A 57,002-nucleotide genomic window follows, 5' to 3' on the forward strand; every position below is an offset into this window, starting at 1 on the left:
CCCTTTTTGCCTCAAAGCACGCATGATTTTTGGCTTAAAGAATATCCCCATTGAGCTAAATGTTCTGCTAAATGACGATGAAGCCACCCCGACAAAAATGGTTGGCAAGAAAGTGGTGCCCATCTTGCAAAAAGACGACAGCCGCTATATGCCTGAAAGCATGGATATCGTGCACTACGTCGATAAACTCGATGGCGAACCACTGCTGACAGGGAGTACCCACGCGGCTATTAGTGACTGGTTGCGCCACGTCAATAGCTATGTTCAACAGTTGCTCCTTCCTCGTATTGCTAAAGCTCCCTTTGATGAGTTTGCCACACCGGAAGCGCGGGCTTATTTCGTCCACAAGAAAGAGGCGATGATCGGTTCTTTCGCGGATCACCTCTCGCATTCAACCGGTCTTATCAAGAAAATATCAGACGATCTGCGCAAGCTCGATAAACTCATTGTGCAACCTAATGCGGTCAATGGTGAGCCATCTGACGATGATATCCATCTGTTCCCACTGCTGCGTAACCTGACGCTGGTTGCCGGAATTGAGTGGCCAAGCCGTGTGGCGGCGTACCGCGATAATATGGCAAAACAGACGCAAATTAATCTGCTTTCATCCCACGCAATTTAATTGCCGTTAAGGCTTTTCCCCAGAGCGGGTAAGCATAATGCTCACCCGCCGCGTTCGGCCCTGCAAGACTTGCAATCTGATTTTCAGTTTTTTCCGGTAGCACTGCCTGCGCGATTAGATCATGATGTTGCATGTCAGGATCTGTTTCAAAGCAGCATGTTAAGGAACTCCATGAAAAAGATAGTTTTAGCCGCAGCATTAATACTCTGCGGATTAGTGGTGGGTTGTAACCAGCTAACGCAATACACCGTCAGCGAACAGGAAATCAACCACGCGCTGCAAAAACGCAATAATTTCTCTAAAGATATTGGCCTGCCAGGCGTTGCCGATGCCCATATTGTATTGAACAATTTATCCAGTGCGATTGGCCGTGAAGAAGCGAATAAAGTCACGTTAACAGGTGATGCCAAACTGGAAATGACATCGATTTTCGGCGATCAAAAAGCCAACATCAAACTGAAGCTAAAAGCGTTACCAACGTTCAATAAAGAACAAGGCGCGATTTATTTACAAGAAATGGAAGTGGTAGATGCGACTGTCGAGCCTCAAAAAATGCAAACCATTGTCCAGACACTTATTCCGTATCTGAATCAGTCACTGCAAAATTACTTCAATCAACAACCGGCTTACGTGTTGGGTGAAGACCGCAGTACCGGTGAAAATCTGGCTAAAAAATACGCCAAAGGGATTGAAGTTAAGCCCGGCGAAATTGTGATCCCTTTCACTGAGTAATTCTCACGACATTGGGGAGGTAGCAGCCGCTCCTCCCCAAGAAAATCTCAACGAAAATGGTGCAAAGCGAAACGTTTGCGCTTATTCTTTGTGTCCGGCACAAATCATCGTTAAATCCTTCCTAGCCGGAGCACTTTCATGACCGTATTACCTCAGGTATTAAAAATTCGCCGCCCAGACGACTGGCATATTCACCTTCGTGATGGTGAGATGTTAAAAACGGTGGTGCCATATACCAGCGAAATTTATGGTCGCGCGATTGTTATGCCAAACCTGGTGCCGCCAGTCACAACGGTCGAAGCCGCCATTGCCTATCGCCAGCGTATTCTGGATGCCGTACCACAGGGGCATAATTTCGAACCCCTGATGACCTGTTATCTCACCGATTCTTTAGACCCGAACGAAGTTGAGCGTGGGTTTAATGAAAACGTGTTTACCGCAGCAAAACTCTATCCTGCCAATGCGACGACGAACTCAAGCCATGGTGTCACCAGCACCGCCGCGATTTTACCGGTGCTTGAGCGCATGCAAAAAATCGGCATGCCGCTGCTTATTCACGGCGAAGTGACGCACGCTGACATTGATATTTTTGATCGTGAAGCGCGTTTTATCGAAACCGTCCTGGAGCCTTTGCGTCAGCAATTACCGGAATTGAAAGTGGTGTTCGAACACATCACCACCAAAGATGCCGCGCAGTATGTGAAGGAAGGAAACTCACTGTTGGGTGCGACCATCACTCCTCAGCATCTGATGTTTAACCGCAACCACATGCTGGTTGGCGGTGTGCGCCCTCACCTCTATTGCCTGCCAATTTTAAAACGCAGTATTCATCAGGAAGCGTTGCGTGAACTGGTTGCCAGTGGTTGTGACCGCGTATTCCTCGGTACAGATTCCGCACCACACGCGCGTCATCGTAAAGAAGCAAGTTGTGGTTGTGCGGGTTGCTTTAACGCGCCGTCAGCTCTGGGAGCTTACGCAACTGTATTTGAAGAGATGAATGCGCTTGAGCACTTTGAAGCGTTTACGTCGCTCAACGGCCCACGTTTCTATGGTCTGCCAGTTAACGAAGAAACGATTGAGTTGGTTCGTACCCCGATCACAATGCCAGAAACTATTGCCACCAGTGATGACAGCATCGTGCCATTCCTGGCCGGTGAGCAAGTTAACTGGTCAGTAAAAGCTTAATTTTAATGCCCCCTGTTGCATACAGAATAATATGGCTGTATACATATACAGTATATTATACAGGGGGCTGTTATGCGTATTGAAGTCACTATTGCCAAAACTACATCTCTGCCACAAGGCGCTATTGACGCGCTTGCGAATGAACTTTCACGCCGAATAACTCAACACTATCCTGAAAACGAAAACCACGTTCAGGTGCGTTATGCTGCCGCTAATAACCTCTCGGTGTTAGGTGCCAGCAAAGAAGATCGCGATCGCATTAGCGAAATATTGCAAGAGACCTGGGAAAGCGCTGACGACTGGTTTGCTGCGGATTAAAACTCATCATGGAAGGTGGTCGGCTTAACATTAAGTCGCCGCTCATTTCAGGTAAAAAATTCCCTCGTTGTTTTTTATGCCGGGTGTCGCCATCCGGTTTTTTTATTTTTTGAAATTTGCTTAGCAGGCTCCTTCCGCCATTCTTTCTTACTCAGAATCTTCCCAATAAAAAAGAGTAAAGCGTCGAAATAACGCACAATCGAGCTCTGTAATGTAAAAAAAGTGTTGCAGGGTATTTATTTCTTCTTCGAAATAGCTTAATCATTGATATACTTAACTGGCTTCACATTAAACAAGCATTAAACCTCGCGAACCGTTGTCTTAAACACACGTATAAAAGGGGTTATGATGGAAAAAAATAGTGATGTTATCCAGACCCATCCCCTTGTTGGATGGGACATCAGTACCGTAGATAGCTACGACGCACTGATGCTTCGCCTGCACTACCTGACCTCCAATACGCAAAAGCACGACGAAACTGAAATCGGTCAAACGTTATGGCTGACCACGGATGTTGCCCGGCAATTTATATCAATTCTTGAAGCCGGCATTGCTAAGATTGAATCTAGTGATTACCAGGTAAGCGATTATCGTAAGCATTGATTGCCGATGCTGCCCAAATAACACAAGGCACCGTAGAGGTGCCTTTTTTATTATTCTGTTTTGGCACAAAGAGAGGAGAAAAGCGCCATGCATTATGACCTTATCATCGTCGGAAGTGGGTCTGTGGGTGCCGCCGCTGGCTGCTATGCAACACATTCCGGCCTGAATGTCCTGATGATCGATAGCTGCCATCCCCCTCATCAGCAAGGTAGCCACCACGGCGATACACGCCTGATGCGCCACGCCTATGGCGAAGGCGAAAAATATGTCCCGTTAGTATTACGCGCTCAGAAACTTTGGGACGCATTACAGGAAATCAGCGGCGAGAAAGTGTTTCATCGCACCGGCGTGATTAATCTCGGCCCGGCTGATTCAACGTTTATCGCCACAGTGCAGCAAAGTGCGCAAAACTGGTCATTGCCGCTTGAAACATTGAGTGCTGAAGCAGTTATGGCCCGTTGGCCACAGATAACCGTTCCCGAAAACTATCTCGGCTTGTTTGAACCGAACTCTGGCGTACTGCGCAGCGAGTTGGCGATTAAAGCCTATATTCGACTGGCAAACCAGGGGGGCTGTGCCCAGCTGTTTAATTGCCCAGTGACTGAGATTCATCACACTGCTGAAGGTGTGGTCGTCAACACGCCGGAAGGTGAATTCACCGCGGACAAACTGCTGATCAGTGCCGGAACATGGGTCACAAAATTATTACCTGAACTGCCCATCACCCCAGTGCGTAAAATCTTCAGTTGGCATCAGGCGGATGGGCGCTACAGTGAAAAGAATCATTTCCCGGCTTTTACCGCCGAACTGCCAGATGGGGATCAGTATTACGGTTTCCCAGCGGGCGAGGATAACGAGTTGAAGCTCGGCAAACATAATGGCGGCCAGCCGATAAGCGAGCCGCAACAGCGTAAGCCCTTTGGTGCCATCGCGACGGACGGAAGTGAAGTGTTCAGTTTCTTGCGCCAGATAATGCCAGGTGTTGGCGTCTGCATGCATGGCGCCGCCTGCACGTACGATATGTCACCGGATGAGGATTTTATTATTGATACCCTTCCGGGCCATGACAACACACTAGTGATTACCGGTTTGAGTGGACACGGATTTAAGTTCGCCTCAGTGCTTGGAGAGATAGCCTGCCAGTTTGCACTCGGCAAAGAGTGGAGCTTCGACCTTACACCGTTCTCACTCTCGCGCTTTAAGTGAACCGACAATGCGCCGCATATTTGATTATTTGATGAATAATGTACGCGAGCACTTGATGCTGTATCTGCTACTCTCCGCGGTACTCATTTTGATTGATATGATTTACTTGTGGTTGTACTGAACTGAGATAAAACCGGGTGGATACGATTCGTATCCACCCCGTTAAACGTTATTCGGGATCGGGGATCCCCAACGTAGTATTCAACGCGCCACGAGATTTGTTAAAAATCTTATTGCCATTTTCCCGCCCAGCACGGCGACGACGCTGCTCTTCGGGCGACAATGCCAGTTCATCGCGGCAAATCTCACTGCAACAACCGGTAAACTTCTCAGCACAACTCGGGCACTGAATAAACAGCAGATGGCAACCGTCATTTTTGCAATTGGTATGGTTGTCGCAAGATGCACCGCACTGATGGCAATGGGCAATCACATCATCGGAAATTCGCTCGCCCATACGTTCGTCGAAAACAAAGTTTTTCCCGATAAAACGCACTGGAATGCCTTGTTCACGCGCACGTCTTGCGTACTCGATAATTCCGCCTTCAATGTGATAAACGTTCTTAAACCCATTGTGTAGCATCCAGGCGCTGGCTTTCTCGCAGCGGATCCCACCGGTACAGTACATGACAATTTTCTTGTCTTTGTCTTCCTGAAGCATATCGACCGCTTTCGGCAATTGCTCACGGAAGGTATCGGCCGGGATCTCCATCGCATCCTGGAAATGGCCCACTTCGTACTCGTAATGGTTACGCATGTCGATGAACACCGCTTCCGGGTCGTCGAGCATGGCATTCACGTCTGCCGCTTTGAGGTATGCGCCTACATTGCTGGCATCAAACGACGGGTCATCAATTCCATCCGCGACAATACGGTCGCGAACTTTCATGCGTAATACCCAAAACGATTTGCCGTCGTCTTCGAGCGCAATATTCAGGCGCACGCCATTGAGTGCGGGATGAAAACCGTAAAGTGTTTCGCGGAACGCATCCACTCGGCTTTGAGGAACGCTGATTTGCGCGTTAATCCCTTCATGGGCGAGGTAAACGCGACCAAATACATTGAGCGATGTAAACGCCTGGTAAAGCGCATCACGAGTCGTTTGAGGTTCTTCAATGGTGAAATATTTATAGAATGAGATCGTGGTGCGTGGCTCAGTTTCAGCCAGCATGCGCACACGCAATTCTTCATTCGATATGCGGTTATGTAACACTGGCATGGTGTTCGCTCTGCAATCGTTGAGAAAAAAGTGGGCTGCATCATATAGCAATTAACGTTAATTTACATCCCTGCATTTTGCGTAACATTTCCCTTATCTATCCACACCAAAAACAACAACCGCTGGAATATCAAGCACTCTGCCTCGGTTAATTTTGGATGGTTCATAATTAATGTCACAATAGTCTGACTCAAGAAGATCCGGCATTTGCCGTCACAATAGGTTTTACATGACGAACTTACCGCAATTCTCGCGCGCACTACTTCATCCCCGCTATTGGGGAACCTGGTTAGGTATTGGCCTGCTCTATTTAATTACTTTGCTCCCTTATCCCGTCATTTATCGACTCGGGCGTGGCCTTGGTCAACTTGCAAGACGGTTTATGAAACGCCGCGTCAGAATTACCCGCCGCAATCTTGAGCTCGCCTTCCCTCACAAAACAGCGGAAGAACGCGAATATTATCTCGAGAAAAACTTCGAATCTGTCGGCCTCGGCCTGATGGAAACCGGCATTGCCTGGTTCTGGCCAACCTGGCGTATTCGACGCTGGTGCGATGTGTCCGGTGTTGAACAGATTCACGCGGTTCAGGAAGCAAAACGTGGCGTGTTGCTCATAGGCATTCACTTCCTGACGCTAGAATTAGGGGCGCGAATGTTCGGCATGAACACGCCAGGAATCGGGGTTTACCGCCCGAATGACAACCCCCTTCTTGACTGGCTGCAAACCTGGGGTCGTATGCGTTCGAATAAAAGCATGATCGACAGGAAAGATCTCAAAGGGATGATCCGCGCACTTAAACAGGGCGAAATCATCTGGTACGCACCGGACCACGATTACGGCCCACGCGGCAGCGTATTTGTCCCATTTTTTGGCGTTGACGAAGCCGCCACGACCACCGGAACCTACACGCTTACACGGATGTCCGGTGCTGCGATTGTGCCAATGGTGCCCAGACGCAAGCCAGACGGTAAAGGTTACGAGCTGATTATTCTGCCTGCAGAATTTTCACCACCGCTGGAAACCCCTGAAGGCACGGCAATCTGGATGAATAAGATCATCGAGCAGTGCATTTTGATGGCTCCCGAGCAGTACATGTGGTTGCACCGCCGTTTTAAAACGCGCCCTAAAGGCGTGCCATCACGGTATTAACTTCGGTACCTGGGTGGCTTTTGCCACCCTTAACTCATTCTGAAATTGTATTTCAGAAACATTGCCCCACCTCGGCTTCAGGCGCATAATTAGCAAGGTAATAATTCCTCCGCATATCCTCTTTGCACTAAACTGGAGCGTTATGACTCTCCCTGAGAACACGATCAACTGGAAACGAAATCTCACCGTTGCATGGCTTGGGTGTTTTCTTACTGGTGTCGCATTTAGCCTGGTTATGCCTTTCCTCCCGCTCTATGTCGAACAACTTGGCGTAATCGGACACAGCGCGCTCAACATGTGGTCTGGGATTGTTTTCAGTATCACCTTTTTGTTCTCAGCTATCGCGTCACCTTTCTGGGGTGGGCTTGCCGACCGCAAAGGTCGCAAGATAATGCTGCTGCGCTCCGCGCTGGGAATGTCCATCGTGATGGTGCTGATGGGCTTTGCGAGTAATATCTGGCAATTTCTGGCGCTTCGCGCGCTGCTCGGGCTGTTGGGCGGATTTGTACCCAATGCAAACGCGTTGATTGCCACACAGGTTCCTCGTCACAAAAGTGGTTGGGCGCTAGGAACGCTGTCTACCGGTGGTGTGAGTGGCGCACTTCTTGGGCCAATGATTGGCGGTTTTCTGGCGGATACTTACGGCCTGCGTCCGGTGTTTTTTATCACTGCAGCCGTGCTCTTTACCTGTTTCGTTTTTACCTTGTTCTGCATTCGTGAACAATTCACTCCGGTTCACAAAAAGGACATGCTTCACGCACGCCAGGTCTTCACATCACTCAAAAATCCACGCCTGGTGCTAAGCCTTTTTGTCACTACCATGATCATTCAGGTTGCCACCGGATCTATCGCCCCGATTCTTACGCTTTACGTGCGTGAACTGGCGGGAAATGTCAGCAATCTGGCTTTTATCAGCGGGATGATTGCCTCTGTTCCCGGCGTTGCAGCACTGATCAGTGCGCCGCGACTGGGAAAACTGGGAGATAGAATCGGGCCTGAGAGGATTTTAATCTGCGCCCTGGTTTTCTCCGTCTTGTTGCTGATCCCGATGTCGATGGTACAAAACCCGTGGCAATTAGGCGTGTTACGCTTCCTGTTAGGCGCCGCTGATGGCGCGCTGTTGCCTGCGGTTCAAACCCTACTTATCTACAATTCCAGCAATCAAATTGCCGGGCGTATCTTTAGTTATAACCAGTCATTCCGCGATATTGGTAATGTCACCGGCCCGTTGATGGGTGCCGCAGTTTCAGCCAACTATGGCTTTCGTACGGTATTCTTAGTCACTGGCTGTGTGGTTCTTTTCAACGCGCTTTACTCATGGATAAGCTTGCGTCGCCCAACAGAACGCATCACCGTTTCAGAAGAGTAATAACGAAATCCCCAGTAGCATGTACATCCTCTAAATAATTCGAGTTGCAGGAAGGCGGCCAGGCCGTAAGTCCCCAGGAGCATAGCTAACTATGTGACTGGGGCGCGCGGGCGCAGCCAACGCACCTGCAACTTGAAGTATGACGAGGATTAAATCTCATACTTGCAACTTTGCAAACAGCGTCAACAATTAACTTGAAATGACACCGGAGCGCGCTCCCTGACCTGTTTATAAAGGAGATCACCATGAGTTTATATGCCACGCTGGAAGAGGCCATTGATGCTGCACGCGAGCTCTACCTTGTAGAAAACCCCGAGCTTGATGAAGAGAGTGCCAGTGTTCAACAACTGAACATTCAAAAATACATTCTTCAGGACGGCGATATTATGTGGCAGGCCGAGTTCTTTGCTGATGACAGCGAAGATGGTGAATGTTTGCCAATGCTCAGTGGTGAAGCGGCGCAAAGCGTGTTTGATGGCGACTATGACGAAATAGAGTTACGCCAGGAATGGATCGAAGAAAATACGCTGCATGAATGGGACGAAGGTGAATTTCAACTTGAGCCGCCTCTGGACACCGAGGAAGGACAGACTGCGGCTGATGAATGGGATGAACGATAAGATTTATTCGTAAGGCCCATGGCTGGCATCGATCGGCAATAACAGTGTGTCGAAGACCAGTGAAAAGGGCAAATCGAGCACCGTGATATAGCGCCAGGCGCTGTCACGCACATCCCACTGCACACCGGGGTAATACTGATTACCGTGTCCCTGCCCCGGTACAGCACGACTAATAATGCTGCCGCACCCACTCAGTACGCACGCGACCATTACCACAACAATCATTCTTAGCAATTTTATCTCCTGTCGCTGAGCGCAAAAAAATGCCGACCCGAAGGCCGGCATTGATGACGCGGTTCGCGCTTTATTTGGACGGTAATGCCTCTGGGTTCAGATTAACCGTTTTGTAGTTATCCACCCAGGACGAATAGCGCTCCGGGTTTGACCACACACGGTAATGCAGACGAGACATGGTTACCGGGTCGCTTAACAACACTAAACGACGATCGCGATTGAGTTTCTCAGGCGTTTCATTCAGCGCCTGTTCAACGTGACGATCACGGGCAATCTCCAGCACCTGGCTTGCACGGTGACGCGCCGTTGCCATCGCCGTTGCCAGGGCATTAAACGACGGGTTAAACACCGCGTGCATAAACCCATCATCCAGCGTACGGCTGCGGTTAAGCTTCAGGTAGTTATCGGTATCGACCAGAACCTGCGGAGGAGAATACTCTTCCGGGATCAGGAACAACTTCCAACGCTTAGTACGCAATCCGATTGTCGCACGGCTTGAAATCACCGAAACGAACGGCGACAGAATCAGTGAGAACACGATTGGCGCAAGCCAGAACAGGAAACGCAAATCCAACCACGCCATCCCAACAGCCCACACCAGCCCCAGCAGAAGCTGAGAGCCGTGGCGCATGAATGCTTCTCCCCACGGAGTGGAGTCATCGTCACGCTGCGGCGAGTTCCATACCACTTCCCAACCGAGGAACGCGCTGACCACAAACACGGTGTGGAACAGCATACGTACCGGTGCCAGTAGCACGGAGAACAGCACTTCAAGCAGCAGCGAAAGCGTCACGCGGAAGAAACCGCCGAACTCTTTCGAGCCTTTGCACCAAATCAGAATGATGCTCAGAAGCTTCGGCAGGAACAACAACACCATGGTGGAAGCAAACAATGCAATCGCCAGTTCCGGACGCCACTGCGGCCACACCGGGAATAGCTGGCGCGGTTGCAGGAAGTATTGCGGTTCTGTCAATGCGTGTACCACCTGCAAGGCAGTCGATAACGCAAGGAACATAAACCACAACGGCGCGGACAAATAAGACATGACACCTGTCAGGAACACTGCACGGTGAACCGGGTGCATCCCTTTTACCAGGAACAGACGGAAGTTCATCAAGTTACCGTGGCACCAACGGCGGTCACGCTTGAGTTCGTCCAGTAAGTTCGGCGGCAGTTCTTCATAAGAACCTGGCAAGTCGTAGGCAATCCAAACGCCCCACCCTGCACGACGCATCAGTGCCGCTTCCACGAAGTCGTGAGAAAGGATAGAACCGGCGAATGAACCTTCACCAGGCAGCGGTGCTAACGCACAGTGCTCGATGAACGGCTTAACGCGAATAATGGCGTTATGCCCCCAGTAGTGAGATTCACCCAACTGCCAGAAGTGCAAACCCGCAGTAAACAACGGCCCGTAAACACGAGTCGCAAACTGCTGGCAACGCGCATACAGCGTGTCCATGCCGGACGCTTTTGGTGAAGACTGAATGATGCCCGCATTCGGGTTAGCATTCATCAAACGCACCAGGTTGGTCAGGCAGTCACCGCTCATCACGGAGTCCGCATCCAACACCACCATGTAGCTGTATTGATTACCCCAGCGACGGCAGAAGTCATCGATGTTGCCACTTTTACGCTTCACACGACGGCGACGGCGACGGTAGAAGATCTGCCCTTCGCCCTGCACTTCGTTAATCAGCTCCATCCACGCTTTTTGCTCAGCAACACAGATATCCGGGTTGTAGCTGTCGCTCAGGATGTAAACGTCGAAGTGTTGCTGCTGGCCGGTCGCTTTTACCGATTCCCACGTCGCCCGCAGACCCGCAAATACACGGTCTACGTCTTCGTTACAAATAGGCATAATCAACGCGGTGCGATTTGCCGGATCGATGGGTTCGTCACCAACTGTTGAGGCAGAGATACTGTATTTATCTTTGCCCATCAGTAGCTGCAGGAAGCCCATCAACGCGGTCCAGAAACCGGCTGATACCCAACAGAACAGAATTGCAAACAGGATCAAGATGCCAGTCTGCAACACATACGGCAGCAGTTGCATGAAGGACACCCACAAATCCTGGCCGAACATGTCGGAAGGATTGATCAGTGCCCAGCCCTGATAAGGAAGAATGGTCTTCATGTACCAGGTTGCAACCACGGTCTGAGAAATCGTCAGCAGCAGCAGAATGTAACGTCGAATCGTCCCGACGGTACGCCATTTCTGCTCAGCTTCAGCTTCTTCTTTCGACATATAGCGAGGGTTAACTTCCCGCCCGCGTAAACGATCCCAGAAACGACCGATCGGGTTGGTGCGCCACGGATCGGGGAACATAGAAGAACGCGTTGCTTTTGGCATGGCCTGCAACTGGGCGCGCCCTTCTTCATCCTCAATCAGTTGTTCGCCACCCAGCGATCCAGGCCAACTCGCTTCGAGTCGGGCCTTTACCGAGGCTAAAGGGGAATCATCAGCTCTGTCATAGTGGTGCTCTTTCGCATCCAGCGCCTCATGCACCGCTTGCAGATCCGATGCAGGCAGAGCCGCTTTCTGCTCAGCAGAAAGCGGAAGGACATCAATATAAGCAGACGCAGTATCAGTAAACTTATTCATTGGCAGGTAGCTGGTAGCTCCAGGTTTCACTCAACGTTTGATCACCATTGACCAGCGCTGCACGCATTTCAGTCGGTTTCTTCTCATCTTTGACTTTCAGACGTACAGTCAAACGCCAGCCTTTGGTGACTGGGTTATAACGTACCTGGCTGTCAACGATTTCACCATTGTCGCCAATGCTGGTTTGAGCTGTAACCGGCGTATCTTGCGGCAGTTTTTTCATATCCGCACCAACGTAATCCACGATAAATGCAATCGTGCCGTCAGGCTGGCGAATCAGATTCGACTGTTTGACATCACCGTTTGAGCGGCGAGTCTGCGCAACATACGCGTTATCTGGCGCATGCATTTTGTCTTCGTCACGGCTGAAAGTAATGGTGTACTTGAAGTTCATCTCTTTGCCTGGTTCCGGGAGTTGATCCGGAGTCCAGTAAGCAACGATGTTGTCATTGGTTTCATCGTTGGTTGGGATTTCAACCAGTTCGACGCGACCTTTACCCCAATCACCTTGCGGTGCAACCCAGGCACTTGGACGCTGATCGTAACGATCGTCAAGATCTTCAAAACGCGAGAACTGACGGCCACGTTGCAGCAAACCAAAACCAACCGGATTTTCTGTCGCGAATGAACTCACCGCCAGATGTTTCGGGTTGTTCAGCGGACGCCAAATCCACTCACCATTACCGGCATGGATAGACAGACCGTTGGAATCATGTAATTCAGGACGGAAGTTGCTGCTTGGTGACGGCTGATTTGGCCCAAACAGGAACATACTGGTCAGCGGTGCAACGCCCAGTTTGCCCACTTTGTCGCGCAGATACACTTTCGACTGCACGTTAACCACGGTGTCACGACCTGGGGTAATCACAAAGCGATACGCCCCCGTAGCACGTGGAGAATCGAGCAACGCATAGAGGGTCAGCGTTTTATCACCCGCTTTCGGGCGCTCAATCCAGTACTCACGGAAACGTGGGAACTCTTCGCCAGATGGCAAAGCCGTGTCGATTGCTAAACCACGAGCAGACAGGCCATAAACCTGACCTGAGCCAATCACACGGAAATAACTCGCCCCGAGCATGCTGACAATTTCGTCGTTTTTATCTTTGCTGTTGATCGGATAGAGCACTTTGAACCCGGCGAAGCCAAGATCTTTCACGGTGTCTTTATCGTGTTTTACATTACCGAAATTAAAGTAATCCGGGTTGTACTTGATCTTATGAACCGCAGTCGCTGTCACTTCATTGATAGCAACCGGGGTGTCGAAGTACATACCCTGATGATAAAATTCAAGCTTAAATGGGGTCTTTAACTTGCTCCAGTAGGCCTTATCGTGATTGAACTGGATCTGCTGATAATCCGCATATTTCATGTCGCGGAAGAGCGAAGGCAGATTGCTTTTCGGTGCTTCGTAGCTTTTGCCCGCTAATGTTTTCGCTTGTTTTGCGACATCATCGATGGTGAAGGCCCAAACCGAGGTGGTATAAAGTGACAACATTACTGCCGCACCGAGCCCACACATTTTCATCATTTTTAGTTTATGTTTCATATTAACCAGCACATCCCCCTTTGTGTGCTTAAATCAATCCAATCCATTTTAATGGAAACTTCTGCTTTCCGACAACCAAATACCCGCATTGTTCAGCGCACTGGCTCAGCCTTTAAGCAAAAAAAGACAACTGCTTACGCTTTCAGAGCCCATCCTGGAGACAGGATGTCATGGTTAGTGTAGGGTTGCCACGGAATTGATACCGTTCGGGACTTCAAGCCTATTGGGATATGTTCTTAAGGATAAGGCGATTCGTCCGATAATGTCTGGAGTATTATGAGTAAAGCACCACAACAACGCGAGTTTTTCCTCGATTCTATCCGAGCCTGGTTAATGCTCTTAGGCATTCCGTTTCATATCTCGCTTATCTATTCAAGCCACCACTGGCATGTTAACAGCGCTGAAGCCTCATGGGGGTTAACCCTGTTTAATGACTTCATTCACGCCTTCCGTATGCAGGTGTTCTTTGTCATTTCTGGCTATTTTTCTTACATGCTTTTTTTGCGCTACCCGCTCAAACGCTGGTGGAAAGTGCGCGTCGAGCGTGTCGGCATCCCAATGTTGACGGCGATCCCGTTACTCACGCTGCCGCAATTTTTAATGCTGCAACACGTTAACGACAAAGCAAAAAACTGGCCGGGTCTTACCCCTTACGAAAAATACAACACCCTGGTTTGGGAACTGGTTTCCCATTTATGGTTCTTGTTAGTTATGGTGGTGTTGACGACAATTTGTTTGTTTTTGTTTCGACAAATGAAGGCGCGTCTTGAGAAGACGCCAGAAAATAACGCCTCGCCTATTACTTTAGGAAAGCTCTCAATAGCCTTCCTGGGCTTCGGCTTTTTATACGGCGCTATTCGCCGCACTATTTTCGTTATTTACTCTCCGATTTTAAGTGATGGCCTGTTTAACTTTGTGGTGATGCAGACGCTATTTTATCTGCCATTCTTCATGCTGGGTGCGTTAGTGTTTGTCCGCCCACAACTGAAAGCCCTGTTTACCACCCCATCACCATGGTGTGCTGCAGGTGCGGCGCTGGCGTTTATTGCCTATCTGCTGAACCAACGTTACGGTAGCGGTGATGCCTGGATGTATGAAACCGAAAGCGTTATCACGATGGTATTAGGACTGTGGATGGTCAACGTGGTGTTCTCGCTTGGCCATAAACTGCTGAACTTCCAATCGCGGCGCGTCACCTATTTCGTGAATGCATCTCTGTTTATTTATCTGGTTCACCACCCACTGACGCTCTTCTTTGGCGCCTATATCACGCCGCATATTGATTCAAATATAGTGGGCTTTATTACGGGGCTTATCTTTGTGGTGGGTACAGCGATAGTTTTATACGAAATCCATCTGCGAGTTCCGCTACTGCGTTTCTTATTCTCGGGTAAACCGCAGAATGTGGCGATAAAAGTCGCAAGTTAAGTGTTCCGCTAACTCAAAATAATTTGAGTTGCAGCAAGGCGGCAAGGGAGCAAATCCCCAGGAGCTTACTTGAGTAAGTGACTGGGGTTTGTGAGTGCAGCCAACGCCGCTGCAGCTCAAAGTATGAAGAGTTTTAGAGAAGCCATTCGATTGGCAACCGATACACCAACCGCACCAGCACCCGTTGCCAGAAACGGGTGTGCGGTTCTTTCTTCCAGACGATCTCTTTGCCCTCACGATTTTCCACCCAATTCACTCGCCCCCAGCGGTCTAAACGCAGCGCCCATGCGGCCTCTTTTTGGCTCTGCGTGAAACGTTGATGGATATCCTCCGCCAGTGCTGCGCTTTCGATGACAAAGCCCATTTCGGTATTGAGCATGGCTGAGCGTGGGTCAAAATTGAATGAGCCAATAAATACTTTCTGCTTATCCACGCTAAAGGTTTTGGCGTGCAAACTGGAGCCCGAATGTCCGGTTAAACCCCGGTCGCGCAGCCTGCGAGGGCCGTTGTTTTCGGGTTTTAATTCATAGAGCTCAACGCCGTGTCGTAACAGCTTTTTGCGCCAGCGTGCATATCCAGCATGCACCACCGCAACATCGTTGGCAGCCAGAGAATTAGTGAGGATGGCTATTTTCACCCCTTTACGCACCAGTCCGAGAATTTGCGCGACACCGGCACGAGTCGGGACAAAATAGGCCGAAATAATGTCTATTTCCTGCTTTGGCAGGCCAATCACGTTGATCAGGCGCTGTGGGAGCAACGTGTGATTGCGCGCCCTTCCCTGCCCCTTACGCGGATCGTCACTGAGCAAACGGGTTTTAGCCCAGTACATATTTAACCTGCGAGCCACAAGATCTGTCGCAAACTGGCTGGTGGTCAGGCGATCAAGATAGCGTCGCGCCGTCGGATCGTTACGCCAGTCATCGGGCAATTGTACCCGTTGCTGTAAAACATCGGCGTCAACGTCCAGGACTTTGGCAAGCGTCGAAACGCACTGGCTATTCCAGTAGCGCTCAAAATCCTGGCTGACATTACCCACCACCGGGCCAACTGCCAACACATCTAAATCTGAAAACAGCGGTTGTTTACCGACGCCAAAATAGGCATCGCCGACATTGCGACCGCCAACAATCGTTGTTTCACCATCCACGGTGAAACTCTTGTTGTGCATCCGGCGATTCAGACGGGCAAAGTCGGTTAAGTAACCAATGGCGCGAAACAAGCGAAATGAGAAGGGATTAAACAGACGAACTTCAATGTGCGGATGGGAGTTAAGAAGCTCTAAAATATTATCCAACCCGTTGGTGTTGTTGTCATCAAGCAACAGCCTGACTCTCACCCCGCGGTCAGCTGCTGCCAACAACGCACTAAATAACAGCCGCCCGGACATGTCGTCCTGCCAGATGTAATACTGCACATCGAGGGTATTTTCCGCCATGCCGCACAACAGATAACGTGCGGTAAACGCATCAAGGCTATCCGCAAGAGGATGAATACCGCTCACGCCAGGATGCTCGGCGAGCGCGGGAGTAATCGCTCTCCCCAGGCGGGTGGCGTGATGATTCCTCACGTTAGAGCTGGGCAAGTAGCTGTTGATAAATCTGGGTATTTTCGTCATCGAAACAGACGAAAACGACTTCTTCGGGCAACGGACGCAGACCGATATATCGATAAACCGTATCGACCGCTATTTTAGCCGCCAACTCTTTTGGGAAAGCATAGGCTCCAGTGCTGATTGCCGGAAACGCAATAGTGCGATAACCATTGGCTGCGGCTAAATCCATGCTGTTGCGGTAAGTTTGCTCAAGCAATTCGGCTTCGTTTTCTTCACCACCGCGCCACACCGGGCCGACCGCGTGAATCACCGCTTTAACCGGAATATTGCCAGCTTCAGTAATCACCGCATGCCCAGGTTGGCAGTCGCCCTGTTGACGACGAATGACTTCACAGGCCGCCAATAATGCAGGCCCTGCTGCACGATGAATTGCGCCATCAACACCACCGCCGCCCATCAGGGAGGGATTCGCCGCATTGACTATCACGTCAACTTTAGCGTGGGTGATATCGCCTTGTATCACCGACAATCTTTCGCTCATTGGGAAATCTCCAGTTAGTCTTTGAGAGTAGTCTAAACTTGCCGAACCACTGACGTATACCCCAAATAATTCAACTTCCTGAGGAATTATTCCTGGTAACTGGTTGCAAAATGGGCACTTAAAGAATAATCAGCTCTGGCGTGAAATTAATGGGGAAAGGCTGCTCGCCGCAACAGGCAATCAGTGAATCGTCGAGGCTAACATGATGTAAATAGCGGTCTGGCGGGCAAAGTGTCTGGAGCGGCAAACGCAACTGCTCCATTTGCCAGACCGTTCCGCCACGCTGCTTGAGAACCGCTTCGTGCGCCGTCCAGATGCGCCAGAATTGCCCGATTTGTTGTGCTTCGGGTAAAGATTCCAGCCAGTCGCATAATGGTTCGTCGAAACTGTGGCGGGCAATCGCCATAAACCGCACACGCGGGCGGATTTGTTCAATATCGCAGCCCACTTCCCCGCCCCCCACCAGCACCGCAACACGAGTGGCATGGTTGCTGATATTAAATTCTGGCAATGCAGGATGGTACGGTTTGCCTTGCGCGGCGCGGGCTAATTTTGGTAACGGCCCATCATTGAGCAGCATTGCCAGCAGAACCCTCGCGGCTATCCAGTCCGGCCGGCGACAGCCAGTTGGCGCATCCTGCAATAATTCAGGCGACAGCCAGCGTGTGGCGCACGCGTCATTCAACACGCACGCCACCTCGCCGAACGCCAACTGATAGTCGTTTACCGCCAACGGCGCATCACCAGTGAGGTGTTAATTCCACCAAAGGCAAAGTTATTGCTCTGCACAAACTCAGTTTCGATTTTGCGCGCTTCACCCATGATGTAATCGAGATGGCCGCACGCCTCGTCAGGTTGAGTTAAATTCAGCGTTTCGGCAAACCAGCCTTCACGCATCATTTCGATACTCAGCCACGCTTCCAGTGCACCACACGCGCCAAGCGTATGACCCAGGTAGCTTTTCAGCGAGGAAATTGGCGTGTTAGCACCAAAAACCGCCGCTGTGGCGTGGGTTTCGGCAATATCGCCACGGTCAGTTGCCGTGCCATGCGCGTTAATGTAGCCAATGTCGCTAGCTGAAAGCCCCGCAGAACGCAGACTGTTTTCAATACAGACTTGCATCGTCTCTTTCTGCGGCTGGGTGATATGCGCGGCATCGCAGTTGGTATGGAACCCGGTAATCTCCGCATAAATCGTAGCACCTCGCGCCAGTGCATGATCCAGATCTTCGAGGATCAATGTGCCCGCGCCTTCACCAATCACCAGGCCATCACGCTGCATATCAAACGGCGAGGGAGTGCTCTTCGGTTGGTCATTACGCTGGCTAGTGGCAAACAGCGTGTCAAACACCGCCGCTTCCGACGGGCATAACTCTTCCGCGCCACCGGCGACCATGACAGTCTGATAGCCGTGACGAATCGCCTCCCAGGCATAACCAATCGCCTGGCTGCCAGAGGTACACGCACTTGATGTCGGGATCACGCGGCCACGCAAACCAAAGAACAGCCCGGTATTCACCGCTGCGGTATGCGGCATCATCTGCACGTAGGTCGTGCCAGTAATATTGCGGGTGTGCTTTTCAGTCAGCATGGTGGCAAATTCGCTCACCGGGCCCGTGCTTCCCGTGGATGAACCATAAGCAATACCTGCTTTACCGCTGGTGAGAATCGGGTCGTCAAGCAACCCTGCCTGAATTAACGCAAGCTCTGTAGCACGTGTTGCCAGCAACGACACGCGTCCCATCGCCCGAATACGCTTACGCGTATAGTGTTCAGGGAGGGTAAAATTATCGACCGGGGCACCGAGCAGGGTGTTGAGTCCGTCGTAGACTTGCCATTCCGGCATATGTCGTACTGCGTTTTTACCGGACTTCAAACCCACAGCCACATCCTGCCAGTTATCGCCAAATGCCGTCACGCCACCCATTCCGGTGACGACCACACGGCGAATCACAGCATACCTCCATTGATGGAGATAACCTGGCGTGTGACGTAAGCGGCAACGGGCGACATCAAGTAACGCGCGAGTCCTGCCACTTCTTCGGGCTGCCCCATACGCTGGAGTGGGATCAGGCGCATCGCTTCGTTGAGCGCGGCCTCTTCCATTTCAATCATTCCGGTATCAATCAGACCTGGTGCGATGCAGTTTACGGTGATTTTGCGTTTTGCCAACTCGATTGCCAGCGCTTTGGTCGCCCCGATAATCCCCGCTTTGGCGGCACTGTAATTCACCTGACCGCGGTTACCCATCATGCCCGAAACCGACGAAAGCGTGATGATACGCCCGCCGTTACGCAGGCCAATCATCGGCATCACACACGGTTGAATCACGTTATAAAAACTGTCGAGATTCGTACGAATCACGCCGTCCCAGTCATCATCACTCAGCGCGGGAAATGCGCCGTCACGCGTGATACCCGCGTTGTTGACCACCCCCCAATACGCACCGTGGGTTTCGATGTCAGCTTCAATCACCTGGCGACACTGGCTGCGGTCTGCACTATCAAACTGCATGACACGCCCCATTCCGCCCAGCGCATTTATTTGCTCAAGCGTTTGCTGTGCGCCCGCTTCGTCGTGATGATAGTGCACCACAATGGCAAATCCGTCGGCCGCCAGCCCACAGGCAATTGCCCTGCCGATGCCCTTGCTGGCACCGGTTACTAATACTGTCTGAGTCATCTTGCTGCTATCCCAGTAATTGTTCTAATTCATTATTATCAGGCTGATAGGTATTAACCCGCCCGCTCGCCAGTATGTTGCCATCCGCGAGAATTTGTCCTTCAAAACACCCTATTTTTTCATCACGCATCAGTAGCGTGACATGACATTCCAACTGCAAACCTTGTTCAAAAGAACCCGCCGGACATCGTACCCCTCTTCCTCCCAGCAGCATTCCTACGCGGCTTGCTTCTTCACCGTTATGCATGGCGTGCCAGCCCGACCACACGCCCACTGTCTGCGCGATAAGTTCGATGGCAAACCAGCCAGGTAAATTACCGTCCGCATTGAGAAACGGCACCAGTACGCCGTGACGGCTTACCGTAACCCGACAATGCGCACTTTCTTGTTCCACGGCCACTACCGACTCCAGCAGACACATGGGTGCTTCGTGCGGCAAATAGTGGTGTGGGGCAAGAAAATCAGTCATGAGAAACTCCAAAAATCAGGCTGGTATTGTTACCGCCAAAAGCAAATGAGTTCGACAGCATTATTGGTTTGGTAAATGGCTGTGAAGCGCCGAGTAAACCACAAGGCGCAAGAGTCAGGTCTTGATGCACATCAGTGAAATCTTGTGCAGGCAGAGGCAAACCTCGCGATAACAGCAAATAACAGAGAACCGCTTCACAGGCACCTGCGGCGCCTAATGTGTGTCCTGTCAGATGCTTAGTGGAGCTGCAAGGAACGCTTTCGCCAAAAAGTTGATTCACCACTTTGGCTTCAATTTCGTCATTCAGACGTGTGGCGGTGCCATGCAAATTAATATAGCCAATGTCCTGTGGGCGGAGTTTAGCCTCACCCAGCGCCATTTCTATCGCGCGAATCGCACCGACACCTTCAGGATGAGGAGCCGACATATGCCAGGCATCAGACGATTCACCCACGCCCAGCAATTGCACTTCTCCCGGCTCTTTCGTCAGCAAAATCAGTGCCCCAGCCTCACCGATGGTGATCCCGTTGCGTTCCGCACTAAACGGTTTACAGCGTACATTGCTTAACGATTCCAGACTGTTAAAACCGTTGATTGGCATGCGGCTTAGGGTATCTGCCCCGCCAACAATTGCCGCATCAACCATCCCTGACTCAATTAACCGCTTACCGGTAATAATAGCTCGCGCACTTGAAGAACAGGCGGTGGAAATCGTCAACGCAGGGCCAAAAAGTTGCAGATAATCACTCAGAAAACGCGAAGGATCGCCGAGTTCTTGTTGGCCATAGCGATACGCCGCGGGCGGTTTGCCAGCATGGGTGCCACTCACCATGCGATCGCCTTCATCAAGCCCGGAAGTACTGGTTCCCAGCACCACCGCCACGCGTTCATTGCCATAACGGGTAATCGCTTCATCCACCTGCGGGCGAATTTGTGCCAGTGCTGCAAGCAACAAGCGGTTGTTACGACTATTGTATTGCGCCATCTCTGGTGGAACGTCTGGCAGGTTGCCGGTGACCCGTCCTACCCAACACTCACCTTGTTGTAACCAGCCGTCGCGGTCCCGCTCAATGCCTGGCGCGATGTTGGCCTGCAAATTTCCCGCGATCTCGTCGAGGTTATTGCCTAACGCATTGACCATTCCGGCAGCAGTTAACGTAATCATGATTAGCTTTCCAGGTGCTGAATACTGATGACATAGCCGAAACGATGGTGATGTACACTGACTGGCTGGCGACTTCCGTCCCGCTTCAGGTAATGAATGGTTTCAATCAGCTCACCATGGTCATCACGCAATTCACGCCGCGAATCGATATCTTTCAGTGTCCATCCCGCCGGCAGTTGCGGTTGCCAGGCGCTTATCGGCCAGTAACTCAACATAATATCGGCAAGAACCTGACTGGCTGGAGGTAATTCTGGCAGCGTAATGGACTGCTCGGTTTTAATACCCGATTGAGAGTAGGTCAGACGAAATAAACGGATGCCCAGCGGGGATAAACCTGCCAGCATCACTTTTTCTTTGTCCGCATTCAGCAGCACCATCAGCGACTGAGTTTTGCCTTTAACCTGAGCGCTCAACAGTTGTTGTTCAGTGATTGACGGCGAAATGCCAGGAGCCGGTAGCGTCACCAGAGTACCCGGCTTTAACCAGGCTTGTGGACGGGTGTTGTCGGGTTTAGGCGTACTGCAGGCGCTGAGTAAAAACAGGCCTGACAATAAGGCCAGGATAGGTAATTTTCTCATGGTTATCTCGTTCCCTCTCCTTGGGTCGATGGAGGTAAGGCTAATGGCGCAGTTAAAAATGCGCAGAAGATCCCGCAGCTCAACACAATGCCAAAACTTGCGATGGCTTGTGTCTGGCTAAAGACCAGCATGCCTAAGGTGAAAAGTGTGGTCAGCAAGGCCACGCTGATGGCGAGCAACGACGTCAGCGGTGTACCGCGCGGATTACTAAAGAACAGGGTGTAATTAATGCCAATGCCCAACACCAGCACCAACGCCAGTAATGAAAACAGATTCAGCGCATGCCCACTAAACGCCAGTGCGGCAAGGCCACCGCCGAGTGATAACAACGACGGCACCACATTCAGCAAACCGCGTTTTAGCCCTAATCGCAGCACATAACTCAGCGCAATCGCGGCCACGGCAATCACCAGTAACACCGCCAGTAAACTACGAAAATGGCTGAACAGCTCATTGAACATGACTTTCCTGTCAACCCAACTGACACCGGGCAGTTTTGCCGCAAGTGTCGCAAGTGCTGCGCTGTCGCGAACACCGCTGACCGGCACCAGTGCGCCACTTTTACCGTCCGGTAAAGACAGCCACAACAAACGCCAGCCGCTGCTAATGACGCTCTTTTGCCACAAATCGGGTGTCACCGGCATTTGCTGAAGATTCGGCGCAGTGATGGTCACTCCGCTTTCAGCCAGCCGTTTTTGTAAAATCGGCGCGGCCTCACGCAGCAATTGCAAATCTGCCTGCTGCTGTTCAAGCGAGGCGAGCGGGATCAGTCGATAACTGTCGATAAGCTGACTCTTTTGCGCGCTTGCCAGAACCGGTGCTAGTTTTTCGAGGCGTTGTAGCGTTTGTTCAGCCGTGTCGCCGTAAACCACAAACCATTTTTGATCCATCCCCTGCCCGGTTAACGCGGTAATCGCCTGCTCTTCACGAACCAGATCCTGGGGTAATGCCTGAAAACTGGCGATGTCATCATTCACTTTTAATGATGCAATCCCCACAAGGCTGATAACCAACAATGCCAGCGGTATACCAAAGCGCACCGCTTTGTTGTTTTGCCACGCATTCAACCAACCGTTCAGCAACGCGCTACAAGGAACCGGTCTGACGGGCAAACCACGCACCGCGAACGGATACCAGCACACCACCGTGAGACAGGACGCGATCAACCCACTGGCGGCAAACACCGCAAGCTGGCGAATGCCAGGGAATGGCGCGAGGATCATGATCAGATAGGCGATGGCTGTGGTGGCTAATGCCAGCAACAAGGCAGGCAGCACTTTACGTAAACTGGCGATGGGCGAGTTTTGCGCGCCATGCACCATGCGCTCGGTGAGGTAATAGAGCGTGTAATCCGCCGAAACACCCACGATGCTCATACTCATCACCAGCGTCATCAGATGCAGTTCGCCAAAACACAACAACGTTATTGCCGTTCCTGCCAGCGCGCCGATGGCGACTGACGTGGCACATAACAGTAATGGCCGCACCGAACGAAACACCAGTAGTACCAGCAGTAACACGCCAATGACCGTTGCAAGTCCTAGCGTCGAGACATCGTGCTTTGCCTGCTGGCTGGCATAATCGCTGTAGAACAAGGTGCCGCGCGACATCACCTGCGCCTGCGGGAACTGCTGTTTCAGGTTTTGTTCTAAAGCCCGCAGTTGCTCAACTGCCGCGCGCCCCTGCTGCATATCAAATGAGGAGCCTTTTAGTTCCCCGTGCAGCAAATACCAGTAGCGCCCCTGTTTATCCCGCGCCACCAGCCAGCCGTTTTGCAATCGCATTTGACTGGCGGTTTGTTGCAGTGCCAGTTGCGATCCACGTACCAGCATCAAGGGATCGTTGGCTAACTCTTTCCCACTGACACCAGAAAATGCCGAGTAGAGTTGCGATAACACCCATTGCGCCTGGGCTTCACCGCCGTTTTGCAAACGGCTGCGGGTCTGGTTATCCACCAGACCATTACGGTTTTCGAAGTAAAACTTCCCCCACTCCTGCTGGCTCCTGGCATCCATCGGCCCCTGGACATCTTGCAGGAACGGCTGCTGTTGCAGTTGTGATTGCCACCACTGCGCTGCAGCGGTATCCGGCGTATTACCCGGGCTGACCATCCACATCATCTGCCTGTCGAGACGTTGCAGAAAACCGTTCTCTATTTGCGGAGGGACGTTCCCCAGGCTGCTGGCAGGAAGCAACGACAATACGCTGCTATCGAGCCGCGCCCTGGGGAGCAACGTTGCGAGCAACACCACAAGCAGAGTGACTATCGCAAGCCAGCCCCATGCCAGGCGACGATGCACGTCAGAAAGCGAAGCGCTGCTGCTCTTCATGAGTCAGTTTTCGTGGGTCTAGTCGGTGGTTACTAAAGGAGATCTCAGTGAAATCGCCCTGCAAATCGTTCAGTTCGATGCGATTAAGGACTTTATCGCCCTGCAACGTGATGGTGCTAAACAGTTTATCGAGCGGCGTGGTGGTCGGCGTTAATACCAGTTGCCATTTGCCCTTGCCCTGGTCGGTAAAGACATGAGAGAAGTTTTCATCGAGTACTTTCCGGTCAGCCTGGAATAACGCCCGTAACAAATGGTTGAACTGGAACATTTGTGGGTTGCTGTCCGCGGTGATGATTTGCGCAGCCTGGCTGCCCATCACTTGAACCATATGGCTGTCATCGAGTACCAGCGTCATTGGGAAGGGATGCTGTTGCTGCCACCACAAGCCTTTGCTTTTCGCGATAAGCACTTCGCCACTGGAATGCAGCGGTTGCGCCATTCCGCTAATTTGCCGTTCTTGTTGGAATTTAGCCCGCACGATGGGCTGCGACGCAAAACTGCGTTGCACGTCATCAAGTGTTATTGCGCTCGCCGTATAGCTGATAAACAGCAAGGCCATTAAAAAAATCTTATTCATTACTCAAGCCCATGCGTTCAAAAAGGATTGGAGGGGAAACAAAACACAGTTCTCCGCTGGTTGCCGAAACAGCAACCTGAATGGTGTAACCGGTGGTAGTGCGTTTACCATTTTGCGCATCGATAATTTCATAGCCGATCTTCAGGCGGTTTTCGTACTCCAGTATCGTGGCGCGTACCAGAATCTGTTGTTCAAACTTCACCACATCACGGTATTTCACGCGGGTGTCGACCACCGGCCAAACGTAACCGGACTCTTGCATCGCCCGATATCCATAATCAAATTGGCCGAGCAATGCCTCGCGCGCCACTTCAAAGTAACGGAAATAGTTACCGTGCCACACCACGCCCATCGCATCGACATCATGGAAGGGAACTTTGATGCTGACCTCAACGGAAAAACGTGGGTCATTTAACATCCGGACTCCTTTTCTGGCGGTAACTGCCAGAAATCATAAAAATTAAACCAATCGAGTGGCGAACGCAGTGCGTACACTTCCAGACGCTGCGCGTATTGATCAATGATCGCTTGTAGTGCCTGTGATCGCGTAGCTCGCGGTAGCAGCAACGGGTCGGCAAAGTTTTCGGCGTGAATACGCAGTTTGCCCTGCTCGCGCAATACCATCATTAGAATGACTGGGCATCGTAATGCAGCAGCCAGGATAAACGGGCCTTGTGGAAACGGCGCGGGGCTGCCCATAAACGTACTCCAGCAAACACGCCTCTCCCCGCCGCGCTGAGAATTAACCGCAATCCGGTCGCCGACAATGGCCACCCATTCACCGGCATCCAGCTTGTCTTGTAACAGCATGGCCGTCTGCGGCCCGATATGGCTGACGGGCATCAGATTCACCGCCGCCTGCGGAGCAATTTCTTCGATAATCTGGCGAAAACGTTGTGCGTGGTCAGTAAATACCAGCGCATTAATAATAAGCCCGGCTTCAACTTGCGCCAGCGCGCGGCTGGCTTCGATATCACCGAGGTGAGCGGCAAGAATTAGCTTCCCCTGCCCTGCTTGCCGCTGCAAAACTTCACGGCTGCCGGGCGCAAATTCAATGTCACGCCCCCAGACAATATCGCCCCGCCAGGCAGCGATTTTATTGAGCATCGCATCGCCAAAGCGTAAAAAGTGGCGATAGCTGTTTAGCCCTTTTGGCAACGTCAGGTGCTGACGTTCCGCCTGTAACCTGACACGCTCCAGCCACTGCTGAGAAGCTTTGCGCTGCGTGCCTCCTGTCACCCACATCCACGCCACCACCGGATAGAGCAAGACGTTAAATGCGCGACGCCCTAAACGCTGGTAAATGTTGAGCATCAGACGCATACCCGCCAGCCCTTTACGTTCAGGGATTTGCGCCCAATGCGTGCGTTGGCGACGACGTGCGAGGAGTGCAGGAATGCGGGGCAACATGCCAAAAAACAGTCGAGTGTGCATCCAGGAGATACGCAGGTTGTCATGCAGCGCATCAAAATGCGACACGCCATCTTGCGGATAAATCACACGGGTAGGCAAAAATCGACTGTCGGTTCCCGCCCAATACAGCCGCACCATGATTTCCGTATCGAAATCCATCCGTTTGCCGGGAGGGTGTTTAGCAATAGCCGCAAGCGTTGCCGCCAGCGGATAGACGCGGAATCCGCACATGCTGTCTTTCAATGACAGCGAAAGCGTTTCAATCCATACCCAAACGTGCGTGACGTAACGCCCATATAGCCGCGCTTTGGGGACGGATTCGTCGTACTCCGGCGTACCGGAAATCAGGCTTTCGGGATGTGCCTGTGCTTCAGCTAAAAAACGCGGCACATCTTCGATGCAGTGCTGCCCGTCAGCATCAAGCTGTAATGCGTGGCTAAAACCTGCCTGTGCCGCCGCTTTTAGCCCGGTAACCACCGCCTCCCCTTTTCCCTGGTTCTGTTCCAGTTGGATAAGCGTGACGCCAGTTAATTGTGCCAGTTGCTGTTTGGTGGCCGACTCGCTACCGTCATCAACAATAATGCACGGCAGACCAAACGGTTGCAGGCGTGCCAATACCGCAGCCATCGTCGCGCCATGGTTATAGCATGGGATCACAACACAAGGTCGAAAAGCCGTGGCCGTTACGGGCACCTCCGTTACAGACATAGTTTGATCTTCCCGCTGCTGGCCGGAACGCCACCTTGTTCAGTCAACAAGGTGTAGGAAAAACTGAGCACGCTGCGTGCAGCATCCCATTGCAGATTCAGTTCCAGTTCAGTTTGCGGAACAATCGGACGCTGGAATTTCACATTATCAATCGAACTAAAGCGCATTTCAGGCGCGAGCTCTGCACCGTAGGCCATCGCCCAATCAAGTTGTGCGACGCCCGGTAATATCGGTTGCGTGGGGAAATGCCCCGCGAACCAGCCTAATGTTGCCGGAACCGCGAGTCGCAAACACAATTTGCTCACTTCAGGTTGCGAACGCTCTAACTCAACGGGTTTCATCAAATAACTCCTGTAATTGCGCCCACGCACGCTTGCTCTGGCTATTGAGCGGAATACGCTCGACGACGCGCCAAAAACGTGGGATGGCGAGCGGCTCAAGCCAGGCACTGAGCGCTTCTCGCCATTGTTGCTTGCTGGTGGCATCCGCTTTGGGGGCGACCACCACGGCACCGAGTGCGATACGCTTGCCCCGCGTAACGGGGACCACGGCCGCATCTTCAATACCCGGTAATGCCATCAATCGACGTTCAATTTCACTCAGTGAGATCCGTTTTTCTTCGATTTTAACAATGCGATCGCGTCGCCCGATTAAACGAAAACGCCTTTGCGCGGTAAATTCGAGAATATCATCAAGCTGGACGTGGCCTTGATGAATCAACGGTGATGCAACGCGCCAGCCATCGCCCTGCTGGGTAAATTGCACCGCCGGGAAGGCTTGCCATTCCGGATCGGGCTGCGCATGTTCACGCCACGCCAGCACGCCAGTTTCGGTGGTGCCGTAAATTTCTGATACGGGCGTTTTAAGCCAGGGGAGCGCCTGCTGAGCCGTGTCGTCATCGAGTTTTCCGGCGGCGGATATCACTCGTTTGAAGACCGGGGCGGCGAGATTAATATCAAGCCGTTTTAAAAATGCCGGGCTACTGATAAACAGCAATGGATGAGCCGCACGTGCCGCTAATTGCTCTGGAAAATGAATCATCAAAGCATCGCAGGCCAGGCCGAGCGCCATCGGCAACATCACGCGGAAGGTAAAACCATAAAGATGCTGATGCGAAACCGACCCCACCAGGCGACAATCGTGCAGATCCTCGCCCCACAATGCCGCCAGCCAGACGATCTCTTCATCCAGCGCACGCAGCGTTTTGAAGATTTGTGTCGGTTCGCCCGTTGAACCCGAGGTAAAGAACACCACGCCCGCATCTTCGGGAACCGGTTCAAACGATGTCAATGCGGGGACATCCAACGTTTGTGGGTTGAGCACCGGGCAGTCGAGGTTTAGCGGTACATCGCTAATCACGCCACAAAAATGACGCCGCTGTTCACGCAGTTGGGCTTCGCGACTGTGACCTGGTAAAACCGGTGTTTTACCTGCATGCAGCGTCGCTAAAAGTGCGGCAATAAAGTCATAACTGTTGTCAAAACAGAGCGCCCAGCGCTTGCCCGGCTGGCAATGCAGCCAGCGGTAAATACGCTGTACGTCTTTCATTAAATCGGTTTGTGTGAAGCATTTCTGCCCGGCAAACGCCACCACATGCTGTGGATGACGGTCGGCACTCAACCACTTCGCCAGCGCCAACGGACTATTCATAGCGACGTTTCACCCGCAGTCGTATCAGCCATTCGCCCGCAAATAACAGCCCCATCAGCAGGTAACTTGCCATTCCATTCCACAGAGTCCACCAATGAATGTTTCCCGCAAGGCACGTCCACAATGAAACGCTGCCGTTAAAAATAAAGAAAATGCACCAGACTTGTGTGACCCTGCGAGTGTAACGGATCCCTTCAGGAGGAAGATCCCCTTCGCGCCAACGAGCCAGGCGTTCAATAAGTGACATCCGTGTAAACAGGGATGAACCAAACAATGCCAGCATTACCGCATTGACGACCACCGGATACCACAGCAGCAGTTGGGCTTCTCGCATCCAGATGCTGGCAATAGTTAGCACCGTGCCCGCCAGCGCCAACCCTTTAAACGCTCGGCTTAGGGCTCCGGTTTTTCCGCGCAACGCGCATAAGCGCAGTACAAAGCACAGCGCCAGACACGGCAATAAAATGCGTAATTTTGGATATGAGATAGCTAACCAGACGGCAAAGGGCCAACCTATTACGGCTAGCCCTCCAGCGATACTCAGTGCTCGTTTTGCCCACACGCGTTAAGACTCGCTATGCAAACGCTCAACCGCGTCCACAACATCCTGTACTGTGCGTACTGATTTAAAATCTTCCGGTTTAATTTTTTTACCGCTGCGCTTTTGTAGATGCACAACCATATCTACCGCATCAATACTATCCAGATCCAAATCTTCGTAGAGACGAGATTGCGGGGTAATGTTTTCAGGAGAGAGTTCAAATAACTTAACCAGTAACCCGGTGACTTCCTGATAAATATCTTCTTTATTCATAGCGTACTCGTGGTTTCAATCAGGCGCTGTGCGCAGGGTTTTGACTTTTAATAAATGTGGCAAGACTCGCGACGGAATAAAAATGTTCGCGCATCGCTTCGTTTTCGGCGGATAACACCACACCATATCGTTTTTTTACCGCCAGACCTAATTCCAGTGCATCAATGGAATCAAGGCCTAGGCCATCATGACCAAATAACGCGGCCTCACTTTCAATCTCATCAACGCTTATCTCTTCCAGATTCAACGTGTCGATAATGAGTTGTTTAATATCGGTTTCTAAGGATTCCATATAATCATCCGAGTCTTAACGAGAGCCAGGAACCCGTTCCTGACATAACAATTCTTGAGATAAATAGTGGCTAAGACGACGCGCCGCTAACGCAGGGGCATCGTCAAGATTTTCCATAAAGCACCGGCTGTCGATCCGCTGTTTGACACTGACGGTAATCATCGGCTTGCGCTTGGGTATCTGATACCAACGGCTGTGTTTATCCAGATACCGCTGGTCGCAGTGAATATGCACCAGACGCAACTCGCACCCGCTGCGTACCGCAATATTGGCCGCACCGCGCTGGATAACCAACGGCTCGCCCGGACGTGTGCGCGTGCCTTCCGGGAAAATCAGAATCGCCTCCCCTGCCAGCATACGTTTCTGGCTTTCAGGAAGTAGCGTTTCCCCCTGACTGTTGATCAGGTAATCCGCTGCGCGTATCACACCGCGAAAACAGGGATTTTTCACCAGGCTGGCTTTCACCAGGCAACCAATATGCGGCGCCTGAGAAGCAATAAACACATAGTCGAGTAACGTCGGGTGATTGGCAACAATCAAACAACCCCGGTCATTGCGCAGTTGTTCGCAATTTTCAAAGCGGTAATCGAACACACCAAGGCCGCGTCCGATGCGTAAAAATAATCGGAAACTGGCGGCAATGCTACGGCGAGCAATTTCACGGCGTTTGCCATTATCGCGCACAAATAATAACAGTAAATTAAACCAAACCAGCGAAAGCATCAGGCCGCCGCTGCCAAATAAGACAAATAACCCGCCGGTCATGAGTACTCGCCAGCCCCATTTCAAACGCGCCCACATTAATGGCGGCTCCAGCGCCATTGAAGGCGCTCACCTGCAAGGGCGAAAGTGGGTACATCACTCAACCATCCGTGCAAAAAAGCCAGCCCCTGCGGTAAACCGCGATCTTCAGTGACCTCGCAAGGCATGGTTTCACACTGCATTTGCTGGCCACTTTCCAGTAATAGCGCGACGGCAAAGGGCATATTCAGCGTTTTATCAACGAGATGCGGGTGATAAAACTCAGGTATCAGACCATCGAAATCCACCAGCAGCACGCGTTGATATCCCGCATGGTGCAGCGAAGCAACTTCTATTAAAGCCTGCGCAAAGGAGTCATATCCGGCTGAAACAGAAGATGACACCAGCGCTTGTTTCGCCGCGATAGTGGTATTGCCTACCGCCGAGTTATGTACCGACATGGCAAAATCGGTGGGCGACAGACTTTCTTGTTCAGCAAGCGCCGTCAAAATTCGGAAATTTCGCTCCAGTTCGCCGTGGCGACTGGCGAAAACCAGCGCATCCACTGACTGCCTGGACAATATCGCCAGCGCACAGTCAACGGCGAGGCGGCTACCTGAAGCCAGACGACGCGCGGTCATCATCGGCAAATGGCGGCTTTTACCTGGCGGGGCTGAAACATCAATAGCGGCGGCGGTTTTACCCCATGCCAGCCAGTCCTCGGTTTCAGATAAACCGGGGGCATTTGCTTGCCAGTCGACAATGTTAAACGCTAACTTCATGTTCAGTACCATTATTGATTCACGACGCCGCGTCAGATATATCTTTTCGGATTCATCCCGACTATAAAAAAAGTCTTAATTTAACGGGGTTTTTGTTAACCCGCCTATTTTTTACGCGTACAGGTCCACTGACGGCGGGGAATAGTAACAAAAAAGGACGTGAAAGAAATATTCATACAACGATTCCGTTAGCTCAAGTTCGTCCACCAACGGAATCATTGTATTGGCCTAATATCTTCAGGCAAAAAGTTCTAGCGATAAGTAACTTCCAGCACGGCCAAATTGCGTTGCGCATTAAGGTAATGAATTTTGGTGGAAAGCGGAACGTCACTTTGTGGCGTGTAGTTATTCAATTTATTGAGAGCAACAGTTCTCACTACCCTCTTTCCGTTTTCTGAACAGGTCAATTCTGTTGATTGTTGTTGTGGAGCAAAGTTACAGGGAGACTCAACGATTGCGCCACGAAAATGGATAACACCCTCGCTGGCTTGTGCATTAACCAGAGGGAAAAAGAGAACTAACATGAGCGAAATGATTGGACGTTTTAAGCTTAATGTTTTCACGATAAATATTCCTCAACAACAGAATGGGTATTAAGGTTATCGGCAAAAAACGCGCTAGAGTGTAATGAAATTTAAAATACTGTAAAATCAGCAAGATATAACATTACACACTGCCAGGCGAGCTCCACTGTTTTTCCAAATGAATATCTTTCCCGTCAGTCACGCTAACGCTTATCGTCACGTGGTCACCCGGCGTGAGCGTCAGGCTCATATGCGATAACTTGGTGGGTTCATTGCCCTTAATAAAAACGTTATTGCTCTGGCTGCTGTTAGTTTGCCCCGAAGCCCCAGAACTCAATGCGGTGAGTTTGACTCTGCATTGGCAATCCTGAGTTAATGTTGCCACCGGCACGATGGTGTAGATATTTCCTTGCTGCTGGGTATCAATGGTGAGTTGGTTACCGAGAGCTGCGAGCAAAAGTAAGGTATGCATATTTGTCCTCCCGATTAAAAAAGAAAAACAGGGCAAAAGCCCTGTTTCTTATATAGTGCAGAATCTTGATTAATGCTGCTGAAGATTCGCTTGGTTGTTATAACCAATTTGAGTTAAATCAACAGAGGACGCAGCGGCTGTTTGGTTAACAGTAGCATTGTTTTTGTAGCCGTATTGGCTAACATCAATGGTTGAACCTTTAGCTTCCCATTGGTCAAGAGTCGCGCTGTTAGCGTGGCCTTTTTGTACCAATGTGATGGTTGCATCATCAGCACCCTGGCCTACATCAGCAAAGTTACCACTACCATATTGTTTAATATCAGTAGTTGATTTTCTGGCATCTGCTTGTAGAGCCGTTGCGGAGTTATTTGCACCGTGTTGGAACACTTTCAAAGTTGATTGTGGATCACTATTACCACCGTGTCCGCCACCATTACCAGGCCAGCCAAATTGGAGATCGGATGCCATTGCACTACTTGAAACCACCACTGCTGCGATTGCTGCGATTTTGAAAAAGTTCATGGTGAAACCCCCATTGTATTGAGAATATTAGTTCAAGTGGTCATGTATTATCTTTGGATAACACGTACGGCCATTTGAGACTGTTTCTGTACTACAACTGCTGATTTTTGCGTGCCTTGTTGAATAATGCTTGCCCTATTAGCAGAACCTTGCTGGATAATAAGCGCTGCATTACCAAACGAGTCTTGCTTTATATCTGCATCATTGCCGTAGCCTGATTGCGAAACATAAGCAAAATTGTAACTCCCTGATTGTTCGACGTTAGCACGGTTACCAGAACCTGCCTGATTTACAACCGCTAACTGCCTGGTTCCATTTTGATCAACCGTGGTATTATTATTAATACCTTGTTGACCAACAATTGCTGCCTGATTTAGCGATGTTCTACTTAATTCATTCATCGCAAAGTTATATTCTGAGCGTGCAAGATCAGGATTACTCGCAATAACATAACCAGGCGCACCCAACAATGCTAACATCACAAATAACGATCTGTTCTTCATGTTGTCACCCTGGGTCGGAACACCTCTGCTAATTAGATCTGAAAATTCACACACCTAACATTTGTTAACGCTAACGGTGAAAAGTTATTTCTGCGTTACGGAACTGAGTATGTCTGGCGAAACATTTAAAATATCTCACCCGCACGTTGTATTTTTATATTTCCACTCATTACAAAGTATGAGAGGTATAAAAAAAACCAAATACAACAAAGGGTTTAGAATGGATAATATTAATTAGCCTGCAACCTTTTAAAAGCCAATCGAAAATCACCCCTGATTTTGCCGTTTGGCTGGGTATCATCGATACGTATTTGGCAATTTTTAGTACACTACTGTCACGAAGGTGAGTTTTCTTAAGAGATGCCACGATTGAGAATGTAACGGCATCATTTTACATATGTTAAGTTTCAAATCGCCAAAAACAATCAACAATTAATCCATTAAAAACAATATGATAAAATCATTTGTATGAGTTTTAAAATTATGCAAATTATTTACCCTGTACAACTTTAGTATTAAAACTAAATAGAAAAAATGCCTTAACGAAACACTTTAATATCTAATGTTACATTTTGTATCATCTTTAACACTTGCTTTAAGATTAGTAACCGCTAGATTGAAATCAGCAGTAACATTTTGTTTAACACAATAAGTCAGGGCGTAATTTAGCGTCACTTGACTGTGTGACATTAATTCAAACACAGCAGTGCAGCATCTATCAGTACCTCTGGTGAATTAACTTTCTGTTAATTCAGCTGATTGATGCGCAAACTCGGATGGGGTTTCATCATGTTTAATGAAGTCCATACTATGAATAGCCAGGCGTTAAATGCTCAAACTTTATTGTTGATCACTAAACCCTCGCTACAAGCAACTGCGTTATTACAGCATCTAAAGTCTTCACTCTCTATCAATGGGAAACTGCATAATATTCAACGCTCTCTGGAAGATGTCGTGGGTAATGTTGTCGTGCTTTTTGATATGGTTGAAGCCGATAAAAAGCTGATTAACTATTGGCAAGATAACTTGAGTCGTAAACATAACAGTATTAAGTTGTTGTTATTAAACACTCCTGAAGAGTATCAATTCCGTGATATCGAAAACTGGCCACATATTAATGGCGTGTTTTACATGTCTGAGGAAGAGCCACGTGTGGTAGAAGGAATTCGCGGCGTTATGGCTGGCGAATGCTACTTCTCGCAAAAATTAGCCAGCTATCTGATTAATCACTCTGGAAATTATCGTTTCAATAACGTCGAGTCTTCTCTTTTGACTCACCGTGAAAAGGAAATACTTAATAAATTGCGCATTGGGGCGTCGAATATCGAAATTGCTCAGTCGCTATTTATAAGTGAGAACACGGTCAAAACACATCTCTATAATTTGTTCAAAAAAATATCCGTAAAGAACCGCACTCAGGCGGTTTCATGGGCAAACGATAACCTCAGGCGATAAAGCGATGAAATTAAAAACTGCTTTACTGCTGGCGTCAGTACTCATTTGCGCCTCCGGGGGCGCTCGCGCCGTCGAAGTAGAAGTCCCCGGATTATTAACGGATCACACCGTTTCGTCCGTGGGACACGACTTCTATCGTGAGTTTAGTGATAAGTGGGAAAGCAGTTTTACAGGAAATTTAACGATAAATGAGCGGCCCAGTGCACGGTGGGGGAGCTGGATAACCATTACCGTCGATCAAGATGTGATTTATCAGGCCTTTTTATTCCCCTCAAAACGTGATTTTGACCGCAACGTCAATGTCGCACTGGTTCAAACCGAAGAAGCGATTAATCGCCGGCAAATTGACAAAACATTGTTAAGTACTGGCGATTTAACTAGCGATGAATTTTAGGAGGCTGTCATGCGTGTCACTCATGCAGTTTTGTCTTTACTGCTAATTTCGCCCCTATCGTGGGGCGGAAATATGACGTTCCAGTTTACCAACCCAAATTTCGGTGGAAACCCTAATAACGGCGCTTTTTTACTTAACTCGGCACAGGCACAAAACTCGTATAAAGACCCCAGTTTTGATGACAACTTTGGCATTGAAACCCCTTCCGCCCTGGATAACTTTACTCAGGCTATTCAGTCTCAGCTTCTTGGCGGGTTGCTTAGCAACATTAATACCGGCAAACCCGGTCGCATGGTCACGAATGATTTCATCGTCGATATTGCTAACACTGACGGGCAGTTGCAGTTAAATGTAACCGACCGCAAAACAGGAAAAGTATCGACTATTCAGGTTGCAGGCTTACAAAATAATTCCACTGACTTCTAGTGGAAATTAAATAATCAAAAAGTATTTAAGGATAAACATCATGCAGCGTTTACTTCTCATCGTAGCAGTGTGTTTATTAAGTGGTTGTTTAACAGCACCACCTAAAGAAGCTGCGAAACCTACACTTTTGCCTCGCGCGCAAAGTTATCGTGATTTAACTCATTTGCCGGAATCTAAAGGTAAGCTTTTCGTCTCGGTTTATAATATTCAAGATGAAACGGGGCAATTTAAACCTTATCCAGCAAGTAACTTCTCAACGGCTGTGCCACAGAGTGCGACCTCTATGTTGGTTACAGCATTAAAAGACTCACGCTGGTTTGTTCCATTGGAACGCCAGGGTTTGCAAAACCTGTTGAACGAACGCAAGATCATTCGTGCAGCTCAGGAGAATGGTACCGTTGCAGAAAACAACCGTAGGCCATTAGATTCGCTGATAGCAGCAAACGTAATGGTTGAAGGGTCCATTATTGGTTATGAAAGTAATGTGAAATCGGGTGGTGTGGGTGCACGGTATTTTGGTATCGGTGGTGAAACCCAATACCAGCTTGATCAGATTGCAGTGAACTTGCGTGTGGTCAATGTGAGCACCGGTGAAGTGTTGTCTTCGGTCAACACCAGTAAAACCATCTTGTCTTATGAAGTCCAGGCTGGGGTATTCCGTTTCGTTGATTACCAACGTCTGCTGGAAGGTGAAATTGGCTACACCACCAATGAACCTGTCATGATGTGTCTGATGTCTGCAATAGAAACAGGGGTTATTTATCTGGTTAATGATGGTATTAACCGCGGCTTGTGGGATCTACAGAATCCGAAAGATATTAACAACCCGATATTGGCGAAATACAGAGAGATGTCAGTCCCTCCTGAATCCTGATAACTATTCAGACATAAAAAAACCAGCCTTTGTGGCTGGTTTTTTATTTACTCGGCTATTACCCGGGGCTCAGATTTCGTTTTTCGAGCCGCCAGCCATAATCCGCTGTTTTTCATCGCAAAGCCAAACACTAAACCCAGCAGCAAAGACGGAACGACAATGCGCCATTCGCCCTGGTTTGCAAAAGTCGCGCACGCACCAATAAAGGTCCCTGGCACGAATGACAACAGCATGTGTTTAGCCTGAACGCACATCAGAAATGCCACGACGCCCGTCACCATATAGCCCAGGATCTCCAGATGCGGTGCCATTGCACTGCCGTGGATGATCACCTGCGCCCACAGTACGCCGCTACACAGCGTGCATGCAGAAATGAGAAGCCCCTTGATTCCGCCCTGCGGACACGCAAAGTACGCAGTACAACCGAGGAACCCTGCCCAACTGAGAAGGCCGAGACTCACCGCAACCCAACCCCAGAGGCCTGAGAGAATACCGGTGGTCAATGCCAGAGAAATAAGTATGTTCATAGCGGCATATCATAGCAGAGCCTTATGGCCCGACCACGATCTACCGCACATTTTTTGTAAATAAGAAAGCAGTGTTACATTTCAAATGTGATTTAAGTCACATCCGTTTATTCATCACTCTCTTCTTCGAGCTCGTCGCGCATTGCCTGAATGGCTTCACGGCTAATTAACGCCAACGTGCGGTAAAACGCAGTGGTGGAGTGCGCTTCGACTTTCCCGAGGAAAGTGCCACACCATGGCATCAGGTAATCATCAAATAAACGAATCTGGGCTTCAAACTCATCTTCTTGTGATTGATCTTCCAGCCACGAAGCAGCAAGTAACAAGGTGCCAAAATGATCAGCTGGCGTGTCTGCAAGCGGCATTCCACGTTGTTTCAGAAATTCACGAACTTCGCCTTCATGGCTGCCCGCTTCCCACGCTGAACGATACGGCGGTACGCTGCACTCTTCGCCCACAAACATCGCATTGTAATCAGCTGCGAGCTGCTGAGGATCGCAACTTTGTTGCAGGCGAGTCAGTAATTCTTCCTGCTCAAGCGGCCAATGTTCTGCCAGTTTGCCTTCGCGGATCATCGTCAACAATGGAACCAAAAGCGGGTCCTGAGGTTGACGGTAAAACAGTGATCCTAAAATGCGGCAAATAATTGAAAACTCATTCATGCTAACGGTCCATTTAGTAGAGATTTGTTAAGTAAAAACTACAGTAAGGCGAATTCTTCAATGGGCGTCATGCCGCGGGATTCAAGGAAACCCAGCATACGACGCACTGAAACATTGAGAATGCGGTCTTCCGGGAACTCAACTTCAGCCAGAATTTTGCGGCATTCATCGAAATCCCCAAGAGTAAATGCAGTATGAGAATCAGACCCTAGCGATAACCAGCCACCGGCATCACGCACAGCGGCGGCAATAGCACGGCAGTTCGGGGCACTCCCCTTACGTGAATGAGTAAATGAAGAGTTATTCAAATCCAGCGCGACATTATATTTTGCTGCCGCTTGGGCAATGGCAGGAATGTCGACCGGGTATTTCGGGTTACCCGGATGGCTAATGATGTGAACGTTGCCGCTCGCCATTGCTGCGATCATTGCCTCAGTGTGGGTAGCGCTATCTGTTGGAGGAAAAACAGGCTCATGAAAACCGGCAATAATCAGATCCAGTGAATCCAACATTGGGCCAGTACAGTCAATTTCCCCGGCGATATTTTTAATATTCGCTTCAATGCCACGCAGAATACCGACGCCATCAACCATTCGCGGCCAAATACGCATGTTCACAAAATGCCAGTAATGCGGCGCATCAGCCATGTCCGGCCCATGGTCGGTGATAGCAAACAGTTTGATACCTTTGCTTTTCGCTATTGCAATGTAGTCATGAAGGGTGCTGTAAGCATGGGTACTGGCGACGGTGTGCATGTGCAGGTCAACGGGATACATGGCTCTCTCCTTTTATCTCTTTCCCGCAAGGATAGCAGTTATCACCGTTGTTTTTTAGCCCGGCGCCAGCCGGGCATAGCATTAATAACCGTTATGCAAAGAGACCTGTCCGCTTGGGGACTCACCCTTTTCAATTTCAAGAATGGTTTTCGCAATGTATTCCATTGCTTCCTGCGGCCGAGTCACCGCAGCAAGATGCGGTGTGATGGCAATGCGAGGATGTTTCCACAAAGGGCTATTTGCAGGGAGAGGTTCTTTCGCGAACACGTCGAGCATCGCGCCTTTCACTTTGCCGCTCTCAAGTGCCGCCAGCAGATCGTTTTCGACCAAATGCACGCCACGAGCGAGGTTCATGATAAACGCCTCATCGGCCAGTTGCTCAAGCAGTTGGCTGTTGATGATGCCCACGGTTTGTGGCGTATTCGGTAACAGGTTGATTAACACGCGCGTGCCATTAAGGAAGGCACTCAACTCTTCTGTGCCGGCATAACTTGTGACACCTGGATAGTTTTTCTTACTGCGGCTCCAGCAACGCACCGGGAAACCCCAGGCAGCAAGGCTTTCAGCCACTTTCCCGCCTAAAACACCGGCACCGAGCAACCCAATGGTAAAGTCTTCACGGCGATAATCTTCCAGCGGTTGCCATTTAGCCTGCTGCTTTAAGGCCTGATAGTCATCAAATCGGCGGAACCAATGCAGCACCTGGCTGACAGCGTATTCCTGCATTTGCAGCGCCATTCCAGTGTCTTCGAGGCGAAATAACGGCACACCATCAGGCAACATATCAGGATGCGCTTGCAGCTTACTCAAAATAGAATCTACACCCGCACCTAACGCGAACACGCCTTTGAGCTCACGACGTCCACTGAGCATCTCCACGGGTGGATGCCAAACCAGCGCGTAATCAGCGGGTTGGTTATCACCGGGATGCCACTGGCGAACAGTGGCACCTGGAAGTTGCTGTTGCATACCGTCGAGCCAAAATTGAGTATCAAATGTCGGGTGATGAAAAATGATGTCCATGCTTTCTCCATTTATTCTTAGACTTAGAGCCTATCCCAGTAGGCGTGATTGATGCAGTGAGTTTTGACTCGGACTGCGCGGAAAAACCGGAGCGTACACGTAGTACGTGAGGATTTTGAGCACAGCCCAGGTCAAAACTCACAAATAAAATAGCCTAATGGGATAGGCTCTTACGTGCAGCGTTTAACAATACATCAGATGAATCTAATAAAAAATCACCACGCTTTGCTGTTTTAAGAAGCAAGTTGTTTGAAGTTTGGCTAAACGCGCCGATATTTCGAAAAGTGAATTGACGCAGCGCGCAGATTTCCCTACATTAGCGCCCGTTCCAGAAGTCAGGGAACAACAAAACGGTGAGGTGTCCGAGTGGCTGAAGGAGCACGCCTGGAAAGTGTGTATACGGCAACGTATCGAGGGTTCGAACCCCTCTCTCACCGCCATATTCCAAGAGAAAGTCTGAACTAACGTTCAGACTTTTTTTTCGCCTTAAATTCAGCATCGTTCACACCTTAACCGAACGATTCGTAAACCGAAGATTAAACTTGACCGAATAGGGTTGAGACCCTATAGTAGCGCCCCGTTGCCCCCTGATGTTGGCAACAGAAACAAAACGGTGAGGTGTCCGAGTGGCTGAAGGAGCACGCCTGGAAAGTGTGTATACGGCAACGTATCGAGGGTTCGAACCCCTCTCTCACCGCCACATTCCAAGAGAAAGTCTGAACTAACGTTCAGACTTTTTTTTCGCCCGTACCCCGTGGAGAGACGGGTGAGAACCCTCGACCCGAGGTTCGACAAATGCTTTAGCATTTGGACGTCAGGGGCGCTTTCGACCATGACGCCCGAAGGGCAAGCGCAGCGCAGTCAGCCCCTCTCTCACCGCCACATTTGAAGAAGAGCTCGTATGAAAATACGGGCTTTTTTTTCGTTTATAGCCTGCCAAAAAAGACAAAAAAACCCGAACCTAAGTTCGGGTATGACAACTCGCCGTTGGGCTAAACCACTGCTCTACCACAACTAAGATTACAGATCTTTGAACGTACCCAGGCGATACCCGCGTTCTGCAATCGCGTATTTAAGCGAAGCGGAAGTTAAGACATCCAGTTCAGCCAGACGCGGATAACAGTACTTGCTGGCAAGAATCGTGTTATCGATAAACGAAGGATGACACATCACCTCTAACGATTGCTCACCTCGGGTCATTGATCTCTCTAACGTGTCGAGGAACAGCGATTCCGTTATTTGCTCACCATAAAAGCCGCTATCAAAGCCTTGCGTGGTTTTAACTCCGTGCTGCTCAATCTCATCCGTTCTGGCCGCATCGTAGTCAAAGCGTACTGGAAGACCTTTCGCCTTCGCGAAAGCTTCAACAATCGGATAGATTTGCGGGATCATATGGACATGGTGATGACTGTCGATGTGTGTTGGTGCGCGGCCAAACAATTCGACAAATCTTGCAAACTGGCATGCCAGCTCGTGTTCAATTTCTGCCAGGGGTAAGGTATTTTCTTCGGCACGTTGCCAAATCCATTTCCCTAACTCGCCCTTTTCATCCGTCAGCCCCGGCATAGCCGATATCGGGCGCCCTAGCGTCAGCACAAAGTGCATGCCAATCGCCAGTCCAGGCTGTTTAGCACTTAACGCAACGGCATGTTCAATGCCATGGGCGTTAACCATCGCGGTGGTCGACGTCACCACACCGTTGATGTAAGCATCGATAATTCCATAATTTTGTGCTTTGCAAAGCCCAAAATCGTCCGCGTTAACAATTAATAACTTATCCATTGTCGCCTCGGTAGGCTGCCTTCCCCGATAAGGGAAGGCCTCCAGTTATTTAAGTGCAGCGATTGCTTGCGCAAAGTTTGGTAGATTTGCTTCGTGCGCGAGCAGCATGTCGCGGGCAATTTTCTCAGCATCTTTGTCGGAATGGATGAGTGGGCTCAAGTTCAGCGCCAGTAACACATCGTTAAAGTTACCGCTCAGAGCCGCTTCGCTTGCCGCAACTTCAAAACCTTTGATGGTGTAAATCAGACCCAGCACTTTTTCATCAAAATGGGTGATGCGCGAGCTCGGTGTTGCGCCATCGCGACCGATAGTACAGGTCATTTCGACCGCCCAATCAGCAGGAATATTATCAACGTGACCATGATGCGGCACGTTAACGTAATGCTCGCTTTGCTTGTCGTTATAAATGTCGCTGATCACTTCACAAGCCGCGTCAGAATAGTAAGCCCCACCACGCAGTTCCAGTTCTTTCGGTTTGACATTCAACGCCGGATCTTTGTACAGCTCGAACAGTTGTTTTTCCACTTTCTGAACGACAGTTGCGCGCGCACCGCCTTTGTAGAATTCACCCATTTCGATAGCCAGCATCTCTTTTTGCTTGAAGTAATAGAGCAAATAAGAGCACGGCAGCAGGCGCAAGGAACGAATCAAGCCTTCGCTGAATGGCAGATCAAAGATGTTTTTCACTGAACCCGCGGTTAATGTACCGGCGGCCACGCCATCCAGCAGTTCGTCAAAACGAGAGGTTCCGTTAACCAGCACATCTCTGATGAACACCATGTGGTTCAGACCGAATAAGTCGATATTCAATTCATCGGTTGGCTTGAGTTTTAACACATCTTTAATGAACATTTTCATGCCCACTGGGATGTTACACACGCCAATGAATTTCTTGAAATCAGTGTGGCGATACACCGCCTCAGTCACCATGCCGGCCGGGTTGGTGAAGTTAATCACCCACGCGTCAGGGCAGATTTCTTTCACGTCGTTAATAATGTCAAAAATCACGGGAATAGTACGCAGGCCTTTAAACAAACCACCTGCCCCGTTTGTTTCCTGACCTAAGTAGCCGTAACCCAGCGGAATGCGCTCATCAAGTTCACGGGCTTTCAGTTGGCCAACACGCAATTGCGTGGTAACAAAGTCGGCATCCACCAGCGCTTCGCGGCGATCGAGGGTTTTATATAGCGCAATCGGCACACCAGCGCGTTCAATCATGCGCAAGCAAAGATCAAAGATAATATCTTGTTTCTCTTTACCGGCCTCAACATCGACCAACCATAATTCAGTGATCGGCAATTCTTCGTAACGTTTAATAAAACCTTCGAGTAATTCAGGGGTATAGCTGCTCCCACCACCGATTGTGACGACTTTCAATTTTTTACTCATAGGGACTCCGATTGCACTTTAATTAAGGCAGAGATATAGATGTATTATTGAAGGTTATATATGGCATGAATATGCCAGGAATAATTCCCAACCCTCACTAATACATATACAGATTATTTTATGCTGTATAACTGCTTCCGATAATGCTGCGGTGTAAATGACGTTAATTTTTTAAAGTTTTTAATAAACATGCTGGCGCTACTGTAACCTGACTCGAAAGCGATATCGGTGACAGAATAGTTGGTAATCTCCAGTTGTTTCTTAGCAAAATTAATTCTTATTTCATTGATAATTTGCATCGGTGTTTTACCGTAATGGCGTTGTGTGGCGCGGGTTAAGTACTCCTGCGACTTTCCAGACAACTCCACCATGTTCACTAATGCTTTATCACCGAACATTGATTTACCATGCATCTGCTCGACGGTGTTTTTCAGCCAGGCAGGAATATCCCCCCCTGATTCTGATTCTTTGTGATGGCGCAGACGATTAACAATATAAAACGTCACCATCTCAAGAAATTCATTAAACTCACCCTGACGAAAGTTTAATGAGGCCGTTACAGATTCAATATAAGTCAGAAATTCGTTCTTAATCTGATAAACCTGTGAAGCAATAAAATAGGCTGGAAATAACGGTAAATAATGCTGTTCAAAAAAAGCTTTGCTGATACCGACATTCAGGATCCGGGTAGCACCAAAGTCATAAAAGCTTTGATGATAAGAACCCAGCGGAATGAAAACAAAACTCCCTCTCTCCAGCAGCACACGTTTACCGTTAATTTCCTGGTAATAACGCCCGGTTAGTACCACCGTGAACTCGTAATAATCATGCTGGTGCAGCCCGGAGACACTTTCGACTTTGTTGTGGATGAACATGTGGAAATGTTGACCATCAAAAAGTTGACTCTCACGTGCCGTACTGATTTCCATACTGATTACCGGTGGCTGCATAAGGTCCTCCAACTTATTTTATTTTTTCGTGAAGCTCAATAAGTTCTGTGACCAACTCACGTGCCAGCATCGAGGTCATCAGGTGATCTTGTGCATGAACCAGCACCAGACTCACTTTGGTTTTGCCTTCGCCCTGGTCACCTTCAATCAGTTTAGTTTGCACCAGGTGGGCTTCATTCAGCGCTTCACGAGACTGCCCCATCAATTCCCAGGCCTTTTCAAAATCGCCTGCTTTAGCGATTTTCAGTGCTGCATATGCAAGGCTGCGCGCCTGGCCGGAATTGATGATTAAGCCCATTACCACTTCTTCAAGGTCGTTGGTATCGACTTCGTTATCTACTGCGTTATCTAAGTTAAACATCAAACTTTCTCCCGGTACTTTTAAAGTGGTTGGGGATAAGGGGGGCTATCCCCAACCAAAACTATTCAGAATTTAAGATTAGAATTTCAGAGCGTTAGCAATATCTTCTTCACTTTCTTCTTCTTCAATAACCGCCTGCGCTTTGTTCGACAAGATAACAAATGGCATGTAGACACAGGTTGCGACACCCAGGTTAAACAGAGCGACTAACAAGGCTGCGATGCTACCGTTACTGTTAAAGAAGGCGCCTAAGCCGGTTGGCATGGTCCACGGTGCCAGGTTGGTGACCGGTGGAATGATGCCCAGTGAGTAAGCCGCAAGCGTGATGGCTGCCAGAATCGGTTGAACCAGCACAAACGGGATAAACATAACCGGGTTCATGATGATTGGCAGACCGAACAGGATAGGTTCGTTAATCTGGAAGATGCCTGATGGCAGTGCCAGTTTCGCAACCTGACGGTGATCCGCACGGCGTGAAGCGATAAAGATGGCGATAATCAGACCCAGTGTCGCACCAGAACCACCCAACAGGATGTAGGAGTCGAGCATTGGTTTAGCCCAGAAGTGGAACTGTTTGCCTGCGTCAATCGCAGCTTGTACAGAACCATACTGATTATAGAGAGCGATGTTTTCCAGCGCCCATGGGGTCATGATGCCGTTGTCCAGCGCGGTAAGCGCCAGTGAACCATGCACACCAAAGAACCACAGCAGGGAGTTGAAGATAACGTACGCCCAGCCCACGACTGCACCCATCGACGCCAGCGGCGTAGAGATGGAATCCATAATGATCTGGTGGAAGTTGCTACCGTGATTTGCCAGCAGCCAGGAAATAATCCCGAAAATAGACAGGATCAGGAAACCTGGAATTAATGCAGAGAATGAACGTGATACCGAAGTCGGTACGCTATCTGGCAAAGTAATAACCCAATTGCGACGGATAACAAAGGTAAAGAGTTCCGCGACAACCAGACCAATAACAATACCGGAAATAATATTCTGACCACCTAACCAGTTAGCACCAACAGCATAAGCTTCGCCCACGCTATAAGGTGTTACGGTCATAAATGCTGCAACGGATAATAAACCGGCAGCAAGAGGGTCAACTTTACGTTCTTCAGCAAGCGCCATACCAATGAAAAAAGGAGCCATTAGCGACATAATACCCAATGTGCCGTTATACACATTGCCGCCAATGGCTTTTAACCCATTAAGGGTTTCAATGGTCGAGGGATCTAAGCGAATACCTAAAGAATAGAAAAAGGAACCGGCGCCAAAACTCAGAAAGACGTTATTGATTAATACAAACATGGCCCCGGCAAGGGTCAATGGCATTAATTTGATGAAACCATTTTTAATTGCGTTGACGTGCGGTTGCTTCCCAATTTTCACTGCGAAAGGAAGCAATATCTTCTCAAGTGAATCAATGACTTTACTCATTTGGAATTTCCTTTATTGCCGCAAGAATCTTGCGGCCAGGTTGTGTAAGGTCGTTCTTTGACGGAAAAATAAAACAATAAAAAAAATTAACTATTTGCTGCTTTCTTAATCGATGCGACGGCGGCTTTAAGTACGCCTAACCCATCAATTTTACCGTACATTGCCGAGTCAATGACTTCGACCGTTTTACCCGGTAATACTTTTTGAATTTCTGGAAGCATATAAGCGATTTGCGGTCCCAGTAATACTAAGTCCGCATCTTTGCCTTTTTCAGCCGCCAGAGTTTCAGGCCAGGCTTCAATAACAACAGGGACTTCATATTTCTCAGCCTGCGCCTTCATTTTTGAAACGAGTAATGAAGTGGACATACCGGCAGAACAAAATAGGTAAATACGCTTTTTAGTCATAATAGTTTCCTCACGTTGCAATTGCCTGCATGTCGGATTTCAGCACAACCCACACCTGCAAAAGCGAATTATTGGTAAGTTATGATTGTTTCTGGTTGTAAACAGTATACGGCAACAATCTGATGGGGAATATTTTTAAGGAGCCCAGAATTGTCTCTCATTGACCATCCGTTTTGATACCCTTCACATTTTGGGCAAATAATTCGCGCAAAGAAAAAAGCCCAAACAGAGTTTGGGCTTTGCGAATCTATCACACCAGAAATCAGTCGTAGGCATTCAACGTGCGCTGGCAAAGGGCTGAGCGCACACAATCTTGTTTGCCAAATTGGACAACACCAATCATCTCATCTTCTTCAAAACGTGCCAGAGCATCACTCAGGCCAGACTGAACACCCCGCGGCAAATCACATTGTGTGATATCGCCATTGACGATCACCGTCACGTTTTCCCCAAGGCGCGTTAAGAACATTTTCATCTGCGCTGCGGTGACGTTCTGCGCCTCATCAAGAATAACCACCGCATTTTCGAAGGTACGTCCGCGCATATAGGCGAACGGCGCAATTTCTACTTTGCCAATTTCGGGACGCAGGCAGTACTGCATGAAAGACGACCCTAAACGTCGCACCAGGATGTCATAGACCGGGCGGAAATAAGGGGCGAATTTTTCCGAAATATCCCCAGGTAAGAAGCCGAGATCTTCGTCAGCTTGCAGAACCGGGCGGGTAACAATTATCCTGTCGACATCCTTATGTATCAGGGCCTCAGCGGCTTTCGCCGCACTGATATACGTCTTGCCGCAACCTGCTTCGCCGGTGGCGAATATCAGCTGCTTTTTCTCGATGGCGTTAAGATAGTGCTGCTGAGCCTCATTTCGCGCTGCTATAGGTGAATTATCACGGCAATCCCTGGCCATGCCGATAGATTCAACGCCGCTCATCTGCACAAGCGATGTGACCGATTCCTCTTCACGTTGTTTGTGGCTACGTGAATCCCGTCTCAGCACACGTTTTGCTTCGCGACGAGCTTTGATCACTGCTTTCTGTCTTCCCATGGATGGCACCTTACAGTTGGTTTCATTTCCCGCGTCACTTTCAGATACGCGATTATGCTCACTAACGGATGAGGTTTGGCTTCCTTTTAAGCCATAAACTGCCGGTTGAGAGGATGCACCAGTTAGACGAAATACGCCGCTTAGCGCATCGTTGACACTCTGAGTTTTTAAAGGGTTTGAGGTTTTAGCGGTGAAGATAGCGAAGCCGGAGGAGAGACCTCCGCACAGGATGGTGCGGGTAAGATGTTTGTTTAATCGTCCAGTACAGGACCCTACCATGCGCTGTCTCCATTGTGATTTAAATTCACAGTCGGGAACTACCGCTCTTGCTTTAAATACATCAAATTTTATCTTAATTGCAACACTTATTTTACTTTAATTCAACATTCGCGTTTCGTCACGCGTTAATCAGATTTATGACATAAAAATATTACACTTTTATATCAAAGGTATAGTTATTTAAAAATTGGATGAATAGTAGGCAGACAAATTGTTAGCAAATGAAAAATTAGCAGGGGAAGGAATTAGGGTTTTGTGGGAATGCAGGACGCCCTCACCCCAGCCCTCTCCCCCAGGAGAGGGAGAAATCCGTGCACCCCTTCCCCTTGAGGATAGAGAGAATGATAGCCTCTGCTCTCTCTGGCGACTTCGGCCTGGTCCCTTCTCCCTCAGGGAGAAGGTTAGGATGAGGGTGGTTTCAAAAATTACCGCATCAAGCCTCTAAAAGCCCCTGCCCTAAATAATGCTGATTATCTTTAACGCCAGGCAGGACAAAGAAGTATCCGCCGCCAATCGGCTTCACATACTCTTCCAGCGCCTCACCGTTAAGCCGTTGCTGCACCTCCAGAAAACCTTTCTCAAGATCATGCTGGAAGCAGACAAACAATAATCCCATATCCAGCTGGCCAGATTTGGAAACGCCCAACGAATAGCTATAACCTCGGCGCATCATTAGGTTTGACTGGGTCTCTTTGGTGCGGGGATTGGCCAGACGAATATGCGCATCCAGCGCAATCACATTGCCATCGGGATCGGCAACATAATCAGGTTCATCATGCTCATTCTTCATTCCCAACGGTGCACCACTGTGTTTGTCGCGGCCAAAAATGGTTTGCTGTTCTTTCAGTGGCGTTCTGTCCCATGACTCAACGTGGAACTGAATAATGCGCACCGCTTTGTAACTGCCACCCACCGCCCAAGCTGGTTCCTGCTGGTTGCCCGTCACCCAAACCACTTCATCCATCAGCGGCTGGTTGCTGCTATCTGGATTGGCGGTTCCGTCTTTAAAACCGAGCAAGTTGATCGGGGTTTCTTTGCCACGCGAGCGCGCCGCATGGTTAGAGATAAACCCTTCCCGCTTCCAGCGCACACTGAGTAAATCGGGCGTGTGTTTGATAATGTCGCGTAAAGCGTGGATAACCGTGTCCGCCGTATTCGCGCATATCTGGATAAGCAAATCACCATGACACAAGCTGGCGTCTAAAGAATCGTTGGAGAAACGTTCCATTTTCTGCAGCTTTGTCGGCTTCTGCCCTTTCAGACCGAAGCGTTCATCGAACAGTGACGTCCCCGCCGACAGCGTGATAGTCAGGTTATCAGGGTAGATTTCAGCGCCGAGGATACCGGAGTCCATCGGTGGCATCCGTGGATTCGGCGTATCCGGTGCCGGGCCGCCCGTGGTCAGGAAATCGAAACGCGCCGTCAGTAACTTGAACAAGCGCTCGAGATCCGCTTTGTCACTGGCCAGCACATCGAACGCCACCAGCATCATTGCCGCTTGCTGAGGTGTGAGTACGCCGGCCTGATGCACACCGTAGAACGGTTGTTTTTCCATGCGAGCGTCAGGCGGCAACGTACCCGGAGAAGTCTCTTGTTTTGCCGCGTGCGCCACTGGGCAGCCAGCGACAACGGCAAGGGCGCCACCGAGTGCGCCCAACCCTTTCAGTAACCGACGGCGTGCCGGTTGATGCACGCCGTTTTTGCTATTTTCTTCCATCAAACTTAGTCCAGACCCAGAACGCCACGCAGTTGCGACAAATCTTCAGCCAATGCCGTTACCGGCCCTTTCAGCGCATTACGGTCAGCGTCAGTCAATTTGTCATACGTCTCAAAACCCTCTTTGGTGCGATATTTCGCGAGGATAGTGTCGACTTTCTTGAAGTTGGCATCCACTTTAGCCAGCAATGGCGCGTTGTCTTTCGCCAGAACAGGACGCAACAAGTTTACGATTTTCTGTGCGCCATCAACGTTTGCCTGGAAGTCCCACAGGTCAGTGTGGCTGTAACGGTCTTCTTCACCGCTGATCTTGCTGGCAGCGACTTCTTCAATCAGACCCGCCGCGCCACCTACCACTTTGCTTGGTGGGAAAGCCAGTTCAGAGATACGCTTTTGCAACTCCAGCACGTCGGTATTCAGCTGATCGGCATATTTCTCCATGCCTTTGGTGGTGTTATCACCAAACAGCGCTTTTTCCAGACGGTGGAAGCCGGTGAATTTCGGATCGTTCGCTTTCTGCTCGTAATCGTCTTCACGGGCATCGATGCTGCCGTCGAGGTCAGAGAACAGTTCAGCAATCGGTTCAATGCGCTCGTAATACTGACGCGTTGGCGCATACAGGGATTTTGCTTTTTCGATATCGCCCGCTTTTACCGCATCAGTAAAGGCTTTGGTGCCTCTAACCAGTTCGACCATTTGCGCGGTAACGTACGCTTTGTATTCTGTAATTGGACCGGTCAATGCCAGCAGATCGTTCTTCGGCGCAGCCTGGTCGCCTGCTGCTTTAACGATAAGCTTGCCTTTCGGGTTACTGAGCAAACCACACGTCATGTCGTATTCACCCGCTTGCAGGTTCGCCGTCATTTTCTGCGAGAAGCCCGGTGCGATGTTTTCGCGCTCTTCAACGACCATCACCCCTTTGAGGATTTCCCACTCCAGCGCTTTCTGGCTGTTGTTCTGAATGATGAACTGAGTTTTGCCCGCGTTAACCGTGATGTTCATCGGTTCGCACTGTTTATCGGTAACAGTGACTTTTACCTGAGGAACATCCGCAGCCTGCGCGGCGAAGGCTGAAGAAACCAGCGCAAACAGCGCTACATGCAGGGCTTTACGACGAAAATGTGTAGTCATGGCCAATCCCTTTAAAAATTTAGTATGTTGTAACTAAGCGGCGACATATTCGCCGCAAGATGATTAACGAGCCTGATTTGTCGCCTGGTTGCCCATGCGCGGGGGGATAAAGAACAGCACCAGCGCGGGGATCAGGTAAATAAAGTACATCGCCACTTCGCTGACGCTCGGCGCTTCCTGGTAACCAAAAATGCCTTCAAGCAGCGTGCCAGTCAGGGAATGCGTTGAAAGGACATTACTCAGATCAAAAGCGATGTCCTGGAAATGGTTCCACAACCCCGCTTCGTGGAATGCGCGCACCGCACCCGCAGCAAGGCCTGCCGCCACCAGCAAAATAAACAAGCTGGTCCATTTAAAGAAAACGGCGAGATTCAGACGGATACCGCCCCAATACAGCAGGAAGCCGAGAACAATCGCGGTACCCAGACCGAGCATTGCCCCGAGCGGTGGCATGATGCCGACGTCCTGCTGGAATGCCGCCAGCAGAAAGAAGACTGACTCAAGCCCTTCACGCGCGACGGCAAAGAACACCATCAGAATCAGCGCCCAGCCGTGGCTACCTTTGCTATGTAATGCGTTATCTACCGCTTGCTCTAACTGGACTTTGACGTTGCGCGACACTTTGCGCATCCAGAACACCATCCAGGTCAGGATGAAGACCGCGATAACCGCGACGATGCCTTCAAACAACTCCTGCTCTTTTTGCGGGAATTCACCGGTAGTTTCGTTAATGAAGATGCCCAAACCCAGGCAAAGTGCTGCCGCAGCAACAACCCCAATCCACATAACGCCAATCCATTGGCCGCGTTGTGTGCGTTTCAGATAGCTGGCTATCAAACTAACAATCAGCGCGGCTTCCAGGCCTTCGCGCAACATAATGAGAAACGGAACAAACATTCCTGATACTCCAACTGTGAACTCAGGTCAAAAGACGTAAAGAAAAGTAAAACCAGAACGATTGTGATTATCATTACCACAAAAATAAACACAAGCGGATTGTTAAGATATTTATAAGCAGATGTAAAAAGGGCCGCGTTTTTGCGGCCCGTTGGGAATGATTCAGTTAAGCGATACCCTGTTACTCAACCTGCAATTTGCTCGGTGGCGCGGTGTGATAAATCTCATCAGCTTGCGCAAAGCGCTTCTGCATTGAGGTGCTTGGTGCTTTGCCCAGCAGGCTCACCACCACAATACCGATGCTACCGAAGACAAAGCCTGGGATGATTTCATACAGGCCTAACCAGCCAAACTGTTTCCAGACGATAACCGTCAGCGCACCGATAATCATCCCCGCTAACGCGCCATTACGCGTCATACGTGACCACATAACTGAGAACAGCACTACAGGGCCAAATGCGGCACCGAAACCTGCCCAGGCGTAACTGACCAGGCCAAGGACGCGGTTTTCAGGGTTTGCCGCCAGCGCGATGGCGATGAGAGCAACCAACAGCACCATGAAGCGCCCTACCCACACCAACTCTTTCTGCCCGGCATCTTTACGGAAGAAGGCTTTATACAAGTCTTCAGTAATTGCGCTTGAACACACCAGCAACTGGCAGCTCAGGGTAGACATCACCGCCGCCAAAATGGCAGATAACAAGATGCCTGCAATCCACGGGTTGAACAGCAATTGTGCCAGCTCGATGAACACGCGCTCGCTGTTCTGGCTGACCGCTCCCGCCAGCGACGGGTTATTGTTGAAGTAAGCAATGCCGAAGAAGCCCACGGCGCACGCGCCACCCAGACACAGAATCATCCACGTCATACTGATGCGACGCGCATTAACGATTGTGTGATGGGAATCTGCCGCCATGAAACGCGCCAGAATGTGTGGCTGGCCGAAGTAGCCCAGACCCCAGCCCATCAGCGAGATGATTGCCACGAAGTTCAGGCCTTTCAGCATATCGACGTTTTCAATGCTTTTTTGCTTGATAACTGCCATGGAATCGTCAAATCCGCCAACCGCAATCACCACCATAACCGGTGTCAGGATCAGGGCGAAAATCATCAGGCTCGCCTGTACGGTATCGGTCCAGCTTACTGCCAGGAAACCACCCACGAAGGTATAAATGATGGTTGCCGCAGCTCCCGCCCACAATGCGGTTTCGTAGCTCATACCGAACGTGCTTTCGAACAGACGTGCTCCCGCCACGATGCCTGATGCGCAATAGATGGTGAAGAACAGCAGGATAACTAACGCCGAGATAATACGCAGGATGCGGCTTTTATCTTCAAAACGCCCGGTGAAATAATCAGGCAATGTCAGTGCGTTATTGTTCACTTCGGTGTGAACACGTAAACGCCCAGCGACCAATTTCCAGTTAATGTAAGCGCCAGCCGTCAAACCGATGGCAATCCAGCTTTCCGAAATACCAGAAAGGAAGATGGCACCAGGCAGGCCCATCAACAGCCAGCCGCTCATGTCGGACGCGCCTGCTGATAATGCGGTGACCACGCTTCCCAGGCTGCGACCGCCCAGAATGTAGTCATCAAAGTTCTTGGTTGAACGCCAGGCGATAAACCCAATCAATATCATGCCAAAGATATAGATGAAGAAGGTCACCAGCATTGGTGTACTCATGGTCATGCAAGTTCTCCAGATTATTACCGGTTATACCCGGTATTACCGCACCGGAACGCAGCGCGGTTTATTTATAGTCATTCCAGTTTGCGACCGTAACGTACAGGAAGCATTTTCCATTCACAAACGATTTAACACGTTATTCACAAAACATTCACCACACAAAAAATAGCTTTTTGCTGGAGGTTGCACTTGCTCACGCTTTTTATGGTTGCACCTGCGAAAAGTGTTAACTACGTCCATAAATCAACCCTGCGACCAATGACCTGCCAGACAACTTACTTACTTTTTGATTTAACAATTCACTCTTTTTCCAGCTTGCTATCTGGCTCACATTTAACAAGGTTGCACAAAGTTGCAACATGATAGATATTGCCGGATAACTTTTATCAGCACATACACACTTCTACCCTAAATCATTTGAGTTGCAGGTAGGCGGCAAAGGAATGAATCCCCAGGAGCTTACTAAAGTAAGTGACTGGGGTGAGTTCCTGCAGCCAACACCCCTGCGGCTCAAAGGATGACGGGTAAAAAGGAGCACGAATGGCCACCACCATGGGCGTAAAACTGGACGACGCAACTCGCGAGCGTATTAAAGAAGCCGCTTCACGCATTGACCGCACACCTCACTGGCTCATTAAACAGGCGATTTTTAATTATCTGGAACGCCTCGAAAACAACGATGAGTTGCCAGAACTCCCGGCCCTGTTAGCCGGTGCGGCAAACGAAAGTGACGAAGCTGCGCCGCACGTTGACGAAGCGCACCAGCCTTTCCTCGATTTCGCTGAACAAATTCTGCCGCAATCGGTCACTCGCGCCGCCATTACCGCCGCCTGGCGTCGCCCGGAAACCGATGCAGTACCGATGATTCTGGAACAGGCTCGTCTGCCGCAAACCATCGCCGAACAAACCCACAAACTGGCTTATCAGCTGGCCGATAAACTGCGCAATCAGAAGAGCGCATCAGGCCGGGCGGGCATGGTACAAGGTTTGTTGCAAGAATTCTCACTTTCATCACAAGAAGGTGTGGCGCTGATGTGTCTGGCCGAAGCGTTACTGCGCATCCCGGATAAAGCCACGCGTGATGCGCTCATTCGCGACAAAATCAGCAACGGTAACTGGCATTCGCACATTGGCCGCAGTCCGTCGCTGTTCGTCAACGCCGCGACCTGGGGTTTACTGTTTACGGGTCGCCTGGTTTCCACGCACAACGAAGCCAGCCTCTCCCATTCGCTTAACCGCATTATCAGTAAGAGTGGCGAGCCGCTGATCCGCAAAGGTGTGGATATGGCGATGCGTTTAATGGGCGAGCAATTTGTGACCGGCGAAACCATCGCCGAAGCGTTAGCCAACGCCCGCAAACTGGAAGAAAAAGGTTTCCGCTACTCCTACGATATGTTGGGCGAAGCCGCGCTGACCGCGGCCGATGCGCAGGCATACATGGTTTCTTACCAGCAAGCGATCCACGCTATTGGTAAAGCGTCTAACGGACGTGGCATTTATGAAGGCCCGGGCATTTCCATCAAACTCTCGGCCTTACACCCACGTTACAGCCGTGCGCAGTACGACCGCGTCATGGAAGAGTTGTACCCACGTTTAAAATCTCTGACGCTGCTGGCGCGCCAGTATGATGTCGGTATTAATATCGACGCCGAAGAAGCCGATCGCCTGGAGATCTCGCTCGATCTGCTGGAAAAACTCTGCTTCGAGCCAGAACTGGCAGGCTGGAACGGCATTGGCTTTGTGATTCAGGCATATCAAAAACGCTGCCCGTTTGTCATTGATTACCTGGTTGATCTGGCTTCCCGTAGCCGTCGCCGTCTGATGATTCGCCTGGTGAAAGGCGCCTACTGGGATAGCGAAATCAAACGCGCACAGATGGATGGCCTGGAAGGTTATCCGGTTTATACGCGTAAGGTTTATACCGATATTTCCTATCTGGCCTGCGCGAAGAAATTGCTGGCTGTGCCAAATCTGATTTACCCGCAGTTCGCTACGCACAACGCCCACACGCTTGCAGCAATCTACAACCTGGCGGGGCAAAACTATTACCCTGGTCAATATGAATTCCAGTGCCTGCACGGCATGGGTGAGCCACTTTACGATCAAGTGGTGGGCAAAGTTGCTGATGGCAAACTGAACCGTCCTTGCCGCATTTATGCGCCAGTCGGTACACATGAAACACTGCTGGCCTACCTGGTGCGCCGCCTGTTAGAAAACGGGGCCAATACCTCATTCGTTAACCGAATTGCTGACAACACGTTGCCGCTCGCCGAACTGGTTGCCGACCCGGTTACCGCCATTGAAGCGATTGCAGGCAAAGAAGGCCAGCTCGGTCTGCCGCATCCAAAAATCCCACTACCAAAAGAGTTGTATGGAGCCGATCGCACCAACTCAAGCGGCCTGGATTTAGCCAACGAACATCGTCTGGCGTCGCTCTCCTCTGCCCTGCTCAACAGCGCCGCGCAAAAATGGCAAGCGCTGCCGATTCTGGAAAAGGCCGTTCCGACAGGCGACCTGGTTGCGGTGAAAAACCCGGCAGAGCCGACCGACATAGTGGGCTTCACTCGCGAAGCCACGCCAGAAGAAGTTTCGCAAGCCCTGGAAAGTGCGGTTAACAACGCGCCAATCTGGTTTGCAACCCCTCCTCAAGAGCGTGCGGCTATTCTTGAACGTGCAGCCGTGATGATGGAAGGCCAGATGCAGAAATTGATTGGCATTCTGGTGCGTGAAGCGGGTAAAACCTTTAGCAACGCGATTGCTGAAGTGCGTGAAGCCGTGGACTTCCTGCACTACTACGCAGGCCAGGTGCGCAATGATTTCGATAACGAAACCCACCGTCCACTCGGCCCAGTGGTCTGTATCAGTCCGTGGAACTTCCCACTGGCTATCTTTAGCGGCCAGATTGCCGCCGCCCTTGCCGCGGGTAACAGCGTGCTGGCAAAACCGGCTGAACAAACACCACTGATTGCCGCCTTGGGTGTCTCAATTTTACTGGAAGCGGGTGTACCTGCGGGCGTGTTGCAATTGCTGCCTGGCCGTGGCGAAACCGTTGGTGCGCAGCTGACGGGCGATTCCCGTGTTCGCGGCGTGATGTTTACTGGCTCCACCGAAGTGGCGACGCTGTTGCAACGCAACATTGCTGATCGTCTTGATCCACAAGGCCGTCCAACGCCGCTGATTGCTGAAACCGGCGGTCTGAACGCGATGATAGTGGATTCCTCGGCGCTCACTGAGCAAGTCGTGGTTGACGTGCTGGCCTCAGCGTTTGATAGCGCCGGACAGCGTTGTTCTGCACTGCGTGTGCTGTGTATTCAGGAAGATGTTGCCGAACATACTCTGCAAATGCTGCGCGGTGCGATGGCAGAATGCCGTATGGGTAATCCAGGCCGCCTGACGACGGACATCGGCCCGGTTATCGACGCCGAAGCCAAAGAGAATATCGAACAACACATCCAGACCCTGCGCAGCAAAGGCCGCAAAGTATTCCAGGCCGTACGTGATAACTCCGTGGATGCGAAAGAGTGGCAAAACGGGACTTTCGTTGCGCCAACGCTGATTGAGCTGGAAAGCTTTGACGAGATGCAAAAAGAGGTCTTTGGTCCAGTGCTGCACGTGGTGCGCTACAACCGCAGCAACCTCGAAGCACTGATTAACCAAATCAATGCCGCGGGATACGGCCTGACGCTCGGCGTGCATACGCGTATTGATGAAACCATTGCTCAGGTGACCGGCTCCGCGCATGTCGGCAACATGTATGTCAACCGCAATATGGTTGGCGCGGTTGTAGGTGTGCAGCCATTTGGCGGCGAAGGTTTATCAGGCACCGGTCCGAAAGCCGGTGGTCCGCTGTATCTGTACCGCTTGCTGGCGAACCGCCCTGATAATGCGCTGCAAACCACGTTAAATCGCCAGGATGCTGAATTACCGGTGGATACGACGCTTAAAGCCAGCTTGCAAGCATCCCATCAGGCGCTGACGCAATGGGCAGCCAACAAAGGTGAATTGCCAGCCCTGTGCGAACGTTATGCACAACTCGCGCAAAGCGGCACGCTTCGTCAATTGCCGGGGCCAACGGGCGAACGCAACACTTACGCCTTAATGCCACGTGAACGCGTGCTGTGTATTGCGGATAACGAGCAAGATGCATTGGTGCAACTGGCGGCGGTAACCAGTGTTGGCAGCCGTGCGCTGTGGGCCGATGACAAACTGCATCGTGAACTGGCAAAAACACTTCCTGCGTTGGTGCAAAAGCATATCGATTTTGCCAAAGAAGAAGCGCTGCTCGGTCAAGTGTTTGATGCTGTGATTTACCACGGCGATTCCGACCAACTGCGCGCGCTCTGTGAAAAAGTCGCGGCACGGACTGGCGCGATTGTTTCGGTGCAAGGCTTTGCCCGCGGTGAAACAAACCTGTTGCTGGAGCGTTTATACGTTGAGCGATCGCTGAGCGTGAACACCGCAGCCGCAGGCGGCAACGCCAGTTTGATGACAATCGGCTAAGATTTCACTACGCTAGAAAGGCTCCTTGATGGAGCCTTTTTCTTTGAGGAATAATAATGAAACGCGTGTGTTTACTTCTTTCGGGTCTGCTATTAAGCGCAAACGTTATGGCAGACAGTTGCGACGC

The 57,002-nt window shown here is 50.2% G+C and carries 60 protein-coding genes and 2 tRNA genes (2 of these 62 cut by a window edge); 19 read left to right on the top strand and 43 right to left on the bottom strand.

Translation table 11 applies throughout. The features are described from left to right. Positions 1–622, top strand: the 3' portion of a protein-coding gene (grxB, locus tag OH773_RS13705; protein ID WP_270139367.1) for a glutaredoxin 2. 26 nt of this gene lie to the left of the window's left edge; only the last 622 of its 648 coding nucleotides appear in the window; its start codon lies beyond the left edge, outside the window; its stop codon occupies positions 620–622. Here grxB and OH773_RS13710 read toward each other — a convergent pair. Then, on the bottom strand, positions 594–755 hold the full coding sequence (locus tag OH773_RS13710; protein ID WP_270139368.1) for a hypothetical protein: 162 nt from the start codon (positions 753–755) through the stop codon (positions 594–596). The two genes, grxB and OH773_RS13710, sit on opposite strands and share 29 nt — an antisense overlap. A gap of 38 nt (positions 756–793) precedes the next feature. On the opposite strand from OH773_RS13710, the gene OH773_RS13715 reads away from it, so the two are divergent. The 6 genes from OH773_RS13715 (at position 794) to OH773_RS22450 (ending at position 4,787) form a co-directional block, all read left to right on the top strand. Further along, positions 794–1,354 carry a lipoprotein gene (locus OH773_RS13715; protein ID WP_270139369.1) on the top strand — a complete coding sequence of 187 codons (561 nt, stop codon included), beginning with the start codon at positions 794–796 and terminating at the stop codon, positions 1,352–1,354. A gap of 138 nt (positions 1,355–1,492) precedes the next feature. Continuing rightward, positions 1,493–2,539 (top strand): dihydroorotase, encoded by a 1,047-nt coding sequence (pyrC, locus tag OH773_RS13720; protein ID WP_270139370.1) that lies wholly within the window; start codon positions 1,493–1,495, stop codon positions 2,537–2,539. Between the two features lie 72 nt (positions 2,540–2,611). Further along, on the top strand, positions 2,612–2,857 hold the full coding sequence (gene dinI / locus OH773_RS13725) for a DNA damage-inducible protein I (protein WP_270139371.1): 246 nt from the start codon (positions 2,612–2,614) through the stop codon (positions 2,855–2,857). A gap of 348 nt (positions 2,858–3,205) precedes the next feature. Then, complete coding sequence (bssS, locus tag OH773_RS13730) at positions 3,206–3,460, top strand: biofilm formation regulator BssS (protein ID WP_064547911.1); 255 nt, start codon at positions 3,206–3,208, stop codon at positions 3,458–3,460. Positions 3,461–3,547: 87 nt separating this feature from the next. Then, on the top strand, positions 3,548–4,666 hold the full coding sequence (solA, locus tag OH773_RS13735; protein ID WP_270139372.1) for an N-methyl-L-tryptophan oxidase: 1,119 nt from the start codon (positions 3,548–3,550) through the stop codon (positions 4,664–4,666). A gap of 55 nt (positions 4,667–4,721) precedes the next feature. After that, entirely contained in the window at positions 4,722–4,787 is a 66-nt protein-coding gene (locus tag OH773_RS22450) for a hypothetical protein (RefSeq protein WP_442865686.1), read from the top strand. 48 nt (positions 4,788–4,835) lie between these two features. Here the strand turns inward: OH773_RS22450 and trhO are convergent, their stop codons facing one another. Beyond that, positions 4,836–5,885, bottom strand: a complete 1,050-nt coding sequence (gene trhO / locus OH773_RS13745; protein ID WP_270139373.1) for an oxygen-dependent tRNA uridine(34) hydroxylase TrhO — start codon at positions 5,883–5,885, stop codon at positions 4,836–4,838. A 229-nt stretch (positions 5,886–6,114) separates the two neighbouring features. Here trhO and OH773_RS13750 point away from each other — a divergent pair, with 229 nt between their 5' ends. From OH773_RS13750 to OH773_RS13760, 3 genes are all read left to right on the top strand, one after another. Beyond that, a complete protein-coding gene (locus OH773_RS13750) occupies positions 6,115–7,035 on the top strand; it encodes a Kdo(2)-lipid IV(A) acyltransferase (RefSeq protein WP_183271934.1) in 921 nt (306 codons plus the stop codon). Positions 7,036–7,177: 142 nt separating this feature from the next. After that, positions 7,178–8,404, top strand: coding sequence for a multidrug efflux MFS transporter MdtG (gene mdtG / locus OH773_RS13755; RefSeq protein WP_270139374.1), 1,227 nt, complete (start codon positions 7,178–7,180; stop codon positions 8,402–8,404). A gap of 245 nt (positions 8,405–8,649) precedes the next feature. Then, the gene (locus tag OH773_RS13760; protein ID WP_183271936.1) at positions 8,650–9,024 is read left to right on the top strand and encodes a MysB family protein; all 375 of its coding nucleotides are present in this window, start codon (positions 8,650–8,652) and stop codon (positions 9,022–9,024) included. Between the two features lie 3 nt (positions 9,025–9,027). Here OH773_RS13760 and OH773_RS13765 read toward each other — a convergent pair whose 3' ends face one another. The 3 genes from OH773_RS13765 to mdoG form a co-directional block, all read right to left on the bottom strand. Continuing rightward, the gene (locus OH773_RS13765; RefSeq protein WP_139878025.1) at positions 9,028–9,249 is read right to left on the bottom strand and encodes a YceK/YidQ family lipoprotein; all 222 of its coding nucleotides are present in this window, start codon (positions 9,247–9,249) and stop codon (positions 9,028–9,030) included. 79 nt (positions 9,250–9,328) lie between these two features. Continuing rightward, positions 9,329–11,860, bottom strand: coding sequence for a glucans biosynthesis glucosyltransferase MdoH (mdoH, locus tag OH773_RS13770; protein ID WP_270139375.1), 2,532 nt, complete (start codon positions 11,858–11,860; stop codon positions 9,329–9,331). Further along, positions 11,853–13,388: a glucans biosynthesis protein MdoG gene (mdoG, locus tag OH773_RS13775; RefSeq protein ID WP_183271997.1), complete on the bottom strand. Its 1,536-nt coding sequence runs from the start codon at positions 13,386–13,388 to the stop codon at positions 11,853–11,855. Before mdoG ends, mdoH begins: the two co-directional genes overlap by 8 nt. 294 nt (positions 13,389–13,682) lie before the next feature. On the opposite strand from mdoG, the gene mdoC reads away from it, so the two are divergent. Next, complete coding sequence (mdoC, locus tag OH773_RS13780) at positions 13,683–14,834, top strand: glucans biosynthesis protein MdoC (protein ID WP_270139376.1); 1,152 nt, start codon at positions 13,683–13,685, stop codon at positions 14,832–14,834. A 133-nt stretch (positions 14,835–14,967) separates the two neighbouring features. Here mdoC and OH773_RS13785 read toward each other — a convergent pair whose 3' ends face one another. From OH773_RS13785 to csgB, 23 genes are all read right to left on the bottom strand, one after another. After that, complete coding sequence (locus OH773_RS13785; RefSeq protein WP_270139377.1) at positions 14,968–16,452, bottom strand: phospholipase D family protein; 1,485 nt, start codon at positions 16,450–16,452, stop codon at positions 14,968–14,970. Continuing rightward, a complete protein-coding gene (gene ymdB / locus OH773_RS13790) occupies positions 16,406–16,930 on the bottom strand; it encodes an O-acetyl-ADP-ribose deacetylase (RefSeq protein WP_183271941.1) in 525 nt (174 codons plus the stop codon). Before ymdB ends, OH773_RS13785 begins: the two co-directional genes overlap by 47 nt. A 118-nt stretch (positions 16,931–17,048) precedes the next feature. After that, positions 17,049–17,663 (bottom strand): 4'-phosphopantetheinyl transferase superfamily protein, encoded by a 615-nt coding sequence (locus OH773_RS13795; protein WP_270139378.1) that lies wholly within the window; start codon positions 17,661–17,663, stop codon positions 17,049–17,051. Continuing rightward, positions 17,654–18,883, bottom strand: coding sequence for a beta-ketoacyl-ACP synthase (locus tag OH773_RS13800; RefSeq protein WP_270139379.1), 1,230 nt, complete (start codon positions 18,881–18,883; stop codon positions 17,654–17,656). Before OH773_RS13800 ends, OH773_RS13795 begins: the two co-directional genes overlap by 10 nt. Next, entirely contained in the window at positions 18,880–19,611 is a 732-nt protein-coding gene (locus tag OH773_RS13805; protein WP_270139380.1) for a 3-ketoacyl-ACP reductase FabG2, read from the bottom strand. The genes OH773_RS13800 and OH773_RS13805 overlap by 4 nt, the downstream gene beginning before the upstream one ends. 7 nt (positions 19,612–19,618) lie before the next feature. Further along, on the bottom strand, positions 19,619–20,080 hold the full coding sequence (locus OH773_RS13810; protein WP_270139381.1) for a hotdog family protein: 462 nt from the start codon (positions 20,078–20,080) through the stop codon (positions 19,619–19,621). Further along, positions 20,073–21,245 (bottom strand): beta-ketoacyl-[acyl-carrier-protein] synthase family protein, encoded by a 1,173-nt coding sequence (locus OH773_RS13815; protein ID WP_270139382.1) that lies wholly within the window; start codon positions 21,243–21,245, stop codon positions 20,073–20,075. Before OH773_RS13815 ends, OH773_RS13810 begins: the two co-directional genes overlap by 8 nt. A gap of 2 nt (positions 21,246–21,247) precedes the next feature. After that, positions 21,248–21,823, bottom strand: a complete 576-nt coding sequence (locus OH773_RS13820; protein ID WP_270139383.1) for a DUF3261 domain-containing protein — start codon at positions 21,821–21,823, stop codon at positions 21,248–21,250. Positions 21,824–21,825: 2 nt separating this feature from the next. Further along, positions 21,826–24,153: an MMPL family transporter gene (locus tag OH773_RS13825; RefSeq protein WP_270139384.1), complete on the bottom strand. Its 2,328-nt coding sequence runs from the start codon at positions 24,151–24,153 to the stop codon at positions 21,826–21,828. Beyond that, positions 24,125–24,730: an outer membrane lipoprotein carrier protein LolA gene (locus OH773_RS13830; protein ID WP_270139385.1), complete on the bottom strand. Its 606-nt coding sequence runs from the start codon at positions 24,728–24,730 to the stop codon at positions 24,125–24,127. The genes OH773_RS13825 and OH773_RS13830 overlap by 29 nt, the downstream gene beginning before the upstream one ends. Beyond that, on the bottom strand, positions 24,723–25,148 hold the full coding sequence (locus OH773_RS13835) for an acyl-CoA thioesterase (protein WP_183271950.1): 426 nt from the start codon (positions 25,146–25,148) through the stop codon (positions 24,723–24,725). The genes OH773_RS13830 and OH773_RS13835 overlap by 8 nt, the downstream gene beginning before the upstream one ends. Further along, entirely contained in the window at positions 25,142–26,851 is a 1,710-nt protein-coding gene (locus tag OH773_RS13840) for a glycosyltransferase family 2 protein (protein ID WP_270139386.1), read from the bottom strand. The genes OH773_RS13835 and OH773_RS13840 overlap by 7 nt, the downstream gene beginning before the upstream one ends. Then, the gene (locus tag OH773_RS13845) at positions 26,842–27,192 is read right to left on the bottom strand and encodes a 3-hydroxyacyl-ACP dehydratase FabZ family protein (protein WP_270139387.1); all 351 of its coding nucleotides are present in this window, start codon (positions 27,190–27,192) and stop codon (positions 26,842–26,844) included. The genes OH773_RS13840 and OH773_RS13845 overlap by 10 nt, the downstream gene beginning before the upstream one ends. Continuing rightward, positions 27,179–28,501 (bottom strand): AMP-binding protein, encoded by a 1,323-nt coding sequence (locus tag OH773_RS13850; protein WP_270139388.1) that lies wholly within the window; start codon positions 28,499–28,501, stop codon positions 27,179–27,181. Before OH773_RS13850 ends, OH773_RS13845 begins: the two co-directional genes overlap by 14 nt. Further along, complete coding sequence (locus OH773_RS13855) at positions 28,494–29,063, bottom strand: hypothetical protein (protein WP_270139389.1); 570 nt, start codon at positions 29,061–29,063, stop codon at positions 28,494–28,496. Before OH773_RS13855 ends, OH773_RS13850 begins: the two co-directional genes overlap by 8 nt. A 3-nt stretch (positions 29,064–29,066) precedes the next feature. Then, positions 29,067–29,315 (bottom strand): acyl carrier protein, encoded by a 249-nt coding sequence (locus tag OH773_RS13860; RefSeq protein ID WP_183271954.1) that lies wholly within the window; start codon positions 29,313–29,315, stop codon positions 29,067–29,069. Positions 29,316–29,334: 19 nt separating this feature from the next. Then, complete coding sequence (locus tag OH773_RS13865) at positions 29,335–29,607, bottom strand: phosphopantetheine-binding protein (protein ID WP_270139390.1); 273 nt, start codon at positions 29,605–29,607, stop codon at positions 29,335–29,337. A 15-nt stretch (positions 29,608–29,622) separates the two neighbouring features. Then, a complete protein-coding gene (locus tag OH773_RS13870; protein WP_270139391.1) occupies positions 29,623–30,429 on the bottom strand; it encodes a lysophospholipid acyltransferase family protein in 807 nt (268 codons plus the stop codon). Further along, positions 30,408–31,130, bottom strand: coding sequence for a beta-ketoacyl synthase chain length factor (locus tag OH773_RS13875; RefSeq protein ID WP_270139392.1), 723 nt, complete (start codon positions 31,128–31,130; stop codon positions 30,408–30,410). The genes OH773_RS13870 and OH773_RS13875 overlap by 22 nt, the downstream gene beginning before the upstream one ends. A 251-nt stretch (positions 31,131–31,381) precedes the next feature. After that, a complete protein-coding gene (locus tag OH773_RS13880) occupies positions 31,382–31,693 on the bottom strand; it encodes a hypothetical protein (RefSeq protein WP_270139393.1) in 312 nt (103 codons plus the stop codon). Positions 31,694–31,796: 103 nt separating this feature from the next. Then, entirely contained in the window at positions 31,797–32,126 is a 330-nt protein-coding gene (gene csgC, locus OH773_RS13885) for a curli assembly chaperone CsgC (RefSeq protein WP_270139394.1), read from the bottom strand. Between the two features lie 69 nt (positions 32,127–32,195). Beyond that, entirely contained in the window at positions 32,196–32,648 is a 453-nt protein-coding gene (gene csgA, locus OH773_RS13890) for a curli major subunit CsgA (protein ID WP_183271960.1), read from the bottom strand. 47 nt (positions 32,649–32,695) lie between these two features. Then, positions 32,696–33,151, bottom strand: coding sequence for a curli minor subunit CsgB (gene csgB, locus OH773_RS13895; RefSeq protein WP_270139395.1), 456 nt, complete (start codon positions 33,149–33,151; stop codon positions 32,696–32,698). Positions 33,152–33,940: 789 nt separating this feature from the next. Here csgB and csgD point away from each other — a divergent pair. Genes csgD through csgG form a run of 4 tightly spaced genes read left to right on the top strand, consistent with a single transcriptional unit; the run spans position 33,941 to position 36,300 of the window. Further along, the gene (csgD, locus tag OH773_RS13900) at positions 33,941–34,606 is read left to right on the top strand and encodes a biofilm master transcriptional regulator CsgD (RefSeq protein ID WP_183271962.1); all 666 of its coding nucleotides are present in this window, start codon (positions 33,941–33,943) and stop codon (positions 34,604–34,606) included. Between the two features lie 4 nt (positions 34,607–34,610). Next, positions 34,611–35,000: a curli production assembly/transport protein CsgE gene (csgE, locus tag OH773_RS13905; protein ID WP_270139396.1), complete on the top strand. Its 390-nt coding sequence runs from the start codon at positions 34,611–34,613 to the stop codon at positions 34,998–35,000. 9 nt (positions 35,001–35,009) lie between these two features. Then, positions 35,010–35,426 carry a curli production assembly/transport protein CsgF gene (gene csgF, locus OH773_RS13910; protein WP_270139397.1) on the top strand — a complete coding sequence of 139 codons (417 nt, stop codon included), beginning with the start codon at positions 35,010–35,012 and terminating at the stop codon, positions 35,424–35,426. A 40-nt stretch (positions 35,427–35,466) separates the two neighbouring features. Continuing rightward, positions 35,467–36,300 carry a curli production assembly/transport protein CsgG gene (gene csgG, locus OH773_RS13915; protein ID WP_183271965.1) on the top strand — a complete coding sequence of 278 codons (834 nt, stop codon included), beginning with the start codon at positions 35,467–35,469 and terminating at the stop codon, positions 36,298–36,300. A 47-nt stretch (positions 36,301–36,347) separates the two neighbouring features. Here csgG and OH773_RS13920 read toward each other — a convergent pair whose 3' ends face one another. The 4 genes from OH773_RS13920 to ghrA all read right to left on the bottom strand — a co-directional run bounded on the left by OH773_RS13920 (position 36,348) and on the right by ghrA (position 39,288). Further along, positions 36,348–36,827 carry a DUF1097 domain-containing protein gene (locus OH773_RS13920; protein WP_270139398.1) on the bottom strand — a complete coding sequence of 160 codons (480 nt, stop codon included), beginning with the start codon at positions 36,825–36,827 and terminating at the stop codon, positions 36,348–36,350. A 107-nt stretch (positions 36,828–36,934) separates the two neighbouring features. Beyond that, on the bottom strand, positions 36,935–37,489 hold the full coding sequence (locus OH773_RS13925) for a TorD/DmsD family molecular chaperone (protein ID WP_270139400.1): 555 nt from the start codon (positions 37,487–37,489) through the stop codon (positions 36,935–36,937). A 38-nt stretch (positions 37,490–37,527) separates the two neighbouring features. Beyond that, positions 37,528–38,265, bottom strand: coding sequence for a phosphatase (locus tag OH773_RS13930; protein ID WP_270139401.1), 738 nt, complete (start codon positions 38,263–38,265; stop codon positions 37,528–37,530). Between the two features lie 81 nt (positions 38,266–38,346). Then, positions 38,347–39,288 (bottom strand): glyoxylate/hydroxypyruvate reductase GhrA, encoded by a 942-nt coding sequence (ghrA, locus tag OH773_RS13935; RefSeq protein ID WP_270139402.1) that lies wholly within the window; start codon positions 39,286–39,288, stop codon positions 38,347–38,349. Positions 39,289–39,640: 352 nt separating this feature from the next. On the opposite strand from ghrA, the gene OH773_RS13940 reads away from it, so the two are divergent. Together OH773_RS13940 and OH773_RS13945 are read left to right on the top strand one after the other, a co-directional pair. Next, a tRNA-Ser gene (locus OH773_RS13940) sits at positions 39,641–39,728 on the top strand. 172 nt (positions 39,729–39,900) lie between these two features. Further along, positions 39,901–39,988, top strand: a tRNA-Ser gene (locus tag OH773_RS13945). Positions 39,989–40,308: 320 nt separating this feature from the next. Here the strand turns inward: OH773_RS13945 and chbG are convergent. The 11 genes from chbG to putP all read right to left on the bottom strand — a co-directional run bounded on the left by chbG (position 40,309) and on the right by putP (position 52,378). Next, positions 40,309–41,070: a chitin disaccharide deacetylase gene (gene chbG / locus OH773_RS13950; protein ID WP_270139403.1), complete on the bottom strand. Its 762-nt coding sequence runs from the start codon at positions 41,068–41,070 to the stop codon at positions 40,309–40,311. Between the two features lie 45 nt (positions 41,071–41,115). Beyond that, positions 41,116–42,459, bottom strand: coding sequence for a 6-phospho-beta-glucosidase (locus OH773_RS13955; protein ID WP_270139404.1), 1,344 nt, complete (start codon positions 42,457–42,459; stop codon positions 41,116–41,118). A gap of 113 nt (positions 42,460–42,572) precedes the next feature. Then, a complete protein-coding gene (gene chbR / locus OH773_RS13960) occupies positions 42,573–43,388 on the bottom strand; it encodes a transcriptional regulator ChbR (RefSeq protein ID WP_442865611.1) in 816 nt (271 codons plus the stop codon). Positions 43,389–43,422: 34 nt separating this feature from the next. Beyond that, positions 43,423–43,770: a PTS N,N'-diacetylchitobiose transporter subunit IIA gene (gene chbA / locus OH773_RS13965; protein ID WP_183273201.1), complete on the bottom strand. Its 348-nt coding sequence runs from the start codon at positions 43,768–43,770 to the stop codon at positions 43,423–43,425. Positions 43,771–43,848: 78 nt separating this feature from the next. Further along, positions 43,849–45,207, bottom strand: a complete 1,359-nt coding sequence (gene chbC / locus OH773_RS13970; protein WP_270139405.1) for a PTS N,N'-diacetylchitobiose transporter subunit IIC — start codon at positions 45,205–45,207, stop codon at positions 43,849–43,851. 86 nt (positions 45,208–45,293) lie between these two features. Continuing rightward, positions 45,294–45,614 (bottom strand): PTS sugar transporter subunit IIB, encoded by a 321-nt coding sequence (locus tag OH773_RS13975; protein WP_270139406.1) that lies wholly within the window; start codon positions 45,612–45,614, stop codon positions 45,294–45,296. A gap of 262 nt (positions 45,615–45,876) precedes the next feature. Then, complete coding sequence (gene phoH / locus OH773_RS13980; RefSeq protein ID WP_270139407.1) at positions 45,877–46,665, bottom strand: phosphate starvation-inducible protein PhoH; 789 nt, start codon at positions 46,663–46,665, stop codon at positions 45,877–45,879. Between the two features lie 712 nt (positions 46,666–47,377). Then, positions 47,378–48,661 carry an iron uptake transporter deferrochelatase/peroxidase subunit gene (gene efeB / locus OH773_RS13985; protein WP_270139408.1) on the bottom strand — a complete coding sequence of 428 codons (1,284 nt, stop codon included), beginning with the start codon at positions 48,659–48,661 and terminating at the stop codon, positions 47,378–47,380. Between the two features lie 5 nt (positions 48,662–48,666). Continuing rightward, entirely contained in the window at positions 48,667–49,791 is a 1,125-nt protein-coding gene (gene efeO / locus OH773_RS13990) for an iron uptake system protein EfeO (RefSeq protein ID WP_270139409.1), read from the bottom strand. 63 nt (positions 49,792–49,854) lie between these two features. Further along, positions 49,855–50,688 carry an iron uptake transporter permease EfeU gene (gene efeU, locus OH773_RS13995; protein ID WP_183273195.1) on the bottom strand — a complete coding sequence of 278 codons (834 nt, stop codon included), beginning with the start codon at positions 50,686–50,688 and terminating at the stop codon, positions 49,855–49,857. Positions 50,689–50,869: 181 nt separating this feature from the next. Then, positions 50,870–52,378 (bottom strand): sodium/proline symporter PutP, encoded by a 1,509-nt coding sequence (gene putP / locus OH773_RS14000; RefSeq protein ID WP_270139410.1) that lies wholly within the window; start codon positions 52,376–52,378, stop codon positions 50,870–50,872. A gap of 537 nt (positions 52,379–52,915) precedes the next feature. On the opposite strand from putP, the gene putA reads away from it, so the two are divergent. Together putA and OH773_RS14010 are read left to right on the top strand one after the other, a co-directional pair. Continuing rightward, on the top strand, positions 52,916–56,875 hold the full coding sequence (gene putA, locus OH773_RS14005; RefSeq protein ID WP_270139411.1) for a trifunctional transcriptional regulator/proline dehydrogenase/L-glutamate gamma-semialdehyde dehydrogenase: 3,960 nt from the start codon (positions 52,916–52,918) through the stop codon (positions 56,873–56,875). A 56-nt stretch (positions 56,876–56,931) separates the two neighbouring features. Beyond that, positions 56,932–57,002, top strand: partial view of a lysozyme inhibitor LprI family protein gene (locus OH773_RS14010; protein ID WP_270139412.1) — the 5' end (the start) only. Its footprint extends 322 nt past the window's final position; the window shows 71 of its 393 coding nt (coding positions 1–71); it begins with the start codon at positions 56,932–56,934; its stop codon lies off the right edge, out of view.

The sequence above is a fragment of the Buttiauxella sp. WJP83 genome (assembly GCF_027594725.1).
Classification (GTDB): Bacteria; Pseudomonadota; Gammaproteobacteria; order Enterobacterales; family Enterobacteriaceae; genus Buttiauxella; species Buttiauxella selenatireducens.

Bases quoted from the DNA above. Each gene is read 5' to 3' on its own strand.
- OH773_RS13710 (WP_270139368.1), bottom strand. From the start codon at position 755: ATGCAACATCATGATCTAATCGCGCAGGCAGTGCTACCGGAAAAAACT.
- OH773_RS13715 (WP_270139369.1), top strand. From the start codon at position 794: ATGAAAAAGATAGTTTTAGCCGCAGCATTAATACTCTGCGGATTAGTG.
- pyrC (WP_270139370.1), top strand. From the start codon at position 1,493: ATGACCGTATTACCTCAGGTATTAAAAATTCGCCGCCCAGACGACTGG.
- dinI (WP_270139371.1), top strand. From the start codon at position 2,612: ATGCGTATTGAAGTCACTATTGCCAAAACTACATCTCTGCCACAAGGC.
- bssS (WP_064547911.1), top strand. From the start codon at position 3,206: ATGGAAAAAAATAGTGATGTTATCCAGACCCATCCCCTTGTTGGATGG.
- solA (WP_270139372.1), top strand. From the start codon at position 3,548: ATGCATTATGACCTTATCATCGTCGGAAGTGGGTCTGTGGGTGCCGCC.
- trhO (WP_270139373.1), bottom strand. From the start codon at position 5,885: ATGCCAGTGTTACATAACCGCATATCGAATGAAGAATTGCGTGTGCGC.
- OH773_RS13750 (WP_183271934.1), top strand. From the start codon at position 6,115: ATGACGAACTTACCGCAATTCTCGCGCGCACTACTTCATCCCCGCTAT.
- mdtG (WP_270139374.1), top strand. From the start codon at position 7,178: ATGACTCTCCCTGAGAACACGATCAACTGGAAACGAAATCTCACCGTT.
- OH773_RS13760 (WP_183271936.1), top strand. From the start codon at position 8,650: ATGAGTTTATATGCCACGCTGGAAGAGGCCATTGATGCTGCACGCGAG.
- OH773_RS13765 (WP_139878025.1), bottom strand. From the start codon at position 9,249: ATGATTGTTGTGGTAATGGTCGCGTGCGTACTGAGTGGGTGCGGCAGC.
- mdoH (WP_270139375.1), bottom strand. From the start codon at position 11,860: ATGAATAAGTTTACTGATACTGCGTCTGCTTATATTGATGTCCTTCCG.
- mdoG (WP_183271997.1), bottom strand. From the start codon at position 13,388: ATGATGAAAATGTGTGGGCTCGGTGCGGCAGTAATGTTGTCACTTTAT.
- mdoC (WP_270139376.1), top strand. From the start codon at position 13,683: ATGAGTAAAGCACCACAACAACGCGAGTTTTTCCTCGATTCTATCCGA.
- OH773_RS13785 (WP_270139377.1), bottom strand. From the start codon at position 16,452: ATGACGAAAATACCCAGATTTATCAACAGCTACTTGCCCAGCTCTAAC.
- ymdB (WP_183271941.1), bottom strand. From the start codon at position 16,930: ATGAGCGAAAGATTGTCGGTGATACAAGGCGATATCACCCACGCTAAA.
- OH773_RS13805 (WP_270139380.1), bottom strand. From the start codon at position 19,611: ATGACTCAGACAGTATTAGTAACCGGTGCCAGCAAGGGCATCGGCAGG.
- OH773_RS13810 (WP_270139381.1), bottom strand. From the start codon at position 20,080: ATGACTGATTTTCTTGCCCCACACCACTATTTGCCGCACGAAGCACCC.
- OH773_RS13815 (WP_270139382.1), bottom strand. From the start codon at position 21,245: ATGATTACGTTAACTGCTGCCGGAATGGTCAATGCGTTAGGCAATAAC.
- OH773_RS13820 (WP_270139383.1), bottom strand. From the start codon at position 21,823: ATGAGAAAATTACCTATCCTGGCCTTATTGTCAGGCCTGTTTTTACTC.
- OH773_RS13825 (WP_270139384.1), bottom strand. From the start codon at position 24,153: ATGAAGAGCAGCAGCGCTTCGCTTTCTGACGTGCATCGTCGCCTGGCA.
- OH773_RS13830 (WP_270139385.1), bottom strand. From the start codon at position 24,730: ATGAATAAGATTTTTTTAATGGCCTTGCTGTTTATCAGCTATACGGCG.
- OH773_RS13835 (WP_183271950.1), bottom strand. From the start codon at position 25,148: ATGTTAAATGACCCACGTTTTTCCGTTGAGGTCAGCATCAAAGTTCCC.
- OH773_RS13840 (WP_270139386.1), bottom strand. From the start codon at position 26,851: ATGTCTGTAACGGAGGTGCCCGTAACGGCCACGGCTTTTCGACCTTGT.
- OH773_RS13845 (WP_270139387.1), bottom strand. From the start codon at position 27,192: ATGAAACCCGTTGAGTTAGAGCGTTCGCAACCTGAAGTGAGCAAATTG.
- OH773_RS13850 (WP_270139388.1), bottom strand. From the start codon at position 28,501: ATGAATAGTCCGTTGGCGCTGGCGAAGTGGTTGAGTGCCGACCGTCAT.
- OH773_RS13860 (WP_183271954.1), bottom strand. From the start codon at position 29,315: ATGAATAAAGAAGATATTTATCAGGAAGTCACCGGGTTACTGGTTAAG.
- OH773_RS13865 (WP_270139390.1), bottom strand. From the start codon at position 29,607: ATGGAATCCTTAGAAACCGATATTAAACAACTCATTATCGACACGTTG.
- OH773_RS13870 (WP_270139391.1), bottom strand. From the start codon at position 30,429: ATGGCGCTGGAGCCGCCATTAATGTGGGCGCGTTTGAAATGGGGCTGG.
- OH773_RS13875 (WP_270139392.1), bottom strand. From the start codon at position 31,130: ATGAAGTTAGCGTTTAACATTGTCGACTGGCAAGCAAATGCCCCCGGT.
- csgC (WP_270139394.1), bottom strand. From the start codon at position 32,126: ATGCATACCTTACTTTTGCTCGCAGCTCTCGGTAACCAACTCACCATT.
- csgA (WP_183271960.1), bottom strand. From the start codon at position 32,648: ATGAACTTTTTCAAAATCGCAGCAATCGCAGCAGTGGTGGTTTCAAGT.
- csgB (WP_270139395.1), bottom strand. From the start codon at position 33,151: ATGAAGAACAGATCGTTATTTGTGATGTTAGCATTGTTGGGTGCGCCT.
- csgD (WP_183271962.1), top strand. From the start codon at position 33,941: ATGTTTAATGAAGTCCATACTATGAATAGCCAGGCGTTAAATGCTCAA.
- csgE (WP_270139396.1), top strand. From the start codon at position 34,611: ATGAAATTAAAAACTGCTTTACTGCTGGCGTCAGTACTCATTTGCGCC.
- csgF (WP_270139397.1), top strand. From the start codon at position 35,010: ATGCGTGTCACTCATGCAGTTTTGTCTTTACTGCTAATTTCGCCCCTA.
- csgG (WP_183271965.1), top strand. From the start codon at position 35,467: ATGCAGCGTTTACTTCTCATCGTAGCAGTGTGTTTATTAAGTGGTTGT.
- OH773_RS13920 (WP_270139398.1), bottom strand. From the start codon at position 36,827: ATGAACATACTTATTTCTCTGGCATTGACCACCGGTATTCTCTCAGGC.
- OH773_RS13925 (WP_270139400.1), bottom strand. From the start codon at position 37,489: ATGAATGAGTTTTCAATTATTTGCCGCATTTTAGGATCACTGTTTTAC.
- OH773_RS13930 (WP_270139401.1), bottom strand. From the start codon at position 38,265: ATGTATCCCGTTGACCTGCACATGCACACCGTCGCCAGTACCCATGCT.
- ghrA (WP_270139402.1), bottom strand. From the start codon at position 39,288: ATGGACATCATTTTTCATCACCCGACATTTGATACTCAATTTTGGCTC.
- chbG (WP_270139403.1), bottom strand. From the start codon at position 41,070: ATGGATAAGTTATTAATTGTTAACGCGGACGATTTTGGGCTTTGCAAA.
- OH773_RS13955 (WP_270139404.1), bottom strand. From the start codon at position 42,459: ATGAGTAAAAAATTGAAAGTCGTCACAATCGGTGGTGGGAGCAGCTAT.
- chbR (WP_442865611.1), bottom strand. From the start codon at position 43,388: ATGGAAATCAGTACGGCACGTGAGAGTCAACTTTTTGATGGTCAACAT.
- chbA (WP_183273201.1), bottom strand. From the start codon at position 43,770: ATGTTTAACTTAGATAACGCAGTAGATAACGAAGTCGATACCAACGAC.
- chbC (WP_270139405.1), bottom strand. From the start codon at position 45,207: ATGAGTAAAGTCATTGATTCACTTGAGAAGATATTGCTTCCTTTCGCA.
- OH773_RS13975 (WP_270139406.1), bottom strand. From the start codon at position 45,614: ATGACTAAAAAGCGTATTTACCTATTTTGTTCTGCCGGTATGTCCACT.
- phoH (WP_270139407.1), bottom strand. From the start codon at position 46,665: ATGGGAAGACAGAAAGCAGTGATCAAAGCTCGTCGCGAAGCAAAACGT.
- efeB (WP_270139408.1), bottom strand. From the start codon at position 48,661: ATGGAAGAAAATAGCAAAAACGGCGTGCATCAACCGGCACGCCGTCGG.
- efeO (WP_270139409.1), bottom strand. From the start codon at position 49,791: ATGACTACACATTTTCGTCGTAAAGCCCTGCATGTAGCGCTGTTTGCG.
- efeU (WP_183273195.1), bottom strand. From the start codon at position 50,688: ATGTTTGTTCCGTTTCTCATTATGTTGCGCGAAGGCCTGGAAGCCGCG.
- putP (WP_270139410.1), bottom strand. From the start codon at position 52,378: ATGACCATGAGTACACCAATGCTGGTGACCTTCTTCATCTATATCTTT.
- putA (WP_270139411.1), top strand. From the start codon at position 52,916: ATGGCCACCACCATGGGCGTAAAACTGGACGACGCAACTCGCGAGCGT.